We start from the raw sequence: 55,763 nt of genomic DNA, 5'->3' as shown, positions 1-55,763 counted from the left end.
CGACCCCGACGAGGTCGCGGCGGTACGCCGGTCCATTCCGGTCCTGGCCAACCGCAGGCTGCGCGCTTAGGGCCGGCCCTGCGCGGTCGCCGCAGGCGGGAGCGGGGCCGGTCCTTCGGGATCAGGCCCCGCACGCACGACCTGGGTCGACACTCCCTAGCCCGCGAGAAGCACCTTGAGTGTCGTCTCCAGGTGGCTGTCGATCGCGGTGCACGCCGCTTCGGCGTCACCGGAGGCGATCGCCGAGAGGATCGCATGGTGCTCCTCCAGCACCGCCGCCTGGCGGCCGTGCTGGTTGAACAGGGCCACCACGCCCGCCCGGATCTGCCGGCTGCGCAGCCCGTCGTAGTGCCGGTCCAGCAGCGCGTTGCCCACCGCCGAGACGATCGTGGCGTGGAAGAGATGGTCCACGGCGATGAAGTCCCTGGCCTGGTCGGGCGTGCTCAACGTCCGCTGGCGCTCCAGGATTTCGGTCAGCTCCCGCATCGGCGTACCACCGCGCGAGATGAGCTGCTCGGCCGCGTACCGTTCGACGATCCCGCGCAGCTCCATCAGTTCGGTGATCTCACGACCCGTCAGCGGCACGACCTGTGCGCCGCGCTTGGGCACCAGGCGCACCAGGTCCTCGGCGGCGAGCAGCAGCAGCGCCTCCCGGATGGGAGTGCGGGAGACCCCGATGCGGTCGGCGAGGTCCTGCTCCGAGAGGAAGGTGCCCTGCATGTCGGGATCGGTGAGGACATGGTCCTTCAGATATGCGTACGCCTTGTCCCGGCCCGACGCCACGGCTACCCCCACTTGATTGCATACAACGGGTATACCGAAATTACCACGCGCTGGGTGGTTCGCGGGTACGAATCCGTGCGCCTCGGGTAACACCTACCCCATGTGCTGGAGTGCGACGGCGGACCTGGTGGCGGGCACCGGCATCGCCGCGATCGGCGTGCTCTGCGTGGCCGGGGTCCGCCGGGTCCGTGATCTGCCGCTGGCCGCGCTGCCCCTGCTCCTCGGGGCGCACCAGATCATCGAGTCACTCGTCTGGCGCAGCGGTGGCGGGTCGGGTGCGGCCACCGACGCCTGGGCCGCCATCGCTCTGCCGCTGCTGCCGCTGTGGGTCCCGCTCGGAGTCCTGCTCGCCGAGCCCGCCGAGGTGCGCAAGAGGCTCGTCGTCCCCCTCGCGGCCGGCCTCGCCACCGCCGCGGTTCTCTCCTTCTGCCTGGCCACGCGGACGGTCACCGCCGAGATCCGCGGCCACACCGTCGGCTATCTCCTCGATCTGCCGCGCTCGCCGCTGATCATCGCCGGCTATCTGCTGGCCACCGTCGGAGCGCTGCTCCTCGCCCGGGACCCGGCACTGCGGCTGCTCGGCATCGTGGCGGGGGTGGGCGCGGTGGTGTGCCTCCTGCTGTGGCGGGAGGAGTTCGTCTCCACCTGGTGTGCGCTGGCCGCCGTCGCCTCGGTCGTGCTGCTCGTCTGGGTACGGCGGCGGCCTCACCCGCCCGCGGCACCGCGCGTGGCGGTCTGAGAACCCCGTACGTCCGCGGCCCCGGCATCAAAGGCAGCGGCCTCGCCGTCGAGCGCGGGCACGGCGCCCGGCTCGTCGCTGCGGGCACGCAGGGTGAGCCGCCCCGACGTCTTCTGTGAGGGCAGGAACGCGGCCAGCACCAGCCCGGCGAGCACCGCGCCGGTGGCGATCAGGAACGAGATCCGGAAGCCGTTCATGCTCGGCACGAGCACATCACCCATCGGGACGGCGGTGTGCGCGAGCACCATGCCGATCACGGCGCTCGACACGGACGTGCCGATCGACCGCATCAGCGTGTTCAGGCCGTTCGCCGCGCCCGTCTCGGACGGATCGACCGCGCCGATGATCAGGGCGGGCAGGGAGGAGTACGCGAGACCGATGCCGGCGCCGAGCACGACGGAGATGACGACGGTCTGCCAGGCGGCACTCATCAGGCCGAGGCCGGCGCCGTAGCCGATCGCGATGATCAGCATGCCGAGCAGCAGGGTCGCCTTGGGCCCGCGACGGGCGGAGATCCGTGCGTAGAGGGGGGCGACGAACATCATCGTCAGACCCAGCGGCGCGACGCAGAGTCCGGCCACCACCATGGAGCGGCCGAGACCGTAGCCGGTCGACTCCGGCAGCTGGAGCAGTTGGGGAAGGACCAGCGAGACGGCGTAGAACGCGACGCCGACCATGATCGACGCCAGATTGGTGAGCAGGACCTCGCGACGAGCGGTGGTCCGCAGATCCACCAGCGGCGCGGAGCTGCGCAGCTCCCACACGCCCCAGGTGAGCAGCACGGCCACCGCGACGCCGAACAGACCCAGCGTCGTCGGGGAGCCCCAGCCCCAGTCGCCGCCCTTGGTGATCGGGAGCAGCAGGGAGACCAGGCCCGCGCTCAGCCCGAGGGCCCCCACCAGGTCGAAACCGCCCTTGGCGCGCAGCGAGGACTCCGGCACCACCAGCACGGTGAGCAGCATCGACAGCAGACCGAGGCCCGCCGAGGCGAAGAACAGCGTGTGCCAGTCGGTGTGCTCGGCGACGAGAGCCGCTGCGGGGAGGGCGAGACCGCCGCCCACGCCGATCGACGAGCTCATCAGGGCCATCGCCGAGCCGAGCCGCTCCCGCGGCAACTCGTCGCGCATGATGCCGATCCCCAGCGGTATCGCACCCATGGCGAAGCCCTGGAGGGCGCGGCCGACGATCATCGTCACCAGGTCGTCGGTGAAACCGCAGATCAGCGAGCCGACGACCATCACGGCGAGGCTGGCGAGCAGCATCCGTCGCTTGCCGTAGAGGTCACCGAGCCGTCCCATGATCGGGGTCGACACCGCCCCGGCCAGCAGGGTGGCCGTCATCACCCAGGTCGCGTTGGCAGGGCTGGTGCTCAGCAGGACCGGCAGATCCTTGATGACGGGCACGAGCAGGGTCTGCATGACCGCGACGGTGATGCCGGCGAACGCGAGAACGGGCACGACGCCACGGATGCCCCGCCCCCCTGTACCGGGCAGTCCTCCGCCCGGCTGTGCCCCGACCGGCTCTTCGGTTGTCGTGTGCGGCATGCGGGCGGCCTCCGGGGCTGAATGGGTCCGAACGGCTTGCGCCAGGTACGGGGGACAGCGGTGTTCGCCCGGCCCCTGCCGGGCGAACCTGGGGTGTGCACTGGTGAGCCAAGTATGTGCAGAGTGAACGTTTTCTTGTCCGGCCGTTATTCCGTGGGCATCCGGGTACCCGGCGGGCGCAGTGAGGTGCCGAGGACGAGAAGGAGTTGAGCACATGCGCAGGCCACCGCGACACCACGCGCCCGGGCCGGGCGGCGGGGACACGATGGAGGGGCAGCGCCGTGCGGTCCGGGTGACCGAGGGCCCGGAGTTCCTCACGTCCGTCGGCGGCACCGACCCGGGCACGGATGGAGCCGCTCGGGCACGCGAGACGCGTGATCGGTGTACCGCGGCCGCTGCCTGCTGCGAGCGGGCGATGCGGACCGTCCGGCAGGCCGCCGCCCGCTGACCGTGCGACAGGCCGGCTGCTGAGCCCGGCAGAAAGGAACGACCATGACGGACCGTCGGCAAGAGGATCCTGTGCAGAGCGATCACGAGCCCGACCAGCCCGTACCCCGCGACCCTCCCGACCAGCAGGACCTGGGCGGTGAGGACGCGCTGGACATCCCTCGCTCCTCATCCGATGAGACGGAGGACGAGGAGGGCGGCCGGAGCGGCAAGGGCGACGACGACAAGCCCGATCAGAGCCTGCCGGACGCGGACGAGTCGGGGGCGGGCCGGACCGGAGAGCCGCGCAGCGGCTCCGTTCACCCCGAGCAGCCGGTCCCCGACGAGCCATCCGGCTGACCCGGCTCGCACCCAGCGCCGAGACGGGCGAGCCTGGAGGGGCGCCACCCCTCCGGGCCCGCATCCACAGCCGCACCGGAGGAAGAGGAAAGCGAGAGGAATCCGATGGGCGTGTTCGAGCCGACCCGCAGCCGGGCCGTGTTCCGGCGGCTCACGGGATCGGATCCGCTCGGCAGAGGCCGGGCCCTGATCGAGGCTCCCGCCCGGTCGGCGCGCGACAGCGCCGCACTCCTCGTCCTCGGCGGCTCGGCCGGCGCGGGCCCCCTTTCGGGCAGCCGTCTCGCTCTCGGTGACCGCGACGGTCGACGGCTTCGGCCGGCACCGCCGGCGCCGCATCGCCCGCCCCGCGCAGCCGTGCCGCAGCAGCCGCCCACCGTCGGCGGCCTCACGCCATCCCGGCCCCACACGCTTCGGGTTCGCCGCCTCAGGCATCGCGCCCCCACCGATGAACCCCTACCCGGTCGGCCCTCGGCGGGCCGGCGCGAACACCGCACGGAGAGCGAGGAATCACGGTGAACAGTGCCGATCAGAGCACCACACCTGTCGTGGTGAGCATCACCGGATGCGCCAAGGAGGATGCCGACAAGGTCTTCCGGGCGCTGGGACAGTCGCACGCGTCCGATCGCGATGACGGGGACGCGCCCCAGTACGTGTCGGGCGATCACGCGACCGTGTGGACGGCGACCTTCGACGTCTCCGGTACGCACACGGCCTCCGGGCCCGTACAGCTGTCCGAGCCCGTCGAGGCCGAGATCCAGGGCGGCTACTGGGCCGTCGACCGGATCCAGGAGACCCTCGCCTCCGCCTTCACCGTGCAGGAGCAGGGCATGGCGGCGGGCGACCAGGAGAAGGACGTACAGCTGCGGCTGTCCAGCGGCGGCAGCTGACGGACGCCCCGCCGGGAGGCTGTCCGTCCGCAGTACCGGACGGCCCGAGGCGCGCCTGTGCCGAAGAACCGAGTTCGAGGAGGACAGTGCCCATGCCCATCGCCACGGTCGACCCGGCCACGGGTGAGACGCTCAGGACCTTCGACGCGCTCGGAGCCGATGAGATCGAACGGCGTCTCGCGCTCGCCAGGAGCGCTTTCGCCGAACACCGACTCACCGACTTCGGCCGCCGCGCGCAGCTCCTGGACCGAGCCGCCGATCTGCTCGGCGACGACGAGGAGGAGATCGCCCGCACGATGACCACCGAGATGGGCAAACCCATCGCGGCGGCCCGAGCCGAGGCGGCGAAGTGTGCCAAGGCGATGCGCTGGTACGCCTCCCACGCCGAGAAGCTCCTCGCCGACGAGCATCCCGACGCCGCCGATGTGCAGGACTCCGGCGCCTCCCGGGTCGTCGTCCGCTACCGGCCGCTCGGTGTCGTGCTCGCCGTCATGCCCTGGAACTTCCCGCTCTGGCAGGTCATGCGGTTCGCCGCCCCGGCTCTGATGGCCGGCAACGTCGGACTGCTCAAGCACGCCTCCAACGTCCCGCAGACCGCGCTGTACATGGAGGATCTCTTCCTCCGCGCGGGCTACCCCGAGGGGTGCTTCCAGACCCTGCTGGTCGGTTCCGGCGCCGTGGAGGGCATCCTGCGCGACAACCGGGTGGCCGCGGCGACGCTGACCGGCAGTGAGCCCGCAGGCCGCTCGGTGGCCGCCATCGCCGGCGACGAGGTGAAGAAGACCGTTCTGGAGCTCGGCGGCAGCGACCCGTTCATCGTGATGCCGTCCGCCGACATCGACCGTGCCGCGGCCACGGCCGTGACGGCCCGGGTGCAGAACAACGGGCAGTCCTGCATCGCCGCCAAGCGCTTCATCGTGCACACCGACGTCTACGACGCCTTCGTGGAACGCTTCACCGGCAGGATGCGCGAACTCACCGTCGGCAACCCGATGGACGAGTCCGTGCAGGTCGGCCCGCTCGCCACCGAGCAGGGGCGCGCCGACGTCGAGGAGCTCGTCGACGACGCGCTGGAGCGCGGCGCGACCGCGCTGTGCGGCGGTGGGCGCCCCAAGGGGCAGGACCGCGGCTGGTTCTACGAACCCACCGTCCTGGCGGATGTGACCGAGGAGATGCGCATCCACCGCGAGGAGGCGTTCGGCCCGGTGGCCACCGTCTACCGGGTGGCCGACGCGGAGGAAGCCGTCGCGCTCGCCAACGACACCCCGTTCGGCCTGAGTTCCAACGCCTGGACCCGGGACGCGAGCGATGTGCGCCGGTTCGAGCGGGACATCGAGGCGGGTGGCGTCTTCTTCAACGGCATGACCGCCTCCCACCCCGCACTGCCCTTCGGGGGTGCCAAGCGCTCCGGCTACGGCAGGGAGCTCTCCGACCACGGCATCCGCGAGTTCTGCAACATCACCACGATCTGGCACGGCGCAGCACCCGACCGCGCGAGCTGACGCCGACAGGAGCCCTCACCCATGGACGACGCCACCGCACCCGACCCGGAAGGCCTCGGCGACACGGAACTGGCTGCCCTGGACGCCCACTGGCGGGCAGCCAACTACCTCGCCGTCGGCCAGATCTACCTCATGGCCAACGCGCTGCTCACGGAGCCCCTGCGCCCCGAGCACATCAAGCCGCGGCTGCTCGGTCACTGGGGCACCTCACCCGGGCTGAACCTCGTCCACACCCACCTCAACCGGGTGATCAAGGCCCGCGGCCTGGACGCGCTCTGCGTCTGGGGCCCGGGCCACGGCGGTCCGGCCGTCCTCGCCAACTCGTGGCTGGAGGGCACCTACTCCGAGACGTACCCCGACGTGAGCCGTGACGCGGAAGGGATGGCACGGCTGTTCCGGCAGTTCTCCTTCCCCGGCGGGGTGCCCAGCCATGTCGCCCCCGAGACGCCGGGATCCATCCACGAGGGTGGCGAGCTCGGTTACTCGCTCACCCATGCCTACGGTGCGGCCTTCGACAATCCGCACCTGCTCGTGACGTGCGTGATCGGCGACGGAGAGGCGGAGACCGGGCCGCTCGCCGCGTCCTGGCACTCCAACAAGTTCCTCGACCCCGTCCACGACGGTGCCGTCCTCCCCGTCCTGCATCTCAACGGCTACAAGATCGCCAACCCCACCGTCCTCGCCCGGCTGCCGGAGGCCGAGCTGGACGAACTGCTGCGCGGCTACGGCCACGAACCCCTCCATGTCACCGGCGACGACCCCGCGACCGTGCACCGCGCCATGGCGGCGGCGATGGACAAGGCCCTGAACCGCATCGAGGAGATCCAGCGCACCGCCCGCAGGGACGGCGTGCGGGAGCGTCCCCACTGGCCGATGATCGTCCTGCGTACGCCCAAGGGCTGGACCGGACCCGCGGAAGTCGACGGCCTGCCGGTCGAGAACACCTGGCGCGCCCACCAAGTGCCGCTGTCCGGTGTCCGGGAGAACCCCGAGCATCTGCGGCACCTCGAACGCTGGCTGCGCTCCTACCGCCCCGAGGAGCTGTTCGACACCGGGGGCCGGCCCGTGCCGCAGGTCCTCGCCTGCGTCCCGGGCGGCGCGCGGCGGCTCGGCGCGACACCCCACGCCAACGGCGGACTCCTCGTCCGCGAACTGCCGTTGCCCGCCCTCGAAGAGCATGCCGTCGCCGTCGACAAGCGCGGCACCACGCTCCACGAGCCCACTCGGGTGCTCGGCACCCTGCTGGCCGATGTGATGCGGGCGACCGCCGAGCGACGGGACTTCCGCGTCGTCGGCCCCGACGAGACCGAGTCCAACCGTCTCGGCGCCCTGTACGACGTCACCGACAAGGCCTGGCAGGCCGAGGTGTACGCCACCGACGAGCATCTCGCCCGCGACGGGCGGGTGATGGAGGTGCTGTCCGAGCATCTGTGCCAGGGCTGGCTCGAGGGCTACCTGCTGACCGGCCGCCACGGCCTCTTCTCCAGCTACGAGGCCTTCGCCCACATCGTCGACTCCATGGTCAACCAGCACATCAAATGGCTCAGGACCTCCCGCAGACTGACCTGGCGCCGGCCCATCGCCTCGCTGAACTACCTGCTGACCTCGCACGTCTGGCGGCAGGACCACAACGGCTTCTCGCACCAGGACCCGGGCTTCGTCGACCACGTCCTCAACAAGAGCCCCGAAGTCGTGCGCGTCTACCTCCCGCCGGACGCCAACACCTTGCTGTCGGTGGCCGACCACGCCCTGCGCAGCCGGGAGTACGTCAACGTCATCGTCGCCGGCAAGCAGCCCACCTTCGACTGGCTCAGCCTGGAGGAGGCCCGCGCTCACTGCGCGCGCGGCGCCGGAGCGTGGCCGTGGGCGGGCACGGAGGACGGCACCCGCGAACCCGACGTGGTGCTCGCGTGTGCGGGCGACGTACCGACCCAGGAGACGCTGGCGGCGGCGGAACTGCTGCGCCGCCACGCCCCCGAGCTGTCCGTACGGGTGGTCAACGTCGTCGACATGGCACGGCTGATGCCGCACGAGGAACACCCGCACGGCATGACGGACCCCGAGTACGACGCCCTGTTCACCCGGGACCGGCCGGTCATCTTCGCGTACCACGGCTACCCCTGGCTGATCCACCGCCTCGCCTACCGCCGCGCGGGCCACGCCCACCTCCATGTCCGCGGCTACAAGGAGGAAGGCACCACCACCACGCCGTTCGACATGGTCGTCCGCAACGACCTGGACCGCTACCGGCTGGTGATGGACGTCGTGGACCGCGTGCCGGGGCTCTCCGTCCGGCTCATCGCGCTGCGCCAGGCGATGGCCGACGTGCGCAGCCGCCACCACGACTGGATCCGCGAGCACGGCACCGACCTGCCCGAGGTCGCCGACTGGACCTGGGGCAGCTCCGCGGCAGCCGAGGAGGTGCACGCCTGGCGGGGCGGTGAGTGACCGCCCCGCTGTTCGCGGGCATCGCTGACGGCAGCCGGCATCCGGGAGCGCCGCATCAGGAGCCCGGGCAGCTCCGAACGCATCAGGAGACCCGGGGTCACCCCGTCCGGCGCCGTGCCGCCGGAGCGGTGATGGCGCGGGACTGCACATGCTCGTACACCATGGTCGACTGCACGTCCGCGACCTCCCGGCGCTCGGTGAGCCGGTCGATGACGAAGGCGTACAGGCCGTTCACATCGGGGACGGCGACATGGATGAGGAAGTCGAACGGCCCCGATGTGACGAACAGGCCGATGGTCTCCGGCAGTTGGGCCGCCCATTCGCGGAACCCCTCGATGACCGGCCGGGACGGCGGTCTGATCCGGACCGAGATCAGGGCCTGCACCGGCCGTCCGACCGCCGACAGGTCGAGCGCCGCGTGGTATCCGCCGATGACGCCACGCTCGCGCAGCGACTTGACCCGTTCCAGGGAGGTGGAGGGGGATACACCGGTCTTGGCCGCCAGATCGCGGTTCGTCTGCCGTGCATCGTGCTGCAGCTCCCGCAGAAGAGCCCAGTCGAGCGCATCAAGTTCCATGAATACTCTCCTTTGCCTGATGACGTTCGGCAGGACTCCCTAGAGTACGGATGAGTGCCTAGCGTTTCACGGTATGACCGATCACCATGACGCGGCAGCCGCTCGGCTGCCCCGGACCGACGTCCGCACCGACATCCCGACCCGGCAGGCGCCGCTGAAATGGGTCGTCGTCGTCGACGAGGACCTTCCCGCCGGGAGGGCGGCGAACGCCGCGGCCTGTATGGCCGCGGCGGTGGGCAAGGCCCTGCCCGATCTCCTCGGCAGCGACGGCCACGACGGCTCCGGCACCCCGCACGCGGGTCTGCCCTGGGCGGGTTGCTCCGTGCTCGCCGCGGACGCCGCGACCGTCCGGGAACTGCGCGAGAAGGCCGTCGGTAAGGAGGGCTTCTTCGTCGCCGACATGCCCGAAGCCGCACAGACCTCACGCGTCTACGACGCGTACCTCGACCAGCTGGCCGGCACGAAGAGGGAGGACCTGACCTACCTCGCCGTCAGCTTCGTCGGGCCGCGCAACCAGGTCGGCAAGCTGGTCGGCAGACTGGCCCTGCTCTGAGCCCGTCGGGAACCGCGGTCAGCCGGCCACGTTCAGTACGAGCTTGCCGCGGGTGCGGCCCTGCTCGCCCCGGCGGTGCGCCTCGGCGGCCTCCGCCAGCGGCAGCACGTCCTCGACCTCCACCCGGACCGTGCCCTCGTCGATCAGTGCGGCGATGCGGGCGAGCGAGGGGCCGTCCGGCTCCACCAGGTACGGCTTCGCCACCAGGCCCCGGGCCTCGGCCGCGGCGACCAGTTCGGGGGAGACGCCCGACGGCACGGCGACCAGCGTCCCGCCGGGGCGCAGGGTCGCCAGCGACCGGGTGCTGGTCTCCTCCACGCCGTCGCCGATCAGATCGATGACGACGTCCACGTCCTTCACCGCGTCCTCGAACCGGACCGCGGTGTAGTCGACGAGCTCGTCCGCTCCGAGCGAGCGCAGCCACTCGTGCTTCGCCTCGCGCGCGGTGCCGATCACATACGCGCCGAGGTGCTTGGCGAACTGCACGGCGAAGTGGCCCACGCCGCCCGCCGCCGCGTGGATCAGCACCCGCTGCCCCGGCTCGACCCCCGCGGCGTCGACCAGCGCCTGCCAGGCGGTCAGCCCGGCCAGCGGCACGGCGGCCGCCAGGTCGTGGCCGATCGTCGACGGCTTGCGCACGAACTGCCGTGCCGGGGCCGTCACATACTCGGCGTACGCCCCGGCCTGGCGCGGGAACCACGGCATGCCGTACACCTCGTCGCCGACCTCCAGGGTGTGGACACCGAAGCCGACCGCCTCCACGACGCCCGAGACGTCCCATCCCAGGATGAACGGCGGCTCACCGAGGACGCCGGCCATGCCGCCGCCCTCCCGCGTCTTCCAGTCCACCGGGTTCACACCGGCCGCGTGCACGCGCACCAGGACCTCGGTGGGCAGAGGCTCCGGCCGTGCCACGTCGGCGAGGCGCAGAACATCCGGACCTCCGAAGGTGTCCTGGGTGATCGCGCGCATGGTCGGGCTGCTGGTCATGTACATCTCCTGCGAGAGGTTCCGGGGGTGCGGGCGCACGACCCCGGCGGGCTGATCGATAACACCGGAAAGCTACCCACGGGGTAGTGGTATCCCGCAAGGGCGTCTACTATCCCTCAGGAAGTATTGAGGTCACAGCCTTACCGAGGAGATTGTCCATGCCCATACCCTGCACCACGGGCCAGCATGCGGACCACGATGTGTACGCGTCCCTGTGTCCGTGCCGGGACATCCTGGACCTGCTCGCGGGCAAGTGGTCGGCCCTCGCGATCGGCGCCCTGGAGGAGGGCCCGCAGCGCTTCGGCGCACTGCAGCGGCGGCTCCAGGGAGTCAGCCCCAAGGTGCTGACCAACACCCTGCGGAAACTGGAGGCGAACGGCTTCGTCGAGCGGACCGTCTACCCGGCCGTACCGCTGCACGTCGAGTACGCCCTCACCCCGCTGGGCCGCGGTGTCGCCGAACCCATCGGTCAGCTGCGCAGCTGGGTGGAGTTGCACCTCCACGAGATCCGCGACACGGACTCCTGCGCCCCCGCCCCCGCCCCGGTCTGACGGGCCGGGGCGTCGACCGCCCTCCGCTTCAACGGCCCCCGGCCGTCGCGAACGGCACCTGGGAGAGCACCGGTGCGGCAGGTGCCTGCGGATGGGCCCACAGACCGCGCGACCGCAGACGCGGCAGCACCCCCTCGCCGAACCAGTAGGCCTCCTCCAAGTGCGGATAGCCGGACAGCACGAACTCCTCGATGCCGAGGGCCCGGTACTCCTCGATCCGGTCGGCGACCTCGTCATGGCTGCCGACCAGCGCCGTACCGGCACCACCGCGGACCAGACCGATACCCGCCCACAGGCCCGGCGAGATCTCCAGTTCGTCGCGTCGGCCGCCGTGCAGCGCGAGCATCCGCCGCTGTCCCTCCGACTCGCTGCGTGCCAGCCCGTCCTGAACGGCGCGCACGGTCGCCGGATCGAAACCGGCGAGAAGCCGGCCCGCCTCGGCCCAGGCCTGGTCCGAGGTGTCCCGGGTGATGACATGCAGCCTGATGCCGAATCGCACCGTGCGGCCCTCGCGTGCCGCGAGCCGCCGGATCCAGCCGATCTTCTCCGCCACCGCGGCAGGCGGCTCACCCCACGTCAGATACACATCCGCGTGGCGAGCGGCCACGGTGCCCGCGGTGGCCGACGAGCCGCCGAAGTACACGGGAGGGACGGGATCCGGCAGCTGGGCCAGCTTCGCGTCCGTCACCCGAAGGTGCTCGCCGTCCAGTGTGACCGACCTGCCGGCCCACAAGTCCCGCACGATGTGCAGGAATTCACCCGTGCGTGCGTAACGGGCGTCCTTGTCCAGATAGTCGCCGTACGCCCGCTGCTCATGGCTCTCCCCACCGGTCACGACATTGAGCAGCAGCCTGCCGCCCGACTGCCGTTGATAGGTGGAGGCCATCTGCGCGGCGAGCGTCGGGGAGACGAAGCCGGGACGGAAGGCGACCAGGAACTTCAGCCGCTCCGTCTCGCGGCTGATCATCGCCGTGGTGAGCCAGGCGTCCTCGCACCATGCGCCCGTCGGCGTCAGAGCGCCGGTGAAGCCGAGGTCCTCGGCGGCACGGGCGATCTGGGAGAGATAGCCGATCGTCGGTGGACGGTCGGCACTGGCGGCGCCGGCGGGCGCGCCGTGCCCGCCACCCACGACATGGCGGCTGTCGCCGCTGGTGGGCAGGAACCAGTGAAAGGTGAGGGACACGGGTCTCCGTTCGGTGTCGTCGTCGGGTCCTCGGTCGCAGGAGTCGTCAGCCGGCCGCCGCGAGCACGGCGGTCCGGCCGAGCGCCGACGAGAACTGGTCGACGACGTGGTCGAGCGCCTCGGACGCGTGCGGCGCGATGGCGAGTCCGCCGTCCTCCTGGACGGTGATGTCCTTGTCGAGCGTGAACCAGCCCTGGACGACATGGGCCGCGCCCATCGAACTCAGCACCGGCCGCAGGGCGTAGTCGATGGCCAGGACGTGTGCGGTGGTGCCGCCCGTCGCGAGGGGCAGCACGGTCTTGCCGGTGAGGGCGTACTGCGGCAGCAGATCGAGCAGCGCCTTGAGCACCCCCGAGTACGAGGCCTTGTAGACCGGTGTTCCGATGACCACTCCGTCGGCGCGCGCGAAGAGTTCGGCAGCCGCAACGATGGCCGGATGCTGGAAGTCGGCGCCCAACAGCGCCTCCGCCGGGACGGTGCGGACGTCGAGCGGGAGCACTTCATGGCCCTGGAGGGCCAGTCGTGCGTCCAGATGGCGCAGCAGACGGCCGGTGCGGGAGGTCGCGGAGGGACTGCCGGAGACGGACAGGACGGTGGCCATGGGAATTCCTTCGGGGAGTGGGTGAGCCGACTGCCGCTGCGTCATCTCGATGCATTCGTGCAGGCGGAACGAACATGGGGGACGGCCGAATTCAGGCGCGCAACCATGGGGGAACGGCGCGGAATTGTTCACGCGCCGGCAACAAAGGAAATCCCCGGACCCGGAACCCCCGAGGGGCCGGTGGTGCGGGGATTCGGCCCGTCAGCGGGCCGTGACGCAGCAACAAGAGGCGCTGGAGACACGGGCGAGGTCGACATGGCGTCGCCGTGTGAGATCCAGTCGCGTCTGCATGTCCACGATTGCAGCAAGGCGACGACGGCGAGTCAAGCAATCCGTGATCGGTCTCGTATACCGGACCGGCCGCCGCGAGCCCGTCCACGGGTGCCGGATGCCCGGGGAGTGTCGCGCACCACGCCCTCCGAACCGCACTTCCGGCACCACGGATCCGGCTCGGCGACTCGGCATTCGATCACCGCCGGATCCGGCTCACGGCGTTACCCGACGGCTTCCGGACCGAGTTCCATCAAGGTGCACCCAACGCGACAGATGTGTCGCAGGCGTGGGACCCACTCGGATGTACCGAGGTAGCGATCACTCCGCTGATCCGGGGCTCTTGCGCTGGTTGGCATGGAAGCGGGCCTTCTTCTGACGATTCCCGCACGTGTTCATGTCGCACCATTTGCGGGTGCGGCTCTGGCTGGTGTCGAAGAAGGCGGCCCGGCAGGTCGGCGACGCGCACAAGGCCAGTTTTCCGTCCCGTTCGCCTGCGATGATGCTGATCGCGTCGGCGGCGATCACGCTGAGGGCATCTTCCACGCAGGAAGCCGAGCTGAGCTGCCATCGCCGCTTGCCCTCGGGCGTCAGGATGGCCGCCGCCCGACCCTGAGCGCTGCACTCATTGATGACGTGGACCGCGGACGCAGGGAGAGCGTCCTGGATCGCGGTCGCTGTCGCGGCGGCGTGAATCGACTCCCTCAGTTCCCGAGCGAGGTCGAGCTGGGCGGTGGTGCAGGAGTCCACGGCGAGGCCGCTCACTGCCAGCCAGTCGACGAGTCGGTGCGGGGCCGGAATGCGCTCCACAGCGTCGCCATGACGCTCCGACAGAGTCCCGGTGAAGCTGGTGGCCAGCACGTTGCCGAGGCGGAAGTCAGGGAACTCAGGAGGCATGGAACCACCTTAGCCGGTTGCGCGCCGACATGAAGGCTTGGTAGAACCGTCTTAGCCGGTTCCAATCCACCGGAGCCGGTTCCGCGAAGGTCAGGAGGTGTCATGCCCCGTCTCACCAGCGACGTGCAAGCATTCGAAGCCCACGCAACTGACGCCGACCTCGACGATCTGCGCGCGCGATTGGCCGCGGCGCGGCTACCGGAGGCCGAGACGGTCCATCGCGCCGCGCCCGGCCCTCGCCGATGGGAACAGGGCGTTCCGCTCGCCGACCTCGTCGATGTCGTGAACTACTGGCGCACCGGCTACAACTGGCGGTCGTTCGAAGAGCGCCTCAACCGCATCGGCCAGTTCCGCACGACCATTGATGATCTGGGAATCCACTTCCTGCACCGCCGATCCGCGCGTGCGGACGCCACTCCTGTGATCCTGACGCACGGCTGGCCGGGCAGCATTGCCGAGTTCGTCGATGTCGTGGACGAGCTGGCAGATCCGGACGATGCAGACGCGCCGGCGTTCCACGTCGTGGTCCCGTCGCTACCGGGCTTCGGTTACAGCGACAAGCCGGCCACCACCGGGTGGGGAACCGAAAAGATCGCGGCCGCATGGGTGGAACTGATGGGAAGGCTCGGCTACAGCACGTTCGCAGCACACGGCGGCGACTGGGGAGGCAATATCACCACGGTTCTGGGCGGCAGGTTCCCGGCGCACGTGCTCGGCATCCACTCAACCTTCGCGGAAGCGCCACCCGGGTTGACGACGGACGGGCTGACGGCGACCGAGCGCAAATGGACCGAGGAAACCCGCGATTTCTGGTGCCGTCGCGCGGCGTACGCGAAGCAGCAGGCGACCCGACCGCAGACCATCGGCTACTCGCTCGTCGATTCACCGGTCGGGCTGCTTGCCTGGATCCTTGACAAGTTCGCCGACTGGTCGGACACCGAAGACAGCCCGTTCGAGAAGATTTCCATCGACAGCGTTCTGGACGACGTCACCCTGTACTGGCTGACGCGGACCGGCGCATCGGCGGCCCGCATCTACTACGAGAGCCACAACTCGCTGGACCCCGAACTTCGCGTCGACGTCCCGTCGGCAATCAGTATGTATCCCCGCGACATCGAGAAGTGTCCGCGCCCCTGGGCGCAGGAGCGGTACCGCCAGATCGTCCGATGGAGGTCGCCGGAAGCCGGGGGACATTTCCCTTCGCTGGAGGTTCCCGAGTATTTCGTCAAGGATCTGCAAGAGGGCCTCGCGGCAGTGCTGGCCGCTCGTCGCTGAACGCTGCTGGGTGCCGGCGCTTTGCGACCACTCCCTGAGCTTGTTCGTCAACCGGCTACCCCGTTCGATGCGCCGTTCGACGTCAGTCAGGCAGCGCCGCGGTGAGATCCACCTCGACGAGCTGTCCGGAAAAGCCCAGTTGGGCAACGCCCAGGAGCGTGCTGGCGGTGGTGAACGCCGGCCCCAGGGCAGACTCGGTGAGCCGACGCCATGCGGCTGCGAGAACGTTCCTCTCGTCGCTCCGCACGTAGACCACTGACCGCACCACGTGTTGCGGCAGGGCACTCGCCGCGGCCAGGGCAGTGAGCGCGTTCGCGACCACCTGGTCGACCTGCGTCTCGAGGGAACCGGCACCGACGAGGTCACCGTTCCGATCAAGCGGGCACTGTCCCGCCAGGTAGGCCGTGCGCCCTGCCGCTACCACCGTGATGTGGTGGTAGCCGGGCGTCTCATGCAGCTGCTCGGGGTTGATGCGGGTGATCTTCTCAGTCATGTCCGCGAGTCTGCCCAAGGGCTGTCCCGTCATCCCCGGTGGATCAGCGCGCGGCGTCAGATGCGGTGCATCGCAAGGCGAAGGGTCGTCCTCATACTGGGCGTATTCGGGCGATCCGACAAAGCAGCGAGGGGCCGTAGCTGTCGTCGTGCGCCCGCCGGGGATTACGGGACAGCCCTTGGCGTGTTGTCGGCACGCACCGCAATTTCCCCACCGGCAAGCGCTCCGCAGCAACCTGAGGTTGATGAACAAGCCAAGGGGGCTGTCCCGTAGCACCAGCCGCCGGAATCCGCATCCCGGCGGCCCGGCTGCGGGCCGGACGGCCAGGTGATAGGACGGTTCATGAGGGTCGGCAGTGGGCGGGACAGCAGCGGAGCACCTCCGGCGTCCCCTTCCCCTCCCGTTTCCCTCCGGTACCCAATGACCTGCCTGCACGGAGAGGCTCGCTCATGGCCGAGGAACAGTCCGCACCGCAGGGGACAACTGCGTCCGGGGCGACAAACGGCTCGTTCCCCGCGCGCGATCAGGAATTCGGGGCTGTTACCGACCTCCGGCGTACCGGCATCGACCCGAATTTCTGGTATCCGGTCGCCGTCTCGAAGAGTGTCCGGAAGAACAAGACCTTCGCGGCCACCTTCGCCGGTGAGCGGATCGCCCTCTATCGCGGCGCGAGCGGCAAGGTCTACGCGCTGGAGGACCGCTGTGCCCACCGCCAGGTGCCCCTGAGCATGGGCGTCGTGGAGGGCGAGGCCCTCCGCTGCTGCTATCACGCCTGGGCCTATCGCGGAAACGGCCGTATCTCGCAGATTCCCTATCTGCCCAAGGGCGTCGACCGGCCGCCCCGCGGTGTGCGGGCCTATCCGATCCGCGAAGCCTACGGCCTTGTCTTCGTCTTTCCCGGAGACCCGGAAAAGGCGGCCACGACAACGCTTCCCGAACTGCCGGAATTCGCCTCGGCCGGGCACAGGACCATGACGTTCTCGCGAACCGTGCAGTGCCACTACACGTTCATGCACGAGAACCTCCTCGACATGAACCACCAGTTCCTGCACCGGGGCGTCCTCGGCAGGATCCAGCCGCAGCTCCTCGGCTTCGACACCGGTCCGCGGTCGGTGGAGGCCCGGTATCTGTTCGTTCCCGCCGGGGGGAAGAAGGACCGCGGTGCCGGTCTGCTGTCCGCCGAGGGCATCGGCGGCGCCAACTCGCCCGATGTCGTCACCATCCGCACCGAGTACCCCTACCAGACCCTCCAGACGGTTCCGCAGAACGCCGAACTCCCCGCGTTCTCCCTCTGGGTGGCCTATGTACCGACGGACGTCGAGCAGCGCATCACCCACGTCTACGGCCTGCTGATGATCGCGAAGCCGCCGATCCCCGGAGCCCTTCATGCTGCCTGGCCCCTCATCCGCCGTTTCACGGAGCGGGTGTTCGCCCAGGACCGGATGGCGGTCGAGGCGGAGCAGCGGGCCTGGGACGAGCAGGGCGCGGACTGGAACCAGGAGGTCTTCCCCCTGATCCGCGACGTCCGCGACGTGCTGCGCACCAACGGTGTGCCCATCCGCCCCGAGTCCGCACTGTGCGGCGCCGCCGCGTTCTGCGGCAACGCGATGCTCAACGGCGCCGCACCGCACGTCGGTCGGAGCCACGCAGGCTGACCCCGACCGCGCGGCAGATGCTCAGTCGGCGCACTCCAGCGCCGTGAGGTCGATCGCATCGGCCATCGCCTGCATGCCCTTGTCGTTCGGATGCAGATGGTCGCCGCCGTCGAAGGTCGGCAGCAGCCTTTCCCCGTCGTACGGACTTCTCAGCGCCCGGTCGAAGTCGGCCACCGCGTCGAACAGGCCGCCTGCCCGGATGAAGCCGTTGACCTCCTTGCGGACGGCCTCCTCGGCGGGCCCCCATTCGGACCAGCCCTTGAACGGCAGCACCGTTGCGCCCACCACACAGGTGCCCGCCGCCCGGGCCCGGGCGGCGATCTCGCGGTAGCCGGAGATGAGATCGGCGGCCGTCACCCCGGAGTGGGCCTTGATGTCGTTGATCCCCTCGAAGACGACGACGGTCCGCACGCCCGCCTGCGACAGCACGTCCCGGTCGAGGCGGCGCAGGGCGCTCTGTCCGGCACCGTCCGCGAGGACCTTGTTGCCCGAGATCCCCTCGTTCGCCACGCCCCGCACGCTGCCCCCGGCGGCCTGGAGCCGGCCGGCCAGATAGTCGGGCCAGCGGCGGTTCCTGTCCACCGACGACTGCCAGCCGTCGGTGATCGAGTCCCCGAGGGTGACGACGGCACCCGTGCCGGGCGCCGACTCCACGGTGAGTGCGTCGAGATAGAGCCAGGAGCCGCTCTGCTCACCGAAGTTGTCCGCGCCGGTCTCGGCCGCGTGGTCGCCCGTGGCCGCGTACGACGTCTGCAGGGCCATGCCGTGGCCGGTCGCCGGACCGCCCGCGTCCCGGACGTACAGACTGATCGCCAGATCGCTCCGGGCCTTCACCTGCCCCGGCAGCGGGTCGCTGTTGCGGACCTCGCCGGGCGCGAGCGTCACGGACCGGGAGCCGCCGAAGGTCAGCCGCCGGTTGCTCCCGGGCACCAGCGCGGCTCCGTGCGCCGGGACGCCCGCGTAGGCGGCCCCGAAGGTCACCGGCCGGTCCCCGAACGCGTTGGACAGCCGGATCCGCAGCCCCCGTCCGCCCGTGCTGGTGTGGACGACGAGGCGGTGGCTGCGGTCGGCGACGGCGTCGCCCATCCGGTCCGCGCTCGCCGCCCAGGTCACGACCTGCGGGTGCGCGGCAGCCGGTGCCGCGGAAGGTACCGACGAGGCCTGTCCGGGCGGGCAGAGAGCGAGTGCCAGCGCGGGCCCGAGGAGCACGGCCCAGCGCCGGGGCCTCACCCGAAGTCCCGCAGGGTGACGGACTTCCCCGGCCGCAGCGTGACCGTACGGGACGAGCCCCGCCACGACACCGTGGTCGTCCGCCCGCCGACGCTGGTGAGCCGCGCCCGGTCGAGCGTGCCGTCACTCCAGTCGAGATCGACGACGAAGCCGCCCCGGACACCGACACCGGTCACGGACCCCGACGCGGCCCAGGCCCCGGGCAGCGCCGGCAGGAGTTCGACGTGGCCGGGACGCGCATACACGAGCATCTCCATCACGGCCGACGGCGTGCCGAAATTGGCGTCGATCTGGAAGATCCCGCGGCCCTTCTCGACCTCGTAGATGTCGAAGAGGTTCATGGCCGTGCCGTTGACGCCACCGGTGGACGGCCTGAGGTTGTTGGCGAACAACTGGTAGGCGTTCTCCGCCTTCTTCAGGCGCGCCCAGCACAGCGACCGCCAGGCGTTCGCCCAGCCGAAGCTCTCCGTGCCGCGTGCGGTGAGCAGGGCCGTCGCGCCGTCGAGGAGTTCACCGGACACGGCTCCCGGCCGGATACGGTCACCGGGGAACAACCCCATGAGCGGAGAGAGATGACGGTGCGTCGTCTCGCCGAGGTTGTCCGGCGACATCCACTCCTGGAGCCACCCGGTCTTCGCAGACACTTCCGGCAGATACAGCCGCTCCTGCATCGCCCCCACCGTCCGGCTGTAGGCGGCGTCCTTGCCCAGCACGGAACACGCCTGGCGGTACTGGTCGAACAGCGCCCACACCACCTCCTGCGCATAGGTGTTGCCCCGGGTGTCCTGCGGCCCGTGCTCCGGCGACCAGTCCCGGTCCGCCACCAGTACCTCGCGCGGTTCGCCCGTCTCCCGGTCGGTGACCGTCATCGGCACCAGCCGGGTCTCCCAGAACTCGCAGGCGCCCTTCAACAGCGGGTGGATGCGGGCCAGATACGCCCTGTCCAGCGTGTACTCGTAGTGCTCGAACAGCGAGATGCACAGCCAGGCGTTGCCGGGCGGATGCCACCACCACCCGAGGCCGCCGTGCACATTGGTCGAGTACGCAACGGTCCAGCCCGCGACCTTGCCGGAGGTGTTGCGGAAGCGGTTGCGCGGGTCGTTGAACAGCTCCCGGGTGAGCTTGCTCCACGACGGCAGCTGAGCCAGGCAGTAGTCCGCGAGGGCGTCGAAACAGCGCGAGAGTCCGGTGCGGTCGGCCATCCAGTAGTTCATCTGGATGTTGACGTCGCTGTGGTAATCGCCCATCCAGTCCGGGTCGTTGCCGTCCAGCCACAGGCCCTGGAGGTTGAGCGGAAGTCCGTCCCGCGATCCCGAGATCATGAGGTAGCGGCCGTACTGGACGTACAACGCCTCCAGTTCCGGGTCCGGTTCGGCGTTCTCCGTACGGGCCTTCAGCCGTTCCCAGGTGTCGAGACGCCGCTGCTCGTCCGTCGACTCCCCGAGGGAGAGACTCATCCGGTCGAACAGGGTCCGGTAGTCGGCCACATGGGTGTGCAGCAGCGCCACGGAGGGCTGCCGGGCGGCGGCCGCCACCTTCGTCCGGGCGAGTGCTGCCGGGTCCAGATCCGGATCGCGGTAGTCCTGGGCCGCGTCGGGCGCGTAGTTCGTACCGCCGGAGACGACGACCGTGAGCTCCGAGCAGCGGGAGAAGGTGATCCGACCGCCCTGCACCGAGACGGAGCCGCCCCGGCCGGTCGCGGTGACGGCCGCGCCGTAGCGCAGCCCGTTGTCGAACGCGTCGCCGAACCAGAGCGTGTCCCGTGAACCGTCCGCCTTCGTCGTCTCGCCGTGCGTGCCGTCGAGACCGATGGAGCCGGTGTACCGGCCGCCGCCGCGCTGGGTGAGGCGGATGACGATCACGTCGTCGGGGTGACTTGCGTAGATCTGGCGCTCGTACGTCACGCCCGCGCGGGTGTACTGGGCGCTGACCAGGCCCTGGCTGAGGTCGAGGCTGCGACGGTAGCCGGAGACACTCTGGAGTTCGTGGTCCGGTATGTCGATCGAGAGATGCGTGAGCTGGGTGAAGCTCCCGAAGTTCTCGCGCGCGTAGGGGAATTGGCCGTCCTGGTCGAGTGTGCCGTTCCGGTGTCCCGTCCACAGCGTGGCATCGGTGAGGTAGACCAGCTCGCGGCCGGGGTCGCTGCTCACGAGTGCGCCGATCCGGCCGTTGCCGACCGGGAGGGCCTGCTCGATCATCTTCCGCTCACCGGCCGGAGCGCGGTACCACATCCGGGTCGTCGCACCGGGGGGGAGCATCGGGGAGACGGCGGGCCGGACCGGGGCCGCGGTGGCGGTGAAGGCGGGGAGTCCGCCGAGAGCGGTCGCCGTACCGAGGGCGGTGGCGAGGGAGAGGAATCCCCGGCGGCTGGGCTGTGCGGGTCTGTGCGGGTGCTGGTCGTCCACGAGGCACTCCGGTGATCGGGGCATGACAGGGCGGGGGGTTGACGAGGAGGACCGCACGAGACGTGGGGCCTCGGGGGAGAGCGGGCGGCCGGGGGAGGTCAGGCGCCCCCGGCCGCCGGTTCAGGACCGCTGCTCCTGCGGGACGTCGATCCGGTCGATGTCGGGCGAGTAGCCGGAACCGCTGTCGAACGTGATCGTGTTGCTGCCGGCCTTCAGCGTGACGGGGACGCTGATCCTCTCGGCCGCGCCCCAGCCGCCGCTGGACGGGAAGTCCCAGGTGGCACCGGGCGCGCCGTTCGCGCCGACCCGGATCTGCCGCGGGTCTCCGGAGGTGTAGGAGACGTTGAGGACATAGGTGCCGGCCTTCTTGACGACGACCTCGTTGAAGCGGAGCGAGCCGCCGACGTACAGGTTGCCGACCTTCTTGCCGCCCGAGCACTCGTCGCAGCCGGCGACGGACGCGCTGCCGGCGAGCGTGTTGGCCGGGGCCTCCGCCTCGTAGGCCGTCATCGTCGGCGCGGGTCCGCCCGGCTGTACGACGAACAGCCGTGAGCCGTGGGCGGGTACGGCCTGGGTGATGCCGCCGTTGTACCGGCCGAGGTTCTCCTTGTTCCACACATCGCGCACGGAAGCCCGGCCGCCGAAGCCGAGGCTGGACCAGTCGGCCGTGACCGCGGCCGGTGTGTCACCCAGGTTGAACAGGGCGACCGTGTACGTCCCGTCCGGGTTCTTCGCGCCCCACACCTGACGGTCACCCGCGGTCAGCGGCCGGGCCGCCGGCGAGGCCTGCTGATTGAGCTTCAGCACCTCGCGGTTGGTGAGGAGGGAGAGGCCGTAGGAGTCCAGCCCGGTGATGTCATCACCCGTGTACAGCGGCGACTTGGAGATCGCCCACAGGGTCATGTAGCTCTGGCGCTCGGCCTTGGTCAGCCCGTCCATCGCACCGTTGCCGACGTTAAGGGAGTCCAGGTCGTTGAAGCCGCCGGGGCCCCCGTGCCGGGTCCAGGCCGGGGTGTCGCGCCACCGGTCCTCGACGGAGTTGTCCCAGGTCACCAGCGTGTTGCAGTAGCACTCGACATCGGTGTCGATACGCCAGCCGTTGGAGTGCTTCTTCCAGTCGGCTATGTAGTTGACGTCCAGCGACCACGAGAGTTCGAGGTGGATGGGGCGCCCGGCGGTGGCGATGGCCTGCTTCCACGCGGCGATGTCGGCACGGTTGTCGTAGTTGTCACCGCTCTTGAAAGAGCCGGGGCCGACGCCGTCGATCTTGAGAAAGTCGTAGCCCCAGTCGGCGAACAGCTGCGCCTGGGAGTCGATGTACTTCTGGGCGCAGGCCTGCGAGAAGTCGATCTTGTACGCACTGTCCCAGCCGTTCGTGGTGCGCAGATCGCTGTGGACGATGTCGCCGGTGGTGCAGCCGGGGGCGTTCCAGACGGGCACCTTGCCCTCGCCGTAGGCCTCCTTCTCCAGGCCGACCGGCAGATAGATGCCCGCCTTGAGGCCCTTGCGGTGCAGGCGGTCGGCCACCGCCTTCATCCCGCTCGGGAATCGCTCGGGGTCGGCCTGCTGCCGACCGTACGCGTCGAAGTGCGGCTTCCATTGCCAGTCGCGCCACCAGCCGGCGTCGATGTTGACGTACTCGTAGCCGTAGGGCTTGAGCTTGGCGGCCATGGCGTCCGCCTGCTTGAGCACGTTGGCCTCGGTCAGATAGCTGTAGTCACCCCGCGGGTTGAGGCCGGGGTACTTGCTGGACTGCATGGACCAGCTGGTCCATCCCATGTACGGCTTCTGCGCGAGGGCGTCCTGTGCGGGGGCTTCCTGCGTACGTGCATCCTGCGTCGCGGGCGCGGCGGGGATCGTGGCGGCCGCTCTCTGTGCCGATGCCGTGGGTCCGGTGGGGGGCGCGGCCGAGGTGAGGGCCGTGGCGACGGCGAGTGCCACGGCTCCTGAGGTGAACGCTGCGGGGGACAGCATGGGGCTCCTATCGGGGTTCGGATCCGATGAACGTCTGAATCGCGGCGGCCGCGGCCCCCCGGGCCCATTCCTCGAAGGGCAGCGGACGGGTCGTCACCTCGCACCGGGCGGCGGCCCCGAAGGCCGCCGCCCCGAAGGCGTCACGAATGTGCTCGGCGAACAGGTCGTACGCCGCGAGTCCCTCGCCCGAGATGATCACGCGCTCGGGTCCGAGCAGATTGACCACGGCCCCGATCGCCCGCCCGATCGCCTCACCGGCCCGGGCGTATGCCTCCCGGGCGCCCGCGGTGCCCGCATGGGCCAGTTGGAGGGCTTCGGCGGAGTCGGCCACCGGACGGCCGGTGTCCTCCCGGATGCGCCGCAGAATCGCGGAGTCCGAGGCGATCGCCTCGACGCAGCCGGTGTTGCCGCAGTGACAGAGGGGCCCCTGCGGGTCGATGGGGAGATGGCCGATCTCACCGGCCACACCGTGCGAGCCGGAGACCACACGGCCGTCGACCACGAGTCCGCAGCCGATACCGGCGCCGACCGTGACGACGGCGAAGTTCGCGCAGCCGACGCCCCCGCCGAACCACTGCTCGGCGATCGTCAGCGCGCGGACATCGTTGTCGACGGTCACCGGGAGCTTTGTCGCCGCCGACACCAGCTCGGCCAGCGCGATGTCGCGCCAGCCGAGGAAGGGGGAGTAGTGCACGACCCCGGCGGAGCGGTCGACGTCCCCGGACACGGCGACGCCGACCCCCTGCACCGCGACTCCGAGGCCCTGCGCCTCGGCGACCAACTCCTCGGTCAGCGCGGTGATGAGCCCGATGACATCGGCCGGCCGCTGCGTGGTGAACGGGGCGTGGCGCGCGGTCCTGATGCGACAGCACAGATCCGTCAGTACGGCGATGACCTCGTCGCCGGTCACCTTGACGCCGATGAACAGGGCCCGGCCGCCGTCGACCTGTACGGGATTGGCGGGGCGTCCGACCGACGCGCGCACGCCGTCGTCCTCGGTCTCGATCACATAGCCCGCCTCGATCAGCGGGCGGACCGCCTTGGTCACGGCGGCGGAGGAGAGTCCGGTGCGGCGGGCGAGTTCGACCCGGGTGAGCGGGCCCTGGGAGAGCACGGTGATGAAGATGGCGGAGGCGGCCGGGGTGGCCACCGGGAACGTCTCCACACGGTACGTCGACGGCATGGCGGGAAACGTAGGTGAGTTAATTTCCGCTGTCAATAAAAGAAACCGAAACCGTGGGAAGAGACGCCGCTGGGGCGGTGACGCCGTCAAATGCCTGGTCCAGCAGCAGAGTTGTCAGACGATTCCGGCGGCGGTGCCCGCGATGGGCGGAACCCTTCGATGTGTCTGCGATGCGCGCGGGCAGGCAAGGCCTGTGCGCGCGCCCGCGACGGGCGGGGGGTCCGACGGCCGGGTCGGTCAACGCCCCACCCCGCGCGGTCAGTTGCGCAGAGCCTCGTACGCCACGCCGGCGAGGACCAGGTCCTCCCACGCCATCCCGACGCTCTTGAACATGCGCGGCCGGGAGTCGTCGGGACGTGCCTCACCGCGCGCGAGCCCGGCGAAGGTCACGAGCTCGTCCGGATCCAGCGCTCCCGACTCGACCGCGAGCACGACATCGCCGGCCTCGCGGAGCGCGGCGGACCGCGCCTCCACCACCACGGTCGAGCGACGCACGGTCTCGTCGTCCACCTCGCGTGCGTCGCGCTCGTGGGACCCGACGGCGACGACCGTCGCCCGCGCGGGCAGTGCCGATCCGTCGAACAGGGGAGTACGAGCGGTGGTGCAGCAGGCCACCAGGTCCGCGTCCGCCACCGCGTCCGGGGTCCCGGCCTCGACGACCACGTCCGCTGCTGCCTCGTACTGCCCCAGGAAGCGCGCCAGCCGCTGCGGGTCGCGGCCGACGACCGTGATCTGCCGCAGCGGCCGGATCGCCCGCAGAGCCTCGACATGACTGTGCGCCTGGGGTCCGGTACCGAAGACGACCAGGCGTTCCGCGTCGGGCACGGCGAGCAGGTCCGCCGCGGCGGCCGACACCGCCGCGGTGCGTACGGCGGTCAGCGCGATCCCGTCGAGCACGGCGACCGGGCCGAGCGTCTCGGCATCGAGCAGCAGATAGCTGCCCTGGATGCGGGGGAGTCCGCGGTCCGGGTTGGCCGGTGCGACGGAGGCGATCTTGACGCCCGCATACCGTGCGGCGTGCGACGGCATCAGCAGCAGCTGTCCGTGCTCGACGGGGACCACGGACCGGGCGGGATCGGCCTCCGGGTCCAGTCCGTCGCGCAGAGCCTGCTGGAGGGCGGCGATCGCCGACGCCATGGGAAGTGCGGTGCGTACCGCGTGAGCGTCGAAGAAGGCGATCGTGCCGTCGTTCATCCGGTCCTCCGGGGGAGAGCTGCCCTGCCTGCGTGCCTGCGTGCCTGCGTGCCTGCGTGCGGCGCGGCGGACGCCGGAGCGGTCGGCCCCGGCGTCGCACCCGTCCTGACGCGGACAGTCTCGACCGTGTCGGGCTCCTTTCGCGACCGCACAGTCCTCAGGCGCGGTCGGGCCCCTGCTCCCGTACCTCCTCGACATGCCGGAGCGAGTCGCGCAGATCGGTCAGCCAGGTGTCCGCGTTGCGCTGGACCAGGCGGACGCACCAGGCGAGGGCATCGCTGCGGCTGCGGGCCACACCCGCGGCGATCAGTGTGTCCAGGAGCTGCCGCTCCGGCTGGCGCAGCCGGGTCATCGTCGGCGCGGAGACGGTGGTGAACATGGTCCGCAGGTCGCCGCACTCGACGCCCCACGAGACCTTGCGCCCGAACTTCCGCTCCGCCTGCCGTGCGACCTGCACCCGGTCGTCGCGGGTGCGCTCCCTGAACTCCGCGGCACGGCCTTCCTGCGCCGCTTCCCGTTCCGCGGGCGAGACATCGTCGGCGAGCTCCGGCTCGGGTGTCCGGCCGACGACGGTGATCTCCTCGCGGTCCACAGTCACTTCCAGGAGCTCGGTGAAGAGCCCGTCGGGCAGTCGCCCGGCGAACCAGCCCCGCAGCACCTGTTCCTGCTCTTGAGTGATCATGTAATTCAGATTACATCCGTGCTGAGGGGAGGGGGAGAGGGATCAGCCCAGGGCGTAACCGGCGCCGGGATGCCGGTGGATCACCGCCCGGCAACGGCTCGCGCACCCTGGCGGCCGGTCCTAAGGTGGCGACTGTGAGAGCGGAACGGCATATCTCTGCTGCCCCCGCCGCCGGGATGCCCGACACCCCGAGTCCCGTCGCGGCATCGAGCGGCGACGGCACGGCCGCGCCGGAACGGCCGGCGGCCGTGGTGAGAGGTGCGGCCCATGCGTGAGATCCTCCCGACGCTCCGTCAGTGGTACGAGGCCGGTGCCGGCTTCGGTCTCGCCACCGTCGTCGCCGTCAGCCGCAGCGCACCCCGGGGTCCCGGCGCGTCGATGGCGGTGGGACCGGACGACCAGGTCGTCGGCAGTGTCTCCGGGGGATGCGTCGAGGGCGCCGTCTTCGAACTGGCCAAGGAGGTCGCCGAAAGCGGCCTGACCCGCTTGGAGACCTTCGGATACACCGACGAGGACGCGTTCGCCGTGGGCCTCACCTGCGGAGGCGAGATCACCGTGCTCGTACGCCCGGTGTCGGCGGCCACCGACCCGTCCTTCGGTGAGGTCGCGGCATCGGTCGCCGACCACCGCCCCGTGGTGGTCGCCACCGTCGTCGACGGCCCCGCCGCACGTGGCGCAGCCCTGGCCGTCTGGCCGGACAGCGTGTCGGGCTCGCTGGGCTCCACGGGACTCGACGCCGCGGTCACCGACGACGCCCGCGGCGAACTGGCCCAGGGCGCGACCGGCCGACGCCACTACGGCCCGCACGGCGAGCGACGCGTGGACGACGTCACGGTCTTCCTGCACTCCTTCGCCCCACCACCCCGGATGCTGGTCTTCGGCGCCATCGACTTCGCGGCCGCGGTGGCGGGGATCGGAGCCTTTCTGGGCTACCGGGTCACGGTGTGCGACGCCCGCCCGGTCTTCGCGGACCCACGTCGCTTCCCCGACGGCGTCGAGGTCGTCGTCGACTGGCCGCACCGCTATCTGCGCACGACCGGGACGGACGACCGGACGGTGCTCTGCGTCCTGACCCACGACCCCAAGTTCGACGTACCGCTCCTGGAGGTCGCCCTGCGTTCACCGGCCTCGTACATCGGCGTCATGGGCAGCCGCCGCACGCACGAGGACCGTATGGCACGCCTGCGGGAGCGGGGCCTGACCGAGGACGAACTGGCCCGCCTCCACTCACCGATCGGCCTCGACCTCGGCGCCCGCACACCGGAGGAGGTGGCGGTCTCGGTCGCGGCGGAGATCGTCGCCCTGCGCTGGGGCGGCACGGGCACACCGCTGGCACGGACGGCGGGGGCGATTCACGGGGCGCGGACGCCGGGGCTGAAGTCGGTCTGAGGGGCAACGGCAGTGCGGCCGTTGGAGTGCCGCTCGGCAGGACAGGGTCACCCCCGGCGTACGCTGCCTCAGGCACCCGGCCGGCTGAAACCCGCCAGGCACCCCCGTACGAACGCATTGCGAAACGTCCCGGCCGGATCCAGCCTGTCCGCAAGCGCCGCGAAATCGCCCAAGTGCGGGTAGCGCGCCGGCAGTTCCGTCGGCGGTACGCCGAAGACCTTGCCCCAGTGCGGTCGCGGCGCGAAAGGCGACAGGCGTTCTTCGACCAGGGCGACCACCGGCAGGACCACCGCCGTGTCCGGGACCCAGGTGAAATGGAAGGCGACCGTGTCGCGGCCCTGCGCCGGGCTGAGCCACTGGGTGTCGGCGGCGACCGTGCGTACCTCGCAGATCTGGAGGACCGGGGCCAGCGCGGTGCGTACGGAGTCCAGCTCCCGCAGCGCGGCGAGTGCGTCGGACCGGGGAAGCAGGTACTCCGACTGGAGTTCGGCGCCGCTGCTCGGAGTGAACTCGGCGCGGAAATGCGGCAGTCGCTCGTGCCACGGCCCGGGTGCGCCCAGCTGCGGAGTGCAGTTGACCGCGGGCATGCCGGGGACGGGATGAAGGTGTTCCGTCGCCGCGGCTGCCGAAGAAACGCCCGGCACGTCGAGAGCCGGTCCGTCGGAGCGCCGTTTGAACCACGCCTGAGTGAAGCGTGACTCGCGCCAGTCGGTGAAGAGGCTCACGCTGTACGCCGCCGAGCTCACCGCCTCGAAGTCCAGCCCCGCCAGCGGCAGATCGGTGAAGACGTGCTGGCTCACTTCGAACTCCGGCTCCAGATCGAGCGTGAGCGCGGTGACGACGCCCAGGGCGCCCAGCGAGACCACAGCGCCGTCGAAACCGGCGTCGCCGCGGCGCATCACGAGCGAGGAGCCGTCGGCGGTGACCAGTTCCACGGCGCCCACCGCCGATGACAGCGGATGGTTGGCGTTGCCGGAACCGTGTGTGCCGGTCGCGACCGAGCCCGCCACCGAGATGTGCGGGAGCGAGGCCAGATTGGGCAGCGCCAGTCCGCGACCGTGGACGAGCCGCGTCAGTTCCGCGTACCGCACACCGCCCCCGACGCGCACCGTACGGGCCGCCGCGTCGACCTCCACGGAGGACGGGAACCGCGCGAGGGACAGCAGCGTCCCGCCCGGACCGTCGACGTCGGCGATCGTGTTGAACGAGTGTCCGCTGCCGAGGACCCGCACCTGGGTGCTGCCGGCGACCAGCGTGCGCAGCTCGTCGAGCGATTCGGGGGTGTGCAGCTGAGCCGTCGAAAAGGTGATGTTCCCTGCCCAGTTGGTCACACCCATGCCCGTAGTCCTCCCGGAAGCCCTTTTTCGTCAGTGCGCCGGCGGGCATGCTCCCATGCGGTCGTACGGCCGCGCTGCGACCGGGGTCTCTCCGGCGCCGACGTGTCCGCGCCGCCCTCCTCGGGCGTGCCGTTCTCTTCCGGCGCGCCGTCCTCCTCCGACGTGCCCTCCTACGCCGATGCGCCGCCCTGCTCGGGCATGCCGGTCTGGCCGTTGCGCCGCGTGACCATGGGGAGCGCACGCACCAGGTCGGCCGGGAGGGTGAGGCCTTCCTCGGAGGACGGATTGACGGCGAGCCACAGGTCGTCCGCCGGCCAGTTGGCGGCCAGGTCGACGACAGGGATGCGCACCGCGCTCTCGGGGTCTCCGCCGACCGCCAGCAGCGCGTCCTCCGTCGTGAAGACCGGGATGTACCGCGTGCCGTCCTGTTCGATCACCGGCAGCGCGATGGCACCCTCGGGACGTTCCTCCTCGCCTTCGGCCGGCGGCGCCTGCGGCAGCAGGGCCACGCTGTTCGCGAGATCGATGAGCGCGGCCTGCGTGTCCGCCGTGTCCGCCGCGGACGGGGTCTCCTCGGGGGAGGGTGTCGGGGGCCCGTGCTCGTCGGGGGTCGAGGGGGTCATGGCCAGTCCTCTCGTCGGCGTTGCGTAGCGCCCGTCCGCCGAATGCGGGTGGACGCGGGTTGCCTCTGTCGCCGCCGGATGCCGCCCAGCGGCGCAGGGCCGGGGCAAGCGTGGCAATACGTCAAGGCTAAGCCGCCGGGCGCCGAGTGCGAAGTCGACGATCACCGCGTCCGGTGGGCCAGGGCCCCGACCAACGGATCCCGGCGGTCGGCCCACTCGACAGCGCCTGCCCATGAGGCTCAGGCGGCCTCGTAGGGCCCCACCGGCTCACGACGGCCCGCGCACCGCCGCCCGGCGTACAGCCCATGCACCGACGCCCGGCGAGTGCGAGCGCCCCGGCGCGTCGATGGCCCGGTCCGGCCGCCGCAGGGCGGACGATCTGGGAGACGTCGTCCATACACAGGAGGCATTCTTCGTGGCCACCACACGCAACGCGCACACCGAGTGGGAAGGCGAACTGCTCAAGGGCTTCGGGGAGGTCACGTTCGACTCGTCGGGCATCGGCCACTTCCCCGTGAACTGGGCTTCTCGTGCCGAGGAGCCGCATGGGAAGACGAGCCCGGAGGAACTGATCGCCGCCGCTCACTCCAGCTGTTTCTCGATGGCCCTGTCGAACATCCTCACGAAGGCCGGTACGCCTCCGACGATGCTCACGACGAAGGCCGCGGTGACGTTCGAGCCGGGCCCCGGGATCACCGGCATCCACCTCACGGTGACGGGCCAGGTGCCGGGTACGGACGAGGCCGCCTTCAAGGCGGCGGCCGAGGACGCGAAGGCCAATTGCCCGGTCAGCAAGGCTCTCACCGGCACCAAGATCACGCTCACTGCCGCGCTCGACTGACGCTGCGATCCTGCGTGCGCCGCCGCCGCCCGCCCCCCGGGCGGCGGCCCGCCCCGGGGCCGTGGGAGCGCCGTCAGGGAACCCACTTGTACTTGCCGCCGCCGACCCATCTCACCTGGGCGGGGTCGTCCAGATCGATGTGCTTCAGCCCCGCGCTGTACGCCAGGTCGAGCAACTCCACGAGATCGCGGGCGATGCCGGCCAGTTCCCCGTTGATCTCGACGGAGCGGAACGGCGGGTCGCCCGGCATGACGGGGTGGACCACGATCGGCGGGGGCCAGGGGCTCCGCGCCTCATCCTCAGGGGTGGTCATCCTGACCGACCGGGACGATTGGGCATCACAGCTCCCTGATGCAACCGTGGTTCATCGGACGCAGGGTGCGCGTACGCAACGCAAGTGCGTGTATGAGGTCCATTTTAGAAGCGCCGCTGCTCACCGCACCTCGGGCGCGGGCGGAGCCTCCCGGAGCCGGTGCCCCCATCGGCCCGTCGGCGCGGATCAGTCCGGCGGCAGGCACAGGACCGGAATCCGCTGGACGGCGTTGTTGCCGAAGCCGCCGCGGTTCCACGGCTGCGTCAGCGGCTGGACATGGCCCTCGGCGTCGCCTGCGCGGACACTGAGCACATACCTGCCGGGTGCGGCGTTCCACCACGTACGCCAGCGCCGCCACGCCCAGGCGTGTTCGCCTGGAGGGTCGACTTCCGCCGCGCGCCAGCTTCGGCCGTCGTCGGTGCTCACCTCGACCGCGGTCACGGGTGCCCTGCCGGACCACGCCCGGCCCTCCAGGAGGACGCGACCGGGCCTCAGCACGCGCGCACGGGACATGAAATCCGGGAAACCCGGCGGGATCATCAGGGCCCGCGGGGCGATCCGCGTGACCGCCTCGCCGGGCTCGTCGGCCGACTGCCGGTAGCGGTAGGCCACCGCCTGCTGGAATCCCGTGAACGGCGTTGCGGTGACGTCGATGTCGCGCAGCCATTTCACCTGCGCCATGCCGTACCAGCCGGGCACCACCAGCCGCAGGGGGTAGCCGTGCTGCGGCGGCAGCGGGCAGCCGTTCATCTCGTAGGCCACCAGCACGTCGGGGTCGTCGCCGGTGGCCACCGCCAACGGCAGGCTCCGCTGGTAGTCCTGTTCCACACCCCGCTCGATGCCGTGGTCGGCGCCGGTGAACACCGCCTCCACGGCATCCGCCGCCGGTCCCGCCTCGGCCAGGAGCACCCGCAGCGGAACGCCCGTCCAGTCGGCGGTTCCGACCGCCTCGACCAGCCACGGCTGGCTGACCGGCCGGGGTGAGAGTCGGGCGCGACCGTTGCCGGCGCACTCCATCGTCACGCGGTGGGTGACGGCCGGGAAGGACCGCAGGGCGTCGGTGCCGAGGGTCAGCGGGGTGCGGACCAGCCCGTTCACGGTCAGCTCCCACCCCTCGGCAGCGGCGGCCGGAATGTCGTAGTGGGTCAGTACGTAGTGCAGTCCGGGCGGGGTCACGTCGTCGCGCATGGCTTCCAGCGGCAACCCGTGGTTCCGGGCCGCGAGCGCCAGTTCCTCCAGGCCGATGCCTTCGCCGGGCTCGGCCACCCGTGCCGGCCCGCTGGCCCGGCCGATGTGTCCGTCCATGACCCCATGGTGCTCTTCCACGGCAGGGCGGGCGCCTCGTGGGGCGGCGGGGTTTGCGGCGTTCCCCGGACGGCGGGACCCTGGATGTACGAGTCACGTGGACACCTGAGAGGCCCTGACCGCGCGTCGGTTGCGGGCCATGCGCCCGTCGGCGGGGACCACGACGGCGGGGCGTTCGGAAGCTGCGGCCGAAAGAGCCGAAAGAGCCGAAAGAGCCGAAAGAGCCGAAGGCCAGGCGGGTCACGGTCCGTGCCCCCGTCGGAGGAGATCGTGATGGACGACACCACTCTGGAAGCGATGCGGACAGCGCTGCGCGGTCCGGTCATCGGCCCGAAGGACCTGGACTACGCGCAGTCCTGCACGGTCTACAACGGGATGATCGACCGCCGGCCCGCGGCCATCGCCCGGTGCGCGGACGTGGCCGACGTCGTGGCCGCAGTCGGCTTCGTACGCGACCACGGTCTCGAGCTCGCCGTCAGAGGCGGCGGCCACAGCGGTCCCGGACTGTGTCTGGTGGACGACGGCGTCACCGTCGACCTGGCGCCCATACGCTGGACGCACATCGACCCCGGCACGCGGACCGCCCTGGTCGGCGGCGGCAGTCAGCTCGGCGACCTCGACCATGCCGGCCACGCCTTCGGTCTCGCCACGCCCTCGGGCATCAACTCGACGACCGGCGTCGGCGGACTCACCCTGGGCGGCGGCCATGGCCACCTCACCCGCAAATACGGCCTCACCATCGACAACCTGGTCTCCGCCGACGTCGTCCTCGCGGACGGCCGCCTCGTCACCGCGAGCGAGAGCGAGCACCCCGATCTGTTCTGGGCGTTGCGCGGCGGCGGCGGGAACTTCGGCATCGTCACCTCGTTCCGTTACCGGATGCACCCCGTCAGCACCGTGGGCGTCGCCATTACCGTGTGGCCCCTCGACCGCACCCGGGAGGTGCTCCGCTGGTACCGCGACTTCCTGCCGCAGGCCACCGACGACCTCAACGGCTTCTTCGCGCTGCTCTCGGTACCGCCCGGCCCGCCGTTCCCCGAGGAGCTCCACGGACAGAAGATGTGCGGCGTGGTGTGGTGCTGGACCGGCGACCCGGACCGCCTGGACGAGGTGCTCCGGCCCGTGAACGATGCCGGGGCCCCGGCCTTCCACTTCACGACGCCGATGCCCTACCCGGCGCTCCAGAGCATGTTCGACGACCTGCTTCCGAGCGGACTCCAGTGGTACTGGCGCGGCGCCTTCTTCGACCGCATCACCGACGAGGCCATCGACGTCCACCTCCACTACGGCGAGAACCTCCCCACCGCTCTGTCGACCATGCACCTGTATCCGGTCGACGGAGCCGCCGGCCGCGTCGGGAGGGACGACACCGCCTGGAGCCACCGGGACGCCATCTGGTCCGGTGTGATCGCGGGCATCGACCCCGACCCGGCCAATGCGGGGGCGCTCAAGCAGTGGTGCACCGCCTACGAGGAGGCACTCCGCCCGTATTCGATGGGCGGTTCCTATGTGAACTTCCTCGGTGAGGACGAGGGCCAGGACCGGGTCAGAGCCACGTACGGCGACCACTTCGACCGGCTGGCGGAGATCAAGCGGACCTACGACCCGCACAACCTCTTCCACGCCACCCAGAACATCCGGCCCGCGGAGCCGGCGGGCCGCTGACGGGCCCACGGGCCCGGATGTTCCGGGCTCCGCTCCCGTCACCGTCGTCAGGTGAACCACACGACCAGCACGGCCGCGACGACCGTGGCGGCGGCCACGCACAGGAAGGCCGTCCGGACGGGCGCCGCCAGGAGGTCGGCCACGGCCTTCCAGGACTCCGCATCCGGCGCGGGGACGGCGGGGACGTCTCCTCCGGCGGTACGCACGTCGCCGCCCTCGTCCTCTTCGCCGCGCGGCGGTGCGTCCGGCGGCCGGGTGACGGTCACGACCGAAACCCCGGCCACCGGCAACGGGTCACTCTCCCAAGGGCTCATGCCGAATCAACCGCCCAGCCGGCCCAAAGGGCCCGGCACGCGTCCGATCCGCAATCCCGCCGTCACCGAGCCGTTAGCCGATGTGGCGCCCGGGCTCAGTGGGGCAGGAACACGTGCCCTGCCGTCACGGCTGCTCGGGGGCGGAGAAGCGCAACACCGCCTGGCCCTTGAGGGCTTCGGTCATGTACGTCCGCCAGATCTCCGACGGGAACGAGGCGCCGTGGATCTTCGCCTGGCCACCCGTACCGAACATCTCCAGGAACGTGCCGTTCTGGTTCTTCTCGTTGTCGTCGCGGCGGTACATGTCGATCGCGGTCGACAGCTGCGGGGTGTAGCCCACGAACCAGGCGGACTTGTTGCCGTCGGTCGTACCGGTCTTGCCCGCGACCTCACGGCCCGGCAGCCGCGCGTTCCGGCCGGTGCCCTCTTCGTCCTCGACGACATCCCTGAGCACGTCGGTCACGGAGCCGGCGACCGCGGCGGGGAAGGCCTGCTGGGACTCGTCCTTGTGCGCGTAGACCACCCTGCCCTCCCGCTTCACCTTCGTGACGGAGTACGGCTCACGCTGCTTGCCCCCGTCCGCGAAGGTGCCGTAGGCACCGGCCATACGGATGGCGCTGGGGGAGGAGATGCCGAGCGAGAACGAGGGGACGTCCGACGAGTTGAGGGAGCTCTCGAGAAGGCCGGCGTCGACGGCGGCCCGGCGGACCGAGGGGATGCCGACGTCCATGCCCAGCTGTACGAACGGTGAGTTCGCCGAGCGGATCATGGCCTCACGCAGCGAGACGTTTCCGTACGACTCGTTGCCGTCGTTGGTCTGCAGCCACTCCTTGCCCTCGGCGGTCAGCCACACCGACCCGTCGTAGTTCTTGATCTTGAGCTTGTCCTGGCCGCTGTAGACGCTCGTGTCGGGATCGACGGGCGTGCGCTCGTTGCTGCCTTGGTCCGCGCCGCCCTGCGGGTCGCGCACACCGTCGCGCAGCGCCGCCGCCAGGACGAACGCCTTGAAGGTCGATCCGACCGGGACGCCGGTCGCGTCGGCGTTGTTGGTGAAGTGCTTGGTCGCGTCCTCGCCGCCGTAGACGGCGACGATCGCACCGGTCCGCGGGTCGACCGAGGCGCCGCCGAACTGGACGTGGGTGTCCGTCTTCGGCCGCTTGTCGGGCTTGATGCTGCCCGTGCGGACCTTCTTCACCGCTTGTTCGAGCTGCTGGACCTTCTTCTTGTCGAAGGTGGTGTGGATCTCGTAGCCACCGCGCGCCAGGTCGTCCGCGTCGAGGCCGAGCGTCCGGTCCTTGAGGACGTTCGCCTTGGCGAGATCGACGAGATAGCCGACCTGTCCGCCGAGCTTCGCCCCCTTGGAAGTGGACTGGGGCATCGGGAACGTGGGGTACTTCGCCCGCTCGGCAGCACTCAGATGCCCGTCCTTGACCATCTCGTTCATGACCCACTTCCAGCGGTCGGTCACCCGCGCCAGATTGGCCTGCGGTGTCGCCGTGGGGTCGATGTCCACGGAACCGGCCGGATCGAAGTACACCGCGCCCTTGAGCAGCGAAGCGAGGAAGGCGCACTCGCTGGGGTTGAGGTCCCTGGCATTCTTGCCGTAGTACGTGCGGGCCGCGGCCTGGATTCCATAGGAATTCCGCCCGTAGTAGGCGGAGTTGAGATAGCCGGCCATGATGTCCGACTTGTCCATGTCGGCGCCGACCTTGATGGAGACGAACAGCTCTTTGACCTTGCGGCTCACGCTCTTCGGCTGGTCGCCGAGCCGGCTGTTCTTCACGTACTGCTGGGTGATGGTGGAACCGCCCTGGGTCTCACTGCCCTTGGCCATGTTCACCACGGCGCGGCCGATCCCCATGGGGTCGATGCCCGCGTCGGTGCGGAACGTCTTGTTCTCCGCCGAGATCGCCGCGTTCTGCATGGCCACCGGGATCTCCCCGATGCCGATGATCTGGCGGTTGATCTCCCCACCGGTGGCGGCCATTTGCGTGCCGTCGGCCCAGTAGTAGACGTTGTTCTGCGCCTCGGCCGCCCTGGTCGGGTCGGGGACCTCCACCAGCGCGTAGGCGACGGTCGCGGCCCCCACCGTTGCGGTGACGACCGCGAAGGAGGTGCCGAGGACGAGCCGCCACGAGGGTATCCAGCGGCGCACCCCGCCCTTGCCGCGACGGGGGTAGTCGATCAGGCGCTTCTTGCCGGGATGTGCGTCCGTGACGCGGTCGGCCTTGCCGTCGCCGCCCTCGACGTCTCCTTGGCCACCGTCACCCTCGGCGTGGCCGCTGTCCGCCCCGTCCTCGGGGGCCGGTCCGGGACGACGGCGGTCGTCCGTGTTCTCGCCGTCGGGGGACTGGGGCCCTTCGGGACGGTTCTGGGTCATCGAACGGACACTCCTCCGGGAGGCGAATGTGAAAGCCGGCCGCGCAACTCCCGGCGCAACCATCGCGATTGCCGGAACGTTGGCATGGCGGCGCGGCACACAGTACACGCCGGTCAGGGGAGTGCCCGGAGGGTTTGCCGGGAGGCGGAACCGGCCGTGCCGGGGCGAGATATGAACCCTCGACGTGAACGCACGCTTCTTCGTGTGCTCGACGTGAACGCCGGAGGTTCCTCATCGCACCCGCCGCGGGCGGCCGCACATCACCCGGGCCGGCTGTTGTCCTTCAGGGTGCCCCACCCGTGCCAGCGGTCGATCTCGATCCACGCGCTGAACCGGCGGCGGTCCCGCTGCGGGTACGGCTTGCCGAGGTACTGCTGGGCCAGCCGGTCGATGTCGAGCAGCTCCTTGTCCTCGACGAGCTCGGCGACGCGGCCGATGATGCTGAGGTGGGTGTACCAGTTGCCCTCATCGAGCACGGTGAGCGAGACACGCGGGTCGTTCCGCACGTGCTCCAGGCGCTTGCGTCCCTCGTCCATGTTGATCAGCACCCGGCCGTCGTCCCACAGGTACCAGGTGGCCGTGGACACCGGCTGGCCGTCCGAACGCAGGGTCGTGACGACCGCCGGGTTGGCCTTCGTCAGCATGGCGACTGCTTCGTCGGGAAGCGGTGGCTTCGACATGGGACACCTTCCGTCACGCGTTGCTGGAGTCGTACGGACGGTCATCGACATCGGTCATCGACATGATCGTCCGAACCGGGCGTTTTGAGGCTTTTCGGCGGCAACGACCTTTCTACATGTTGCGCCGTCGCGCCACTGCATCCTTCTCACCCAGTGATACGCATCAGCGGGTGGCTTTGTTCGCGCAGGTGATACACACCGTGGCCGTCGGGCGCGCGGCGAGCCGCTCCGGAGCGATCGGGCCGCCACAGCGCTCGCAGACCCAGTAGGCGCCCGTGCGCACCCGCTCCGCGGCCCGGTCGAGGTCGTCCAGATCGGCCCGTGCCTGGCTGAGCATGTCCCGCAGCTGGGCACGCTCGAAGGCGACCGTGGCACCCTCCGGGTCGTGCTCGTCGTCGATGTTGGTCATGGTCGACGCCTCGACGACGCCGTCCCACAGGCGCGTCAGGGAGTCGATCAGCCGCTGACCACTGGCGCGGGCGTCGTCGATGCGCTCTGCCGCGGCCTTCCGCTGCGCGGGTGAGCTCGCGGCCGCTCCGGTCTCGTCGTCCATGCCGGAGCAGAACACACCGGATCAGCCGCTCATTCCGGTGCGTGCCATCCGTGCGATGTGCGGCAGCCGCCCGCCGTCGTCCTCGGCGCTCCAGAAGGTGTGCGGCCCGCTCACCGCTCAGGTGCGGTGCTCCGGCGCACACGGGCGAGGACGAGCACGGTGTCGTCACTCGGCGGATCGGGCAGCAGACGCGACAGCATGCGGTCCGCCATCGTTTCGAGCGGGTCCGCGACCTGGCTCAGTTCCGCGCAGACGGCCGCCAGGCCCTCTTCGATGTCGTGGCCACGGACCTCGACGAGCCCGTCGGTGTACAGGGCGAGAATCGCGCCGTCCGGGATATCGGTCTCGATCGTCCGGAACGGGTGACCGCCCACCCCCAGGGGCACGCCCAGGACCTCGCTGAGGGTCTCGACCGTGCCGTCGGGGTGCCGTACGAGGGGCGGCGGGTGGCCGGCATTGGCGATGCGGGCCCGCCCTGTCGCGGCGTCGTACGACACGTAGAGGCAGGTCGCCAGCTCGATACCCGCCTCCTGGGCGCAGGCGTCGAGTTCGGCGAGCAGGTCGGCCGGCTCGTGGTTGTGCCTGGCCAGTGCCTTGGCGGTGATGCGCAGCCGCCCCATGTCCGCGGCGGCCCGCACCCCGTGTCCCATCACGTCGCCGACCACCAGCGCGACGCGGTCGCCGGGCAGATCGATCACGTCGTACCAGTCGCCACCCACCTCGGTGACCTGGCTGCCGGGCACATAGCGGTGGGCGACCTGCACATGCGGGCTGGTCGCCAGCGCGCTGGGGAGCAGTGCGCGCTGGAGGGTGAGGGCGATGTCCTGCACCCGGCTGTAGAGACGCGCGTTGTCCAGGCAGAGAGCGGCCCGGGAGGACAGCTCGCCGGCCAGGCGGAGGTCCTCCTCGGTGAAGGCAGGCCGGGCCGCGGAGCGTCCGAACACGCTGATGCCCTGGACGGTGCCGCGGGCGATGAGCGGGGAGATGACGAGGCCGGTCAGGCCGCTGTCCTTCAGGAGCTGCGCGCGCGACTGGTGCATGACGGTCCGGGTCATGAACTCGTCGTCGACCGGGACGAAGAGGGGGCGGCCCGAACTCAGTGTCCGATGGATGGACGAATCCGGTGGGTAGGTCACCCGGTCCAGCCCGCCCACGAGCTCGCCGGCCGGTGGCGGCAGGACCGTGCCGGAGGCGATCCTCCTGGTGACGAGCGGCTGCTGCGGGTCGAACACCGCTCGCTCGTCCATCCACTCCACGACTTCCACCACGGCGGCGTCGCAGAAGTCGGGAATGGCGGCGGCGACCACCTCCCGGGCGGTGACATCCACATCCAGGGTGGTACCGATCCGCGCGGTGGCCCGGGCCAGCAGATCCAGGCGCCGGCGAGCGGCACTGGCCTCCATGATGGCCTGCTCCCGCTCGGTCACATCCACCATCAGGCCGCCCACCCCGGACCGTGTACCGACTGCGCCGCTGAGCGGGAAGAGGCTCACCGACCGCACCTGATCCAGGTCCGGGTGACCAGGAGTGCGCAGCCCCACGAGAACACCGGCGACAGCCCGTCCCTCTTCGGCGACCGAGCGCAGCATCCGCCGGTAGGCGCCACCGTCGGAGGTGATCATGATGTCTTCCATGGGCCGTCCGATGTGCTCCTCGATGGACACACCGTCCATGTCGGCGAGCGCCTGGTTGAGGTGGACGTACCGCAGCCGGTCGTCGAGCATGACCAGGCCGATGGGGGTTGTCTCGAAGAGGGAATCGAGAAACGCCAGGTTGGTCTTCACCCGATCGAGGACGTCGCTCCGGCTGGCCAGGGCCAGGACCATCGACCTGCTGTCGGTACCGACCACGCGGAAGGCCCGGAAACCGCAGTCGAAGACCTCGCCGTTCCGGTGCCGGGCCGGCAGCCGGCCGCGCCAGTAACCCAGCGTGCGGCCGTGTTCCGCCAGCTGGACCGACGGACCGGGGGAGTCGTCCGGGCCATCGGGAAAAAGTACGGCGGCGGCCTTGCCCAGCACCTCCGCGGAGTCATGCCCGAAGAGTCCCTCGGCGCCGGGGCCCCAGTAGCGGATGCGGTTGTCCTCGTCGATGCCGAGGACGGCCACGGGCACGTGTTCAAGAAGCGACCCGGGCTCCGACCAGAGCGGCCCAGGAGCCCGATCACCCTCCGAACGGTCTGACGCCACTGAGGTCGCCTTCCACCCGCGGCACACCACGTCTCGCCCGGTACCCCGACAGGCGGGTCGATGCGCCGAGCGTCTTCCTCCACCAGTGTGCCGACAACAGGGCGGCTCCGCCGTGTCAGGACGGACGCCCGGGGGAGCCGGGGCCGGTCTGCGGTGCGGTCGCGGGACCGGCGCCGGAGCCCTCCACGCCGCCAGGGGTGCCGTCCAGCGGGCCGTCGAGTCGCGGGGGCCGGGCCACGGTCACCGGACGTGGTCGGCGCGGGCCCCGGCCGGCCGGGGGCGAGGTAGGGAAGCGGTCGGGCGGGCCGTCGCCGCGGCCGAGTCGTACGGGCGGACGAACGGCGCGCTGATGACCGGCTGACCCATGAGCCTCGTGGGGGCAGCGACGCCCTACGCGAACAGCAGCCGGACGTCTCCGGCGCCGCGGGCGGAGGCCACGGTGTCCGCCTCGGCTTCCACGGCCTTGCGCACGGCAGCGGACAGTGGCCCGAACGGCGTGACCGTGAGGTCGAGCCTGCGGCCGGCGGCCTTGGCGCGCCATGTGCCGGTGATCTCCGAGCCGGTCAGGAGGACGCCCGGGCCGCCGATCGCCCGCCAGATCTCCTTCGCGCGGTCCTTGTCGGGCACCAGAAGACTCCGGTCCCTCGCCTGGAGGAACGGATCGCCGGGCGGCAGCAGGCGGACGAGCCCCCGGAACTTCTCCGCGAAATCCGACTCCGCCGATACCAAGGCGTCGAGACCGGGCCCGGGCAGCCAGGACGTCCGTCCCTCGACCTGGACCTCGGCGAGGTCGTCCGGCCACAGCGCCTTCACCACGGCCGGCTTCGTGCCGAGATACTTCGCCACCTCGGCAGGTGTCGCCGGACCGAGGTGGCGCAGGTACGCCCGCACCAGCCAGGCCGCGCCCGACGCCTCGACCGGCACCGGGAACCTCTGCTCCAGCGGAGCGAGAACGGTCCGGCCCCCTTCCACGCCCACCCCGGTCGCGCCGAAGAGCCCGGCCTGCTGGAAGAGCAGCCCTGAGATGTGCTGGGCACCGCACCGGTCGCACCAGTACGTCAGCGCCGGGGGCACGGCGGCGCCGACCGCGGTACTCACCTCACCCTTGGCCATCGGGGCGGTGACCGTGTCGCGGAACGCCTCGGCGGTGACGCGGAAAGCCTCGACCCCGAGCCGCGCCCCGTCCTTGATCACGGCGGTGTCGATCCGCGCCGTCGCGTCCGCGTCACCGACCGGCCAGAGTGCCGCGGCGAGGCGGGGAAGGCTCGCGCGCCGGTGCAGATGCGGCGCGCCACGGAACGACCACACGAGCTCCAGCCCCTCGGCGGACGCACCCCGAGCGGCGAGCGCCAACCTGGCAGAGCCGTAGGGAGTGTCCTGGACTCCGAGGTCGAGCACCCCCGGTGCGGCGGAGGACCGGTCGAAGCCGTGAGCCGCCACCCGATGGGCGAGCACCTGCTCCCGCCGGACCTCGATCCGCTGCGCGCTGCTCACGACGACGGCCCCCTTCGTACGTCCTCATCCGTACCGTATACGCGCTCCAGCAGAGGGGCAGGGCACCGCACGTAGGGAGATCGTCCGTGGAGATCATCCGATAACAAGCCCATTGGCCTCCTCGCCTCACCCCAGTGACGACAAGAAGGCGGCGACGGGGGAGGGCGGAACTGCGCGGCAACGCGCGCGCGTTGCCCGGCGAAGCACGGACTGACGGGCCGCCCGTACCGGCTTCCCGCTGCCACCCCTCGCGGAGCCGGCCCGTAGGATCCGGCGCATGGCCTCTCCGCGTATGCGCCACGCCGGTCGCGTGACCCTGATCGTCCTCGCCGCAGTCGCGGACGTCCTGTCAGCTGTCTTCAGCAGTCGCAGTAAGAGCGGCGGGTCCGCCGGTTCGGCCGACGACTGACACCGGGAATTCGGCTCCCGCCACCGAGGCTCATGACCGTTCGTGCCGTACCGCACGTGCTTGGATCTTCGGATGTCGGATCCCTTGCCCGAGGGACGACAGGAACCGAGAGCACGGGAACGGGACGTATGCGAACGTCGATGACCGCTGTGGCACTGCTCGTGGCTGTGGCGCTGACGGGCTGCGGAGGCGGCGGGACCACGCAGGACGAGAATCGCGGCAGGAGTGAGGCATCACGGAGTGCCTCGCCGTCGCCCGCCGAGGCGGGCGAGTCCCACGAGGTGACCCTGGCGGTCGAGGGGCTGGGCAAGGTGCCGGTCACCTACCGCGCCCACACCAGCGGTTCTGCCGAGCAGACCCTGCCGTGGCGGAAGACGGAGACCGTCCGGCTCTCCGCCGCGGAACAGAAGACGGGCTATCCGGTGTCGATCGTCCCGGGGGCCATCAAGTCCGTCGACGGCACGCAGAAGCCGGCCCCCTGCTTCATCACGGTCGACGGCAAGGCGGTCGCGGACAACGACGGCGGACAGGCCCTGAAAGGCTGCTCGTTCACGATCAGGTAGCGGGCGGTCCCGTATGCGAGCGGGCCGCCCCGGCCCGCTCGTCACGGTTCACTGCGCCCGCTCTGCCGTGAGGCTCCGACGGGGGAGCAGGAGCGGCGTGGCCAGCATGAGGAGGCCCGCGATCGCGAGTGCTGTGCGCGGCCCGGCGAGTCCGGCCAGCAGGCCCCACAGGGCGGTCATGGCCGCGATGGTGGCCTTGCTCGCGACCGACCAGGCGGACAGCGTGCGGGCGATGCGGTCCGTTGCGATGTGGTCGAGACGGTACGTGGCGAACACCGGGTTGAAGACGCCCATGCAGGTGATCAGCCCGAGCTCGACGGCCATGACGAGCAGGAGGCCGGCAGCGCCGGGGCCGATGAAGGCCAACCCGAGCAGCCAGCACGCCCGCAGCCACCCGGCGGTGAACAGGACCCTGTGCGACCCGTGCCGGGCGACGAGGCGGCGGGCCAGCCGTGAGCCGATCAGCCCGCCGATGCAGGGCGCGGCGAAGGCGAGGCCGTACTGCCAGGGTGCGAAGCCGAGTTGGCCGAGCATGAGGACGGCGAGCAGCGGTGAGGTCGCCATGATCAGGCCGTTGACGAGGACCGTGTTGAAGAACAGGGGACGAAGGGCCGGCTCGGCCAGGATGTGCCGCCATCCGCCGAGGACATCGCCGGCGCGTGGGCGGGCCCGCGCACCGGCGCCTGCGGGAGGTGCCTCCTTGCTGCCGATCGCGCGGATGCCCGCCGCCGACAGCAGGTGACTGACGGCGTCCGCGAGCACGGTCATCACGGGACCGAACAGCCCGATCGCTGCTCCGCCGACGGGCGGTCCGAGCATGGTGGCGGTCCATGTCGTGGCCTCGAACCGTCCGTTGGCGGCCAGGAGGTCCTGCGGCGGTACGAGGGACTTGAGGAATGCCCCACTGGCCGCCCCGAAGGTGATCTCGGCGGCGGAGACGACGACGGAGACGACGAGCAGCTGGGCGAAGGAGAGCAGGCCGAGGGCGTACGCGACGGGAATGCTGATCAACGCGGTGAAGCGGGCCAGGTCCATCGCGATCATGACGGGTCGCTTGCGGCGGAAGTCCACCCACGGCCCGAGCGGCAACGCGACGGCCGCGCCGACCGCCAGGCCCGCGGCGGCCAGCGCCGCGACCTCCGCCGCCCCGGCGTGCAGCACGAGGATCGCGATCAGGGGGAAGGCGCCGAACGCGAGCCGTGTGCCGAAGGTGCTGATCGCGTACGCGGACCACAGCCACGCGAACTCCCGGCCCAGCGACCGCTTGGCGCCCATGCCCAGCACACCCCTCGCTGCCGCTCCCTGACACCCTCGTTCGACCGGTCACATCAAAGCCACGAGCGGGTCCGGGGATCAAACAACCGCTCGGATCGTGAGACACAACCAGGAGTTGTACTCCCAGCGCACGGCCTAGGATGTGCGGCGTGGATCTCCAAGCGGTACGCACGTTCGTCGCCGTTGCGGACGCCGGGCAGTTCCAGGAAGCGGCCGCCGATCTGTCGATCACGCAGCAGGCCGTTTCCAAGCGCGTCGCGGCGCTGGAGAAGGCCCTGGGCGTCCGGCTGTTCACGCGTACGCCGCGTGGTGCCCGGCTGACCCTCGACGGGCAGGTCTTCCTGCCGCACGCCCGCGATCTCCTTCGTGCCGCAGAGAGGGCTGCTGCTTCCGTACGGCCCGGCAGTCGCGCGCTGCGTGTCGATGTGATCGGCCGACGGCTTGCGCCGGCGGGTCTGATGCGCGGCTTCCACCGTGCCCATCCGGGGATCGCGCTCGACGTGGTGACGCTCTTCGACGCCGGCGCGGCGATCGCCGCCGTCCGGTCCGGCGCGATCGACGCGTCGTTCCGCGCTGTCACCCTGCCCGCCCGGCAGCTTCCCGAAGGCGTGGAGACCGTCCGGGTCTTCGACGAGCCTCTGCATCTCCTCACCGGGCCGGGTCACGCGCTGGCCACCGCCCAGGCGGTCGCACCCGCACAGCTCGCCGGGCACAGGATCTGGATGCCCGGCATCGTCGCCGGTACCGAGTGGGCCGCCTACTACGAGGACCTCGCCGCCGCGTTCGGGCTCACCATCGAGGCGACCGGCCCCGATTTCGGCACCGAGCCCCTCCTCGACACGATCGCGGACTCCTCGGTGCTGGCGACCTTCGTGGGTGAACAGACCGAGTTCGTCCGGCCCGCCGGTGACGACCTGCGGCGCGTCTTCGTGCACGGACCCACGCCGGTCTATCCCCATTCACTGATCTGGCGCAGCGACAATCCGCATCCCGCGCTCACCGCACTCCGCGACCATCTCGGCTCCCTCCGGTCCGACCACCGCCGTGGCGAGACGTGGACACCGCAGTGGGCGCAGTGGGCGCGGTGATCCCGGGGTCGTCGCGGGCCGGTTCCACGAGGGCGGAAGACCGCTGCTCGGCCGCGAACTGCCGGGAGGGCCCGATCCTGGACAGAACGGGTCTTCCCGGTCAGGGTCGTCACTGTGAGCCCTCCCCTGCCCGGCCCGACACTGCGTCCCTACATGCCCGCGGACGAAGACGCCGTCCTCGCCCTGGTCGATGACGACCGCATGGGCGGTCAGCCGGCCTCGACCCCGGCGATGCTCGACGAGGCCCTCCAGGGCCGCTCGCCCGTCGACGCCGGGTGGTGGGCGGAGCTGGAACCCCCGGACGTCGTGGTGGCCGAGGACGCGGACGGAGTCGTCATGGGTGCGGTGTCGTACGCCCTGCGGCTCAAGGACGACACCGGCCAGTTGCTCTGGCTCCACTGCCGGGAGGACGCGCGGACGGCCGATGCGCTGATCCGCCATGCCCTTGCCGCCTTCGGGACGCGTGAGGCGCATGCTTTCAGCTTTGCGTCGGCTCTTTCGCTGGGCCTGGAGGCGCTGCCGGTCCTGCACCGTCCGGCGACTGCGGAGGCGCTTCGGCGGGCCGGGTTCACCGGGGAGCGGCTGTGGCGTTACATGCTGGCCGCGCTGCCCGTCGAGGGCATGCCGCGGTTGCCGGACGTGCGGGTGGGTCACGAGCCGGGGGATCGGCAGGCGTGGCGACTGGAGGCTCACCGGGACCGCCGGGTGGTGGCCGAGGCCGTCGTGGGTTCTCCCGTGCAGGGCACCGGTGTTCTCCGCTGGATCGGCGTCCTGCCCGACCTGCGCGGCCGGGGCCTGGGCCGCGCGATGCTCGGCAACGCTCTCGGTGTGCTGACCGAGTGCGGAGCCGACACGGTGGTCCTGTACGTGGACGACGACGCGGCGGCCGGGGACGAGCGGGACCGTACGGCGGCGATCTCGCTGTACGAGTCGGTGGGTTTCGCGGAGGTGGACCGCCTGTACTCCTATTCCCGTCCGCGTGGCCCCGGAAGCGGCGGGTTGCCCGCGCCCGAAGCGTCGTAGCCGCGCCCGCTTCCGGTCCGGACGCGGGTGCGGGTGCGAACGGTGTCGCTACCCGGGGAGTACCCGGACCTCGGCGCTCGGCATCGCGGCCCACCATCCCGCGTACCGCCGGTAGACCTGCCCTTCGCGGTCGGCCAGCAGCGCCACCAATCCCTTGGCCTCCGCGGCGAGTTCGTCCCAGACCGCGGCCGGCAGGGTGTGGAAGGCCGTCGCCTCGATGCCTCCCTCCACGGGACGCCACACACCGGCCACATAGCCGTCGACCAGCAGGGTGGGCAGGACGTCACCGTTCACCCGGATGACCAGGGGCCGGTATTGCGGCGGGATGACGCGGCTGCGGTCGGCGTACGCCAGCAGGATGCTGTCCCACATGGCCATCAGCCGGGGTGGTGCCGGTGTGTCGGCCGCCGGGCGCGGTGCGCCGGGGAGGTCGAACAGGGCCGTGCCGTCCGGCCCTTCCCACTTCTCCAGGGTGTCGGAGAGCGCGCCCACCGCCTGACGGGCCCTTGCGCGCTGAACCGTGGCGAACTGCGCGATGTCCGCCACCGACGCCGGCCCGAACCCTTCCAGATAGCGGCGGACCAGCGTCTGAAGCGAGGCGGCGGACGTGTCCGGGTCGAGCGCCGGCCGGGCTCCCGACGCGACGTACGACGGGCGGAGTCCGAACGACCACGGCCCTCCGGTGGGGGCGTGCACCAGGGGCGCGTACGACCGCAGTCCCCACCACGCGCCGGACTTCGGCGGCACCCCTGTCCGTGCTTCGAGCCAGGCTTCCATCTCGGCGGTCGTGCGCGGCCGGTCCGCGAACGTGAGCAGTTCCGGGACCAGCGCGTCCGCGTCGTCTGGGGACAATCCGCTCGCGGTGAAGCGGGAGTTGAGCCGGGCGGCACGCAGTGTCGGATGCATGGCCTCGCGGAACGACCGGTAGTCGTCCCGGTGGATGGCGTGCAGCGTGATCCGTACCAGCGTCGCCTTCACGATCGCCCGGTCACCGAAGGCGGCGTCGAGGTCGGCCGGGTCGAAACCGCTGAGCCGGTTCCACAACGCGAGATACGGCGATGCCGCGTGCTGGGCCTGGAGTGCGACGAGACGACGGACCGCGTCGACGGCACCCAACGGCTCCCTCCTCAGAAGCAGCTGTCTGCCGAGCGTGGACCGGTTGAGTTCCCGCGCAGTGATCCTCATACCGCGATTGTCCCGAACATGGTCAGCGGGCTCATGGACCGGTCCGGCTCCCGCATCCGTGAAGGTGGATGTGCGGGCGCCGTCGCCCCGTCACGTCGTGCCGCATGCGGGATGCTGCGGTTCCCCGCCGAGTGCCGCAGGTGTCATACCTGCCCGGTGCCCTGCTGCGAGCCGTCAGGACGGCCGTGCCAGTCGAGGCAGACGACCATGGCGTCGTCCTCGGATGGCCCGGGGCCGCGATGGCCGGCGAGCTCTTCCAGTACCGCCCGCGGCACCTGGGAAGGGGGCAGCAGCCGGGTGTCGCGCACGGCCCTGATCAGGGCGCGCTCGCTGTAGCGTTCGCCGCTCGGTGAGGGCACGTCGTAGACCCCGTCGCTGACGAAGAGGAGCCGGTCGCCCGGCTCGACCTGAAAATGCTGCGGTGTGTAGACCGTGTCCTCGAACATGCCGAGCGGCAGCTGCGCCTCCAGTTCCACCGGCTCGACGACACCCTGGCGCATGCGCCACACCCGCGGCGACCCGGCGTCGATGACCTCGGCCCTGCCCGTCGGCAGATGGAAGCGGAACAGCAGCATGGACAGGTACTGCCGGCCGGCGTAGTGGCCGTAGACCGCCTGGTCGGCCAGGGATGCCTGATCGGCGAGGCTCAGGCCGGCGCGGCGGGCGTTGCGCAGGGCGTTCACCGCCAGATTGGTGAGCAGCGCGGCCTCGATCCCCTCGCCCATGCCGTTGTTGGCGCTCAGCGTGAGGTGGTCGGCGGAGGTGGACCAGTCGAAGTTGTCCCCGTAGATGGCGTAGGCCGGCTCCAGCTGGGCGCCGATGCTGTATTCGGTGCGCGAGCAGGAGCGGCCCGGGAGCAGCTGCCACTGCATCTCGGCGGCCAGGGTGAGCCGCTCGGCCCGCCGGGCCAGCAGGAACAGGTCCGTGTCGCGCTCGGCCACCATGATCTCGTGAGCCAGGGCGTCGGCGATCTCCTGAAGCGCTTCGACGGTCGTGGGAGCGGGCTCCGTACCGGGAAGGGTCACGCTCAGCACCCCCAGGCGGTCACCGCGGACGCTCACCGGCAGGTGGACCGTCACGGTCGGAGCGCGGTTGCCGGTCTCGGCGACGATGTGCGGCTCCTGCGCTCCGAAGGCACGGCCGGCGGCGCTGGAGTTCAGGGGCAGGGGTGTGGTCGTGCGCGGCAGTTTGGCCACGGGCTGGAGCCTGGTCATGGCGTAGTCCGCCATGAGGAGGTCGACCGTCACCGCGTCGAAGCGCTCCTCGATCAGCGCGCGGGCGACATCGAACAGTGCGTGGGGAGCGGCGTCGCGGAGCTGACGCTCCACCCCGCCGGATCTGTCAGCCTTCACATGTCCCACTTCCGCGGAAAGAAGCCCATCCTACGACCGGGGGGCGGACCGGCCTTGCCAGGGCGATATGCCTCCGGGGAGTGTCACACGCGCCGGGCCCTGGGCCGGAGGTCCGGGGTTCCTCGCGGATGTCAGTGCCGGGGCCTATAAGTGGTGAGCATGACTCCTACTCCGATGCACTGGAAGCTCGTCGTCGACGCCGACGATCCGCACGCGCAGGCCGACTTCTGGGCGGCCGCGCTGCACTACACGGTCGAGGACCACAGCGTCCTCATCGACAAGCTCCTCGGCCTCGGCGCCATCCCGGCCGAGATCGTGGTCGACCGCCATGACCGGCACGGCTGGCGTGACGCGGCGGCCGTACGCCACCCCGAGGACCCGCACGACCCGGAGAGCGGCGCGGGCCTGGGCCGCCGGCTGCTCTTCAACCGCGTGCCGCAGCCCGAGAAGACGGCCAAGAACCGTCTCCACATCGACCTGCACGGCCCGGCCGGGGAGCGTGACAGCGAGGTGCAGCGCCTGCGGGCTCTCGGTGCCCAGGTTCAGACCCACATCAAGGAACCGTCGGGGGAGTGGGTGGTCATGACGGACCCGGAGGGCAACGAGTTCTGCGTGCACTGAGCCGTTGCGGCGCGACGCGGCGCCGAGGACACGTCGGCTTGAGGCGGCCGGATCGCTGCTCGGCCGATCCGCAGCGTCACGACGGGTTCGCAGCGGCCGGGGGTCACGGGGTTCCCGGCGGAGGTGGGGGAACATCGACCGTATCGCCGGCAGCCGGCTCCGGCCGGCGCGTGCCTCCGAGGTCCTCGAGGGACCGGTCCCGATGCAGCAGGCGGCTCATTCGTACCGTCTTTCGTACGGTCTGCAGGGAGCGCTACGGGGCGCGGTGATCACCCTCATGTGCATTCAGCTAAAAGTTGTCGAGCGGCAACAGTGTGGATGTGTGGCGAGTGGGCAGGCGGTCGGGAGACATGGCCCCCACCACGAGGTGAAGTTGTGACTTTCTCGACTCAGTTGACCGGCGCTGCGGCTCAGGACCTCGACGTTGCCGGGGCGTCTACGGACGTGACCGGCAGCGGAGCCGACGCTCTACCGTGGATCGAGGATGCGGGCAAGATCGCTCCCAAGGATGCCCGGCAGCTGTCGAAGCTGTTCTTCGACCAGCTCCAGGTGCTTGAGGAGGGCACTGCTGAGTACCAGTACGCGCGCAACACCCTGATCGAGATGAACCTCTCGCTCGTCAAGTTCGCGGTGCGCCGGTTCCGCAACCGCGGTGACGGCGAGATGGAGGACATCACCCAGGTCGGCACGATCGGCCTGATCAAGGCCATCGACCGGTTCGAGCTGTCCCGCGAGGTCGAGTTCTCGTCCTTCGCCATCCCCTACATCGTGGGGGAGATCAAGCGCTTCTTCCGCGACAGCACCTGGGCGGTGCATGTGCCGCGCCGCCTTCAGGAGCTCCGTGTCGAACTGGCCAAGGCCAAGGAGGAGCTCGCGAACCGGCTGGATCGCGACCCCACCGTCAAGGAGCTGGCCGACCACCTCGATCTCAGCGAGGAGGAGATCATCGAGGGCCTCGTCGCCGCCAACGGCTACATCGCGGACTCGATCGACACACCGACCGCAGGCGACGAGGACTCCAGCGACGGGGGCCGCACCGTCGTCGACAGTATCGGCGACGACGACCCCGCCATGGATTTGCTCGAGAACCTGCACTCCCTCGCTCCGCTGCTCGAACAGCTCGATGACCGGGAGCGCACCATCATCGAGATGCGCTTCGGCCGGGAGCTCACCCAGGCACGCATCGGCGAGGAGCTCGGCATCTCCCAGATGCATGTCTCGCGTCTTCTCGCCCGCACGCTGACGAAGCTCCGTACCGGGCTGCTCACCGGCTGACGGGCAGTCGTACGCACCGCGTCACCCCCCGCCGGCCGTCCGAAAGACACGCCTTGGTCGCACGAACTTGATCAGGTTGCTGGGCAGGCCGGTGGGGAGCGGTGTAGCGTCAGCGTCAGCTGTCGTGGTTCCAAGTATCCAACGTCCGTGAGCCCCGTGTTCACGGGCGTCTTGCTGTTCAGAGTGCCTGAGGACCAGGGCGATCACCTCCGGCTTCCGCAAGGTGCGGAGCCGACGTCAAGTCCTTGGAGGACAAATGGCCAGCGGTACGGTGAAGTGGTTCAACGCGGAGAAGGGCTTCGGCTTCATCGCCCAGGACGGTGGCGGCCCGGACGTCTTCGCCCACTACTCCAACATCAACGCGACGGGCTTCCGTGAGCTCCAGGAGGGCCAGCAGGTCTCCTTCGACATCACGCAGGGCCAGAAGGGCCCGCAGGCGGAGAACATCACCCCCGTCTGAGTCGCCTGAAGGTGCAAGAGGGTGCCCCGTTCCCGGCTGCCGGGGGCGGGGCACCGGTGTGTCGTGGGGGCAGCGCCCCCAGTCCTGGCCGGGCCCGGTGTCTCGCGCGGGGACTCCGGTACGTGAGAGGGCGTCAGCCCTGCGTGCCCCTGCCCGCTTTCTCCTTCGACCGGGGCGACCGGTTCTTCGACCGGTGATCCTTCTCCGGGCTGTGTCCGGGCGAGCCGTACTCCGGCGTACCGGAGGACGCGGGCGGCCGGACAGCGCCGGGCCCGCCAGGGAGCGAGGTGCGGGAGCCGACCACCGGCAGCTGTTCCGCGGGGACCACGCGACGGGTGGGGCCGGCGGCACCGGCCGAACCGCGGGGAGCGGCGGCCCGGCCCGCGGCGGCCGCCGTACCTCCGGGCTCGGGCGCGGGTGTGCCGGAGTACCCGGGCCGAGGCGCGGACTCGGGCTCCGGGGTGGGATCGGGCCGGGGGACGGCCGTCTGCTTTCGGCCTGCGTCCGAACCGTCGTCCGCGGCTGTGAGCGTGGTGCCGAGGACGGCCGCAAGGGCGGCCGCGCCGGCCATCATGAGGCGGCGGCTGCGCGTCGGCGCGGGCCCGGTGGAGGCATCGGTCCTGTCGGTCGGGACGCCGCCCCGGCGGCGGGGAAGAACATTCCGGTGGGCGCCCGAGCCGGGCGAGCGGACGGCGAACCTCCGTGGGGCGGGCGCGGCCTGGGGAGGGTCGACGCGCTGTGACGCCAGTGCCGCCGCGCACTCGTCCGCGTCCGGTCGTTCCGCGTCCTCCACGGAGGTCATGGCGGTCAGCAGGGACGCCATCGCGCCGGGGAGAGAAGGGGGCAGGGCGGGAGGCCGGTGCAGACGGGCTATCGCGGCTTCCAACGGGGTCCCCGTGTACTCGAGTTCGCCCTTGAGGCACTCCAGCAGCACCAGGCCCATGGCGTAGATGTCCGCCGCCGTTCCGGCGCCCTTGCCGAGCACCTGCTCCGGCGCGAGATAGGCCGCTGTGCCGATCAGGGCGCGCGGCTCGGTGTGCGTGGGGGTGTCGAGCATCCGGGATATGCCGAAGTCGGTCAGGTGCGGCTTGTCCTCGGCGTCGAGCAGGATGTTGCTGGGCTTGACGTCGCGGTGCACGATTCCGGCGGCGTGCACATGGGTCAACGCTCCCGCGAGCGCGGCTCCGAACCTGCATACCCAGGAAAGGGGACGCGGGCCGGAGGCGATGCGCCGCCGCAGGGTGACGCCCTGGACCAGCTCCATGACCAGGAAGTCGGAACCTTCATGGTGCCCGGTGTCGTAGACCGTGATCAGGCCGGGGTGCTGAAGGCGGGCCAGCAGGAGGGCTTCGTCGGCGAAGCGTTCCTCCATCTCCGGATCCGCCCCGGGACGGAACACCTTGACGGCCACCGGACGCCTCAGGCGCAGATCCAGACCCCGGTACACGTCGGCGGCCCCGCCCCGTCCGGCGAGGGCGTCGATCCGGTAGCGGCCGGCCAGCACGTTGGCTGTGAGCCCGGATTCCCACACGGACGGCGTGCGGCGGACCTTCATGAGGTCTCCCGAGTCTTCGACGGCGGCGGGCAGCGTCCTGCGACGCTCCATCCGTGTACCCACCACTTGGCCGGCCATCCCCGGCAACGGGCAACAGGCAACAGGCAACGGGCGCCGGAGCCCGGACCGCCGCTCGCCGGGGCCGTGCGTCCTCAGGCGCTGCGCGGCTTGCGTCCGCTCGTCTTCTTGGCAGCGGCCTTCTTCGTGGTGGTCTTCTTCGCCGCGGTCTTCTTGGCTGCCGTCTTCTTCGCGGCCCGCTTCTTCGAGGTGGGCATGTCGTGCACGGTGGCGTGCTCGCCGCTCTCCCCGCGGGACTCCTTCGCCGCCTGAACCGACGCGTTCAGTGCGGCCATCAGGTCGACGACCTCGCCCGCCGGCCGCGTTTCGTCCTCGGCCCGGGGCGGCGTCTTCCCCTCGGCCTTGGCGGCGATGACCTCCTCCAGGGCTTCGCGGTAGTGATCCCTGTAGCCGGAGATGTCGTCCTCGCTCATGGCCTCCATCAGCGCCACGGCGCCGTCGATCTCGCTGTCACCGACCTCGACGGGATCGGGGGCGAGCGTCTCGGGGGAGCGGATCTCGTCCGGCCACCGCATCGCGTGGAGAACGATCGCGTCGTCCTTCACCCGCAGCAGCCCCAGCCGCTCGCGGCCGTGCCACGCGAACTTCGCCACGGCCACCTTGCTGGACCGTTCCAGCGCCTTTCGGAGCAGCGTGTAGGGCTTCGCCGACACCGCTCCGCCGGCGGCCAGGTAGTAGCCGTTCGAGATACGGATGGGGTCGATGCTGTCCGCCGGCACGAACGCGACGATCTCGATCGCCTTCGCCGTCGGCAGCGGCATGTTCGCCAGGTCCTCGTCGGTGATCTCGATCAAGGTGTCCTTGGAGACCTCGAACGCCTTTCCGATCTCGTCGTCGCGCAGCTGCTTTCCGTCCAGCTCGCAGATCTTCCGGTACCGGATCCGCCCCATGTCGTCCAGGTGGTACTGGTGGAAGCTGATGTTGTGGCTCTCGGTCGCCGGCAGCACCTTGATGGGGATGGTGACCAGGCCGAACGAGATGGCTCCGGACCAGACGGGGCGGGGCATGACGAACCTCCGTGTGCAGCCCCGAGACCGTCAGCGTACGGCCGGGTCCGTGACGCGGCACCCCCGCAGCCGCCAGTCCGGGGACGGCCCGGCGGCCGCCTTTCCGCAGCGGACCGGCCGTGGCGTACGCACCGGGCTCGGGCCCTCGTGGCCGCGTCCCGGTCCACCGCGCCTGGCCCCACCCGTTGCCCCACCCGAGCGGGCCGCACGCTGCCGTCCCGGGCACGCCTCCGCCCTGCCTCACCGGGGCACGCCCCGCCCGTCGCCCGTCGCCCGTCGCCCGTCGCGTGTCTGGGTATCGCCGCTCCGGGCACTCGGCCTCCTATGAACACTCTCGCCGCCCCCCTTCGCGACAGCAGCATCCCTCTGATGACCAAGGGTTACGCCTGGTTGCCCGACCGCATGCGCAGCAGCGGGGGCTCCCCGGTGCAGACCCGGATCCTGGGCCGCCCGGCGACGGCCGTCCACGGACGGGAGGCCGTTCGCTTCTTCTACGACGACCAGCATGTGAGGCGCCGATCCGCGCTTCCCGGCCCCGTCCTCGACACACTGTTCGGCCGGGGCGCGGTGCACACACTCGACGGCCACCAGCACCTGGCGCGCAAGGCGCTCTTCATGTCCCTGCTCAAGAACCAGGGCGCCGTCGCCCGCCTGACGGAGCTGGTGGGAGCGGAGTGGGACGCGGCGGCGCGGGAATGGGCGATGCGCCCCGCCGTCGAACTGTTCACCGAGTCGAGCCGGGTGCTCACCCGCGCGGTGTGCGACTGGGCCGGGATTCCGCTCGGCGCCGCCGAGACCGCGGAGCTGGCCGACGACCTGGTGGCGATGGTCGACGGCTTCGCCGCGATCGGCCCCCGGCACCTCAAGGCCCGTGCCGCTCGCGCCAGGCGCGAGGTGTGGCTGGAGGCCCTGATCCGTACGGCGCGGGCGGACGCCGGTACGGACCCGGGCACCGACCGGGGCACGGAGTACCCCGCCGGCTCACCCCTGCGGGCGGTGGCGCTCCACCGGGACGACAGCGGCCGGCTGCTCGACTCGCACACCGCCGCCGTGGAGGTCCTCAACATCATTCGCCCCACGGTGGCCGTCGCCTGGTTCGTGACCTTCGCGGCTCACGCGCTCGAGCGGTGGCCGGGCGGACGGGACGCACTGCGCCGGGGTGACCCGGCGTACGCGGAAGCGTTCGCGCACGAGGTTCGGCGCTTCTACCCCTTCGTGCCGTTCGTGGGCGGCCTGGCAGCCGGAGAGCTGCGGTGGCAGGGCGTGGTCATTCCCGAAGGAAGCCTCGTGCTGCTGGACGTCTACGGTCACCAGCACGACCCCGACCTGTGGCCCCACCCGTACACCTTCCGCCCCGAGCGCTTCCTCGGCCGGAGCGTGGCGAGCGACGAGCTGATCCCGCAGGGCGGTGGAGATGCGGCCACCGGTCACCGGTGCCCCGGCGAGGACATCACCGTTGCCCTGCTCGCCTGCCTGTCCACGCGGCTGGCGGACATCAACTACCTGGTGCCGCCGCAGGACCTGTCGATCAGTCTGCGCCGGGTGCCGACGCGGCCGAGCAGCGGCTTCGTCATGTCGCTCCGGGTGCCCTCCGACGCCTGAGGGGGACGGGCGGCGGCGGATATGTGTCGCGCGCGCCTGCGCCCATCCCGCAGGCCCCGGGGGCGAGTTGCGCCTGTGCCGGTATCGGCGAGCGTCCCGCCGGACCTCTTCCCGGCCCGCGGCGCGCGCGAACAGATCGTGTGCGCGGCGCATCGGAGGGCACCCGGTGGACGAACGCGGAAAACCGGATCGTCAGGAAAGGACCCTCCATGTCGGCATCTCTGATCGAAGCCGTGGACGTCAACGCCCCCGTCTCCGTGAGCTGGGGTCTGTGGCAGGACGTGACCGAGTGGCCGCGCTTCCTCAGCCATGTCGAGCGGGTCGACCGGCTCGACGACCGGCGGTTCGCCTGGTGGCTCTCGCTGCCCGGTGCGGACAAGCAGTTCATCGCGGAGCTCACCGAAGTCGTGCCGGAGGACCGGATCGCGTGGAAGACGGTCGCCGGGGTGCACCACGCCGGCGTGGTCACCTTCCACCACCTCAGCGACACCACCAGCCGTGTGACCCTTCAGGTCGAGTACGAGCCCGACGGCTTCTTCGAACACCTCGGTGCGCTCACCAACCTCGACAAGACGCTCGCCAACTACGACTTGGGCGAGTTCCAGCGCATGGCCGAGGAGCTCGCCGGCCGGAGGGTCTGACGCGCGGACGTTGCGAAGACCCGCAGGAACAGAAGCGGCCGGCTGAACAGCGGCCGAATGAGGCCGTACGAACCGTGCCCTCCGCCGTCCCCGTACGGCGGAGGGCTTCGGCTCGCCCCCGACGCGCACGGAACACCGCAAGGGCCG

Annotated in this window: 52 protein-coding genes (1 of these 52 only partly in view); 23 read left to right on the top strand and 29 right to left on the bottom strand. The window is 70.8% G+C overall.

The features are described 5' to 3' along the window. On the top strand, positions 1 to 70 hold the 3' portion of the coding sequence (locus tag ACQPWZ_RS04145; protein ID WP_433570671.1) for a carbon-nitrogen hydrolase family protein. 728 nt of this gene lie to the left of the window's left edge; only the last 70 of its 798 coding nucleotides appear in the window; its start codon lies off the left edge, out of view; its stop codon occupies positions 68 to 70. 86 nt (positions 71 to 156) lie between these two features. On the opposite strand, the gene ACQPWZ_RS04140 is transcribed toward ACQPWZ_RS04145, so the two are convergent. After that, positions 157 to 783, bottom strand: coding sequence for a GntR family transcriptional regulator (locus ACQPWZ_RS04140; protein WP_340471757.1), 627 nt, complete (start codon positions 781 to 783; stop codon positions 157 to 159). Positions 784 to 883: 100 nt separating this feature from the next. Here ACQPWZ_RS04140 and ACQPWZ_RS04135 point away from each other — a divergent pair, with 100 nt between their 5' ends. Beyond that, positions 884 to 1,522, top strand: a complete 639-nt coding sequence (locus ACQPWZ_RS04135; protein WP_433570670.1) for a DUF6629 family protein — start codon at positions 884 to 886, stop codon at positions 1,520 to 1,522. On the opposite strand, the gene ACQPWZ_RS04130 is transcribed toward ACQPWZ_RS04135, so the two are convergent. Further along, positions 1,489 to 3,066 carry an MFS transporter gene (locus ACQPWZ_RS04130; protein ID WP_433570669.1) on the bottom strand — a complete coding sequence of 526 codons (1,578 nt, stop codon included), beginning with the start codon at positions 3,064 to 3,066 and terminating at the stop codon, positions 1,489 to 1,491. The genes ACQPWZ_RS04135 and ACQPWZ_RS04130 overlap by 34 nt on opposite strands. A 214-nt stretch (positions 3,067 to 3,280) precedes the next feature. Here ACQPWZ_RS04130 and ACQPWZ_RS04125 point away from each other — a divergent pair, with 214 nt between their 5' ends. From ACQPWZ_RS04125 to ACQPWZ_RS04105, 5 genes are all read left to right on the top strand, one after another. After that, positions 3,281 to 3,514, top strand: a complete 234-nt coding sequence (locus ACQPWZ_RS04125) for a hypothetical protein (RefSeq protein ID WP_433570668.1) — start codon at positions 3,281 to 3,283, stop codon at positions 3,512 to 3,514. 44 nt (positions 3,515 to 3,558) lie between these two features. Continuing rightward, entirely contained in the window at positions 3,559 to 3,852 is a 294-nt protein-coding gene (locus tag ACQPWZ_RS04120; protein WP_433570667.1) for a hypothetical protein, read from the top strand. Between the two features lie 512 nt (positions 3,853 to 4,364). Next, positions 4,365 to 4,739, top strand: coding sequence for a hypothetical protein (locus ACQPWZ_RS04115; RefSeq protein WP_327685530.1), 375 nt, complete (start codon positions 4,365 to 4,367; stop codon positions 4,737 to 4,739). Between the two features lie 92 nt (positions 4,740 to 4,831). Next, the gene (locus tag ACQPWZ_RS04110) at positions 4,832 to 6,241 is read left to right on the top strand and encodes an NADP-dependent succinic semialdehyde dehydrogenase (RefSeq protein WP_433570666.1); all 1,410 of its coding nucleotides are present in this window, start codon (positions 4,832 to 4,834) and stop codon (positions 6,239 to 6,241) included. 21 nt (positions 6,242 to 6,262) lie between these two features. Continuing rightward, a complete protein-coding gene (locus ACQPWZ_RS04105; RefSeq protein ID WP_433570665.1) occupies positions 6,263 to 8,689 on the top strand; it encodes a phosphoketolase family protein in 2,427 nt (808 codons plus the stop codon). Between the two features lie 97 nt (positions 8,690 to 8,786). Here the strand turns inward: ACQPWZ_RS04105 and ACQPWZ_RS04100 are convergent, their stop codons facing one another. Further along, complete coding sequence (locus tag ACQPWZ_RS04100) at positions 8,787 to 9,266, bottom strand: Lrp/AsnC family transcriptional regulator (protein ID WP_313947848.1); 480 nt, start codon at positions 9,264 to 9,266, stop codon at positions 8,787 to 8,789. Between the two features lie 73 nt (positions 9,267 to 9,339). On the opposite strand from ACQPWZ_RS04100, the gene ACQPWZ_RS04095 reads away from it, so the two are divergent. Then, the gene (locus ACQPWZ_RS04095; RefSeq protein WP_433570664.1) at positions 9,340 to 9,819 is read left to right on the top strand and encodes a DUF2000 domain-containing protein; all 480 of its coding nucleotides are present in this window, start codon (positions 9,340 to 9,342) and stop codon (positions 9,817 to 9,819) included. Positions 9,820 to 9,837: 18 nt separating this feature from the next. Here the strand turns inward: ACQPWZ_RS04095 and ACQPWZ_RS04090 are convergent, their stop codons facing one another. After that, entirely contained in the window at positions 9,838 to 10,809 is a 972-nt protein-coding gene (locus ACQPWZ_RS04090; protein ID WP_340471750.1) for an NADP-dependent oxidoreductase, read from the bottom strand. A 158-nt stretch (positions 10,810 to 10,967) separates the two neighbouring features. On the opposite strand from ACQPWZ_RS04090, the gene ACQPWZ_RS04085 reads away from it, so the two are divergent. Continuing rightward, complete coding sequence (locus ACQPWZ_RS04085; RefSeq protein WP_340471749.1) at positions 10,968 to 11,360, top strand: winged helix-turn-helix transcriptional regulator; 393 nt, start codon at positions 10,968 to 10,970, stop codon at positions 11,358 to 11,360. Positions 11,361 to 11,388: 28 nt separating this feature from the next. Here the strand turns inward: ACQPWZ_RS04085 and ACQPWZ_RS04080 are convergent, their stop codons facing one another. From ACQPWZ_RS04080 to ACQPWZ_RS04070, 3 genes are all read right to left on the bottom strand, one after another. Beyond that, positions 11,389 to 12,543 carry an LLM class flavin-dependent oxidoreductase gene (locus tag ACQPWZ_RS04080; protein WP_433570663.1) on the bottom strand — a complete coding sequence of 385 codons (1,155 nt, stop codon included), beginning with the start codon at positions 12,541 to 12,543 and terminating at the stop codon, positions 11,389 to 11,391. Positions 12,544 to 12,589: 46 nt separating this feature from the next. Next, the gene (gene ssuE / locus ACQPWZ_RS04075; RefSeq protein ID WP_340471747.1) at positions 12,590 to 13,144 is read right to left on the bottom strand and encodes an NADPH-dependent FMN reductase; all 555 of its coding nucleotides are present in this window, start codon (positions 13,142 to 13,144) and stop codon (positions 12,590 to 12,592) included. A 591-nt stretch (positions 13,145 to 13,735) separates the two neighbouring features. Next, positions 13,736 to 14,311, bottom strand: coding sequence for a CGNR zinc finger domain-containing protein (locus ACQPWZ_RS04070; RefSeq protein ID WP_433570662.1), 576 nt, complete (start codon positions 14,309 to 14,311; stop codon positions 13,736 to 13,738). Between the two features lie 102 nt (positions 14,312 to 14,413). Between ACQPWZ_RS04070 and ACQPWZ_RS04065 the strand changes: the two genes are divergently transcribed. Continuing rightward, positions 14,414 to 15,586: an epoxide hydrolase gene (locus tag ACQPWZ_RS04065; protein WP_433570661.1), complete on the top strand. Its 1,173-nt coding sequence runs from the start codon at positions 14,414 to 14,416 to the stop codon at positions 15,584 to 15,586. 82 nt (positions 15,587 to 15,668) lie between these two features. Here ACQPWZ_RS04065 and ACQPWZ_RS04060 read toward each other — a convergent pair whose 3' ends face one another. Beyond that, positions 15,669 to 16,079, bottom strand: a complete 411-nt coding sequence (locus tag ACQPWZ_RS04060) for a Rid family hydrolase (protein WP_433570660.1) — start codon at positions 16,077 to 16,079, stop codon at positions 15,669 to 15,671. A 449-nt stretch (positions 16,080 to 16,528) separates the two neighbouring features. On the opposite strand from ACQPWZ_RS04060, the gene ACQPWZ_RS04055 reads away from it, so the two are divergent. After that, complete coding sequence (locus tag ACQPWZ_RS04055) at positions 16,529 to 17,734, top strand: Rieske 2Fe-2S domain-containing protein (protein WP_433570659.1); 1,206 nt, start codon at positions 16,529 to 16,531, stop codon at positions 17,732 to 17,734. A 21-nt stretch (positions 17,735 to 17,755) separates the two neighbouring features. Here ACQPWZ_RS04055 and ACQPWZ_RS04050 read toward each other — a convergent pair whose 3' ends face one another. The 6 genes from ACQPWZ_RS04050 to ACQPWZ_RS04025 all read right to left on the bottom strand — a co-directional run bounded on the left by ACQPWZ_RS04050 (position 17,756) and on the right by ACQPWZ_RS04025 (position 26,402). Next, positions 17,756 to 18,943: an SGNH/GDSL hydrolase family protein gene (locus tag ACQPWZ_RS04050; protein WP_433573764.1), complete on the bottom strand. Its 1,188-nt coding sequence runs from the start codon at positions 18,941 to 18,943 to the stop codon at positions 17,756 to 17,758. Positions 18,944 to 18,960: 17 nt separating this feature from the next. Beyond that, positions 18,961 to 21,393 (bottom strand): glycoside hydrolase family 95 protein, encoded by a 2,433-nt coding sequence (locus ACQPWZ_RS04045; RefSeq protein WP_433570658.1) that lies wholly within the window; start codon positions 21,391 to 21,393, stop codon positions 18,961 to 18,963. 96 nt (positions 21,394 to 21,489) lie between these two features. After that, positions 21,490 to 23,343, bottom strand: coding sequence for an alpha-galactosidase D (locus ACQPWZ_RS04040; RefSeq protein ID WP_433570657.1), 1,854 nt, complete (start codon positions 23,341 to 23,343; stop codon positions 21,490 to 21,492). A 7-nt stretch (positions 23,344 to 23,350) separates the two neighbouring features. After that, entirely contained in the window at positions 23,351 to 24,526 is a 1,176-nt protein-coding gene (locus ACQPWZ_RS04035) for an ROK family protein (RefSeq protein ID WP_433570656.1), read from the bottom strand. Between the two features lie 258 nt (positions 24,527 to 24,784). Beyond that, a complete protein-coding gene (locus tag ACQPWZ_RS04030; protein ID WP_433570655.1) occupies positions 24,785 to 25,720 on the bottom strand; it encodes an ornithine cyclodeaminase family protein in 936 nt (311 codons plus the stop codon). A gap of 157 nt (positions 25,721 to 25,877) precedes the next feature. Further along, positions 25,878 to 26,402: a hypothetical protein gene (locus tag ACQPWZ_RS04025; protein WP_433570654.1), complete on the bottom strand. Its 525-nt coding sequence runs from the start codon at positions 26,400 to 26,402 to the stop codon at positions 25,878 to 25,880. A gap of 267 nt (positions 26,403 to 26,669) precedes the next feature. Here ACQPWZ_RS04025 and ACQPWZ_RS04020 point away from each other — a divergent pair, with 267 nt between their 5' ends. Beyond that, on the top strand, positions 26,670 to 27,791 hold the full coding sequence (locus ACQPWZ_RS04020) for an XdhC family protein (protein ID WP_433570653.1): 1,122 nt from the start codon (positions 26,670 to 26,672) through the stop codon (positions 27,789 to 27,791). 68 nt (positions 27,792 to 27,859) lie between these two features. Here the strand turns inward: ACQPWZ_RS04020 and ACQPWZ_RS04015 are convergent, their stop codons facing one another. Further along, positions 27,860 to 29,128, bottom strand: a complete 1,269-nt coding sequence (locus tag ACQPWZ_RS04015) for an FAD-binding protein (RefSeq protein ID WP_433570652.1) — start codon at positions 29,126 to 29,128, stop codon at positions 27,860 to 27,862. 170 nt (positions 29,129 to 29,298) lie between these two features. After that, entirely contained in the window at positions 29,299 to 29,751 is a 453-nt protein-coding gene (locus tag ACQPWZ_RS04010; protein WP_340471735.1) for an SseB family protein, read from the bottom strand. Positions 29,752 to 30,166: 415 nt separating this feature from the next. On the opposite strand from ACQPWZ_RS04010, the gene ACQPWZ_RS04005 reads away from it, so the two are divergent. Further along, positions 30,167 to 30,592: an OsmC family peroxiredoxin gene (locus ACQPWZ_RS04005; protein ID WP_433570651.1), complete on the top strand. Its 426-nt coding sequence runs from the start codon at positions 30,167 to 30,169 to the stop codon at positions 30,590 to 30,592. Between the two features lie 73 nt (positions 30,593 to 30,665). Here the strand turns inward: ACQPWZ_RS04005 and ACQPWZ_RS04000 are convergent, their stop codons facing one another. Both ACQPWZ_RS04000 and ACQPWZ_RS03995 read right to left on the bottom strand, forming a co-directional pair. Next, on the bottom strand, positions 30,666 to 30,905 hold the full coding sequence (locus tag ACQPWZ_RS04000; RefSeq protein WP_340471733.1) for a hypothetical protein: 240 nt from the start codon (positions 30,903 to 30,905) through the stop codon (positions 30,666 to 30,668). 186 nt (positions 30,906 to 31,091) lie between these two features. Continuing rightward, complete coding sequence (locus tag ACQPWZ_RS03995) at positions 31,092 to 32,210, bottom strand: sulfite oxidase (protein ID WP_433570650.1); 1,119 nt, start codon at positions 32,208 to 32,210, stop codon at positions 31,092 to 31,094. A 273-nt stretch (positions 32,211 to 32,483) separates the two neighbouring features. On the opposite strand from ACQPWZ_RS03995, the gene ACQPWZ_RS03990 reads away from it, so the two are divergent. Beyond that, positions 32,484 to 33,875 (top strand): FAD-binding oxidoreductase, encoded by a 1,392-nt coding sequence (locus tag ACQPWZ_RS03990; protein WP_433570649.1) that lies wholly within the window; start codon positions 32,484 to 32,486, stop codon positions 33,873 to 33,875. 47 nt (positions 33,876 to 33,922) lie between these two features. On the opposite strand, the gene ACQPWZ_RS03985 is transcribed toward ACQPWZ_RS03990, so the two are convergent. From ACQPWZ_RS03985 to ACQPWZ_RS03960, 6 genes are all read right to left on the bottom strand, one after another. Next, entirely contained in the window at positions 33,923 to 34,141 is a 219-nt protein-coding gene (locus ACQPWZ_RS03985) for a hypothetical protein (RefSeq protein ID WP_433570648.1), read from the bottom strand. 172 nt (positions 34,142 to 34,313) lie between these two features. Then, positions 34,314 to 36,569 carry a transglycosylase domain-containing protein gene (locus ACQPWZ_RS03980; protein ID WP_433570647.1) on the bottom strand — a complete coding sequence of 752 codons (2,256 nt, stop codon included), beginning with the start codon at positions 36,567 to 36,569 and terminating at the stop codon, positions 34,314 to 34,316. A gap of 260 nt (positions 36,570 to 36,829) precedes the next feature. Next, on the bottom strand, positions 36,830 to 37,249 hold the full coding sequence (locus ACQPWZ_RS03975; RefSeq protein ID WP_328859791.1) for a PPOX class F420-dependent oxidoreductase: 420 nt from the start codon (positions 37,247 to 37,249) through the stop codon (positions 36,830 to 36,832). A 163-nt stretch (positions 37,250 to 37,412) separates the two neighbouring features. Beyond that, complete coding sequence (locus tag ACQPWZ_RS03970; RefSeq protein WP_340471728.1) at positions 37,413 to 37,802, bottom strand: TraR/DksA family transcriptional regulator; 390 nt, start codon at positions 37,800 to 37,802, stop codon at positions 37,413 to 37,415. A gap of 110 nt (positions 37,803 to 37,912) precedes the next feature. Beyond that, positions 37,913 to 39,988 (bottom strand): SpoIIE family protein phosphatase, encoded by a 2,076-nt coding sequence (locus tag ACQPWZ_RS03965; protein ID WP_433570646.1) that lies wholly within the window; start codon positions 39,986 to 39,988, stop codon positions 37,913 to 37,915. Between the two features lie 390 nt (positions 39,989 to 40,378). Next, positions 40,379 to 41,482, bottom strand: coding sequence for a DNA glycosylase AlkZ-like family protein (locus ACQPWZ_RS03960; protein ID WP_433570645.1), 1,104 nt, complete (start codon positions 41,480 to 41,482; stop codon positions 40,379 to 40,381). Positions 41,483 to 41,759: 277 nt separating this feature from the next. Between ACQPWZ_RS03960 and ACQPWZ_RS03955 the strand changes: the two genes are divergently transcribed. Further along, a complete protein-coding gene (locus ACQPWZ_RS03955) occupies positions 41,760 to 41,891 on the top strand; it encodes a hypothetical protein (protein ID WP_340471724.1) in 132 nt (43 codons plus the stop codon). 140 nt (positions 41,892 to 42,031) lie between these two features. After that, the gene (locus ACQPWZ_RS03950; protein ID WP_433570644.1) at positions 42,032 to 42,454 is read left to right on the top strand and encodes a hypothetical protein; all 423 of its coding nucleotides are present in this window, start codon (positions 42,032 to 42,034) and stop codon (positions 42,452 to 42,454) included. Positions 42,455 to 42,502: 48 nt separating this feature from the next. Here the strand turns inward: ACQPWZ_RS03950 and ACQPWZ_RS03945 are convergent, their stop codons facing one another. After that, entirely contained in the window at positions 42,503 to 43,729 is a 1,227-nt protein-coding gene (locus ACQPWZ_RS03945) for an MFS transporter (protein ID WP_433570643.1), read from the bottom strand. 149 nt (positions 43,730 to 43,878) lie between these two features. Between ACQPWZ_RS03945 and ACQPWZ_RS03940 the strand changes: the two genes are divergently transcribed. Continuing rightward, entirely contained in the window at positions 43,879 to 44,817 is a 939-nt protein-coding gene (locus ACQPWZ_RS03940; protein WP_433570642.1) for a LysR family transcriptional regulator, read from the top strand. A 153-nt stretch (positions 44,818 to 44,970) separates the two neighbouring features. Then, on the top strand, positions 44,971 to 45,840 hold the full coding sequence (locus ACQPWZ_RS03935; protein WP_433570641.1) for a GNAT family N-acetyltransferase: 870 nt from the start codon (positions 44,971 to 44,973) through the stop codon (positions 45,838 to 45,840). 48 nt (positions 45,841 to 45,888) lie between these two features. Here ACQPWZ_RS03935 and ACQPWZ_RS03930 read toward each other — a convergent pair whose 3' ends face one another. Together ACQPWZ_RS03930 and ACQPWZ_RS03925 are read right to left on the bottom strand one after the other, a co-directional pair. Beyond that, the gene (locus ACQPWZ_RS03930) at positions 45,889 to 47,025 is read right to left on the bottom strand and encodes a winged helix DNA-binding domain-containing protein (RefSeq protein WP_433570640.1); all 1,137 of its coding nucleotides are present in this window, start codon (positions 47,023 to 47,025) and stop codon (positions 45,889 to 45,891) included. Positions 47,026 to 47,168: 143 nt separating this feature from the next. Next, positions 47,169 to 48,377 carry a PP2C family protein-serine/threonine phosphatase gene (locus ACQPWZ_RS03925; RefSeq protein WP_433570639.1) on the bottom strand — a complete coding sequence of 403 codons (1,209 nt, stop codon included), beginning with the start codon at positions 48,375 to 48,377 and terminating at the stop codon, positions 47,169 to 47,171. A 159-nt stretch (positions 48,378 to 48,536) separates the two neighbouring features. Here ACQPWZ_RS03925 and ACQPWZ_RS03920 point away from each other — a divergent pair, with 159 nt between their 5' ends. The 3 genes from ACQPWZ_RS03920 to ACQPWZ_RS03910 all read left to right on the top strand — a co-directional run bounded on the left by ACQPWZ_RS03920 (position 48,537) and on the right by ACQPWZ_RS03910 (position 50,733). Then, the gene (locus ACQPWZ_RS03920; protein WP_313947885.1) at positions 48,537 to 48,998 is read left to right on the top strand and encodes a VOC family protein; all 462 of its coding nucleotides are present in this window, start codon (positions 48,537 to 48,539) and stop codon (positions 48,996 to 48,998) included. 318 nt (positions 48,999 to 49,316) lie between these two features. Continuing rightward, positions 49,317 to 50,273, top strand: coding sequence for an RNA polymerase sigma factor SigF (locus tag ACQPWZ_RS03915; RefSeq protein ID WP_405567952.1), 957 nt, complete (start codon positions 49,317 to 49,319; stop codon positions 50,271 to 50,273). Positions 50,274 to 50,529: 256 nt separating this feature from the next. Next, positions 50,530 to 50,733, top strand: coding sequence for a cold-shock protein (locus ACQPWZ_RS03910; RefSeq protein ID WP_313947888.1), 204 nt, complete (start codon positions 50,530 to 50,532; stop codon positions 50,731 to 50,733). Positions 50,734 to 50,866: 133 nt separating this feature from the next. On the opposite strand, the gene ACQPWZ_RS03905 is transcribed toward ACQPWZ_RS03910, so the two are convergent. Further along, positions 50,867 to 52,339: a protein kinase domain-containing protein gene (locus tag ACQPWZ_RS03905; RefSeq protein ID WP_433570638.1), complete on the bottom strand. Its 1,473-nt coding sequence runs from the start codon at positions 52,337 to 52,339 to the stop codon at positions 50,867 to 50,869. Positions 52,340 to 52,440: 101 nt separating this feature from the next. Continuing rightward, positions 52,441 to 53,373, bottom strand: a complete 933-nt coding sequence (locus ACQPWZ_RS03900) for a Ku protein (protein ID WP_433570637.1) — start codon at positions 53,371 to 53,373, stop codon at positions 52,441 to 52,443. Between the two features lie 369 nt (positions 53,374 to 53,742). Here ACQPWZ_RS03900 and ACQPWZ_RS03895 point away from each other — a divergent pair, with 369 nt between their 5' ends. Then, positions 53,743 to 54,975, top strand: coding sequence for a cytochrome P450 (locus ACQPWZ_RS03895; RefSeq protein WP_433570636.1), 1,233 nt, complete (start codon positions 53,743 to 53,745; stop codon positions 54,973 to 54,975). 209 nt (positions 54,976 to 55,184) lie between these two features. Then, positions 55,185 to 55,616, top strand: a complete 432-nt coding sequence (locus tag ACQPWZ_RS03890; RefSeq protein ID WP_340471713.1) for an SRPBCC family protein — start codon at positions 55,185 to 55,187, stop codon at positions 55,614 to 55,616. The last annotated feature ends 147 nt before the right edge of the window (positions 55,617 to 55,763 follow it).

Source organism: Streptomyces sp. CA-251247, assembly GCF_050952975.1.
GTDB classification, from domain to species: Bacteria; Actinomycetota; Actinomycetes; order Streptomycetales; family Streptomycetaceae; genus Streptomyces; species Streptomyces achmelvichensis.
This window is presented reverse-complemented; position numbering and strand designations above follow the sequence as displayed.

Excerpts from the sequence above, each read along its gene's own strand:
- ACQPWZ_RS03980 (WP_433570647.1), bottom strand. The coding sequence starts at position 36,569 with ATGACCCAGAACCGTCCCGAAGGGCCCCAGTCCCCCGACGGCGAGAAC.
- ACQPWZ_RS04010 (WP_340471735.1), bottom strand. The coding sequence starts at position 29,751 with ATGACCCCCTCGACCCCCGACGAGCACGGGCCCCCGACACCCTCCCCC.
- ACQPWZ_RS03900 (WP_433570637.1), bottom strand. The coding sequence starts at position 53,373 with ATGCCCCGCCCCGTCTGGTCCGGAGCCATCTCGTTCGGCCTGGTCACC.
- ACQPWZ_RS04120 (WP_433570667.1), top strand. The coding sequence starts at position 3,559 with ATGACGGACCGTCGGCAAGAGGATCCTGTGCAGAGCGATCACGAGCCC.
- ACQPWZ_RS04055 (WP_433570659.1), top strand. The coding sequence starts at position 16,529 with ATGGCCGAGGAACAGTCCGCACCGCAGGGGACAACTGCGTCCGGGGCG.
- ACQPWZ_RS03975 (WP_328859791.1), bottom strand. The coding sequence starts at position 37,249 with ATGTCGAAGCCACCGCTTCCCGACGAAGCAGTCGCCATGCTGACGAAG.
- ACQPWZ_RS03895 (WP_433570636.1), top strand. The coding sequence starts at position 53,743 with ATGACCAAGGGTTACGCCTGGTTGCCCGACCGCATGCGCAGCAGCGGG.
- ACQPWZ_RS03935 (WP_433570641.1), top strand. The coding sequence starts at position 44,971 with ATGCCCGCGGACGAAGACGCCGTCCTCGCCCTGGTCGATGACGACCGC.
- ACQPWZ_RS04135 (WP_433570670.1), top strand. The coding sequence starts at position 884 with ATGTGCTGGAGTGCGACGGCGGACCTGGTGGCGGGCACCGGCATCGCC.
- ACQPWZ_RS04090 (WP_340471750.1), bottom strand. The coding sequence starts at position 10,809 with ATGACCAGCAGCCCGACCATGCGCGCGATCACCCAGGACACCTTCGGA.
- ACQPWZ_RS03990 (WP_433570649.1), top strand. The coding sequence starts at position 32,484 with ATGGACGACACCACTCTGGAAGCGATGCGGACAGCGCTGCGCGGTCCG.
- ACQPWZ_RS04035 (WP_433570656.1), bottom strand. The coding sequence starts at position 24,526 with ATGCCGTCGACGTACCGTGTGGAGACGTTCCCGGTGGCCACCCCGGCC.
- ACQPWZ_RS04015 (WP_433570652.1), bottom strand. The coding sequence starts at position 29,128 with ATGGGTGTGACCAACTGGGCAGGGAACATCACCTTTTCGACGGCTCAG.
- ACQPWZ_RS03945 (WP_433570643.1), bottom strand. The coding sequence starts at position 43,729 with ATGGGCGCCAAGCGGTCGCTGGGCCGGGAGTTCGCGTGGCTGTGGTCC.
- ACQPWZ_RS03890 (WP_340471713.1), top strand. The coding sequence starts at position 55,185 with ATGTCGGCATCTCTGATCGAAGCCGTGGACGTCAACGCCCCCGTCTCC.
- ACQPWZ_RS04095 (WP_433570664.1), top strand. The coding sequence starts at position 9,340 with ATGACCGATCACCATGACGCGGCAGCCGCTCGGCTGCCCCGGACCGAC.
- ACQPWZ_RS04020 (WP_433570653.1), top strand. The coding sequence starts at position 26,670 with ATGCGTGAGATCCTCCCGACGCTCCGTCAGTGGTACGAGGCCGGTGCC.
- ACQPWZ_RS03955 (WP_340471724.1), top strand. The coding sequence starts at position 41,760 with ATGGCCTCTCCGCGTATGCGCCACGCCGGTCGCGTGACCCTGATCGTC.
- ACQPWZ_RS04040 (WP_433570657.1), bottom strand. The coding sequence starts at position 23,343 with ATGCTGTCCCCCGCAGCGTTCACCTCAGGAGCCGTGGCACTCGCCGTC.
- ACQPWZ_RS03995 (WP_433570650.1), bottom strand. The coding sequence starts at position 32,210 with ATGGACGGACACATCGGCCGGGCCAGCGGGCCGGCACGGGTGGCCGAG.
- ACQPWZ_RS04110 (WP_433570666.1), top strand. The coding sequence starts at position 4,832 with ATGCCCATCGCCACGGTCGACCCGGCCACGGGTGAGACGCTCAGGACC.
- ACQPWZ_RS04000 (WP_340471733.1), bottom strand. The coding sequence starts at position 30,905 with ATGACCACCCCTGAGGATGAGGCGCGGAGCCCCTGGCCCCCGCCGATC.
- ssuE (WP_340471747.1), bottom strand. The coding sequence starts at position 13,144 with ATGGCCACCGTCCTGTCCGTCTCCGGCAGTCCCTCCGCGACCTCCCGC.
- ACQPWZ_RS04125 (WP_433570668.1), top strand. The coding sequence starts at position 3,281 with ATGCGCAGGCCACCGCGACACCACGCGCCCGGGCCGGGCGGCGGGGAC.
- ACQPWZ_RS04105 (WP_433570665.1), top strand. The coding sequence starts at position 6,263 with ATGGACGACGCCACCGCACCCGACCCGGAAGGCCTCGGCGACACGGAA.
- ACQPWZ_RS04100 (WP_313947848.1), bottom strand. The coding sequence starts at position 9,266 with ATGGAACTTGATGCGCTCGACTGGGCTCTTCTGCGGGAGCTGCAGCAC.
- ACQPWZ_RS03950 (WP_433570644.1), top strand. The coding sequence starts at position 42,032 with ATGACCGCTGTGGCACTGCTCGTGGCTGTGGCGCTGACGGGCTGCGGA.
- ACQPWZ_RS04045 (WP_433570658.1), bottom strand. The coding sequence starts at position 21,393 with ATGCCCCGATCACCGGAGTGCCTCGTGGACGACCAGCACCCGCACAGA.
- ACQPWZ_RS03930 (WP_433570640.1), bottom strand. The coding sequence starts at position 47,025 with ATGAGGATCACTGCGCGGGAACTCAACCGGTCCACGCTCGGCAGACAG.
- ACQPWZ_RS04065 (WP_433570661.1), top strand. The coding sequence starts at position 14,414 with ATGCCCCGTCTCACCAGCGACGTGCAAGCATTCGAAGCCCACGCAACT.
- ACQPWZ_RS03905 (WP_433570638.1), bottom strand. The coding sequence starts at position 52,339 with ATGGAGCGTCGCAGGACGCTGCCCGCCGCCGTCGAAGACTCGGGAGAC.
- ACQPWZ_RS03915 (WP_405567952.1), top strand. The coding sequence starts at position 49,317 with ATGTGTGGCGAGTGGGCAGGCGGTCGGGAGACATGGCCCCCACCACGA.
- ACQPWZ_RS04130 (WP_433570669.1), bottom strand. The coding sequence starts at position 3,066 with ATGCCGCACACGACAACCGAAGAGCCGGTCGGGGCACAGCCGGGCGGA.
- ACQPWZ_RS03970 (WP_340471728.1), bottom strand. The coding sequence starts at position 37,802 with ATGGACGACGAGACCGGAGCGGCCGCGAGCTCACCCGCGCAGCGGAAG.
- ACQPWZ_RS04025 (WP_433570654.1), bottom strand. The coding sequence starts at position 26,402 with ATGATCACTCAAGAGCAGGAACAGGTGCTGCGGGGCTGGTTCGCCGGG.
- ACQPWZ_RS03910 (WP_313947888.1), top strand. The coding sequence starts at position 50,530 with ATGGCCAGCGGTACGGTGAAGTGGTTCAACGCGGAGAAGGGCTTCGGC.
- ACQPWZ_RS04070 (WP_433570662.1), bottom strand. The coding sequence starts at position 14,311 with ATGCCTCCTGAGTTCCCTGACTTCCGCCTCGGCAACGTGCTGGCCACC.
- ACQPWZ_RS04060 (WP_433570660.1), bottom strand. The coding sequence starts at position 16,079 with ATGACTGAGAAGATCACCCGCATCAACCCCGAGCAGCTGCATGAGACG.
- ACQPWZ_RS04085 (WP_340471749.1), top strand. The coding sequence starts at position 10,968 with ATGCCCATACCCTGCACCACGGGCCAGCATGCGGACCACGATGTGTAC.
- ACQPWZ_RS04030 (WP_433570655.1), bottom strand. The coding sequence starts at position 25,720 with ATGAACGACGGCACGATCGCCTTCTTCGACGCTCACGCGGTACGCACC.
- ACQPWZ_RS03920 (WP_313947885.1), top strand. The coding sequence starts at position 48,537 with ATGACTCCTACTCCGATGCACTGGAAGCTCGTCGTCGACGCCGACGAT.